General features: G+C 64.6%; 55 protein-coding genes and 3 tRNA genes (1 of these 58 running past the window's edge). 16 read left to right on the top strand and 42 right to left on the bottom strand.

Annotated elements, in window-relative coordinates:
* The 5 genes from fumC to IQ24_RS18110 form a co-directional block, all read right to left on the bottom strand.
* On the bottom strand, window positions 1-940 hold the 5' portion of the coding sequence (fumC, locus tag IQ24_RS18130) for a class II fumarate hydratase (protein ID WP_145399695.1). The gene continues 458 nt to the left of window position 1, outside the view; 940 of the gene's 1,398 nt are visible here — the first part of the coding sequence; the start codon lies at window positions 938-940; its stop codon lies beyond the left edge, outside the window.
* A gap of 87 nt (window positions 941-1,027) precedes the next feature.
* A complete protein-coding gene (locus tag IQ24_RS18125) occupies window positions 1,028-1,501 on the bottom strand; it encodes an SspB family protein (protein WP_145399694.1) in 474 nt (157 codons plus the stop codon).
* A gap of 109 nt (window positions 1,502-1,610) precedes the next feature.
* Complete coding sequence (locus tag IQ24_RS18120; RefSeq protein WP_145399693.1) at window positions 1,611-2,132, bottom strand: hypothetical protein; 522 nt, start codon at window positions 2,130-2,132, stop codon at window positions 1,611-1,613.
* Window positions 2,133-2,193: 61 nt separating this feature from the next.
* On the bottom strand, window positions 2,194-2,379 hold the full coding sequence (locus IQ24_RS18115) for a hypothetical protein (RefSeq protein WP_145399692.1): 186 nt from the start codon (window positions 2,377-2,379) through the stop codon (window positions 2,194-2,196).
* A gap of 533 nt (window positions 2,380-2,912) precedes the next feature.
* A complete protein-coding gene (locus IQ24_RS18110; RefSeq protein WP_145399691.1) occupies window positions 2,913-3,095 on the bottom strand; it encodes a hypothetical protein in 183 nt (60 codons plus the stop codon).
* Between the two features lie 212 nt (window positions 3,096-3,307).
* Here IQ24_RS18110 and IQ24_RS18105 point away from each other — a divergent pair, with 212 nt between their 5' ends.
* From IQ24_RS18105 to IQ24_RS18095, 3 genes are read left to right on the top strand one after another with little or no spacing between them, the layout of a single operon-like run.
* A complete protein-coding gene (locus IQ24_RS18105; RefSeq protein WP_158637566.1) occupies window positions 3,308-3,850 on the top strand; it encodes a ParB/RepB/Spo0J family partition protein in 543 nt (180 codons plus the stop codon).
* A gap of 1 nt (window position 3,851) precedes the next feature.
* The gene (locus IQ24_RS18100; RefSeq protein ID WP_145399689.1) at window positions 3,852-4,700 is read left to right on the top strand and encodes a hypothetical protein; all 849 of its coding nucleotides are present in this window, start codon (window positions 3,852-3,854) and stop codon (window positions 4,698-4,700) included.
* Window positions 4,649-4,918 (top strand): hypothetical protein, encoded by a 270-nt coding sequence (locus IQ24_RS18095; protein ID WP_145399688.1) that lies wholly within the window; start codon window positions 4,649-4,651, stop codon window positions 4,916-4,918. The genes IQ24_RS18100 and IQ24_RS18095 overlap by 52 nt, the downstream gene beginning before the upstream one ends.
* 55 nt (window positions 4,919-4,973) lie before the next feature.
* On the opposite strand, the gene IQ24_RS18090 is transcribed toward IQ24_RS18095, so the two are convergent.
* The 6 genes from IQ24_RS18090 to IQ24_RS18065 form a co-directional block, all read right to left on the bottom strand.
* Window positions 4,974-5,516, bottom strand: coding sequence for an AAA family ATPase (locus IQ24_RS18090; RefSeq protein ID WP_145399687.1), 543 nt, complete (start codon window positions 5,514-5,516; stop codon window positions 4,974-4,976).
* A gap of 252 nt (window positions 5,517-5,768) precedes the next feature.
* Window positions 5,769-6,653, bottom strand: a complete 885-nt coding sequence (locus IQ24_RS18085; RefSeq protein WP_145399686.1) for a hypothetical protein — start codon at window positions 6,651-6,653, stop codon at window positions 5,769-5,771.
* A gap of 160 nt (window positions 6,654-6,813) precedes the next feature.
* Window positions 6,814-6,890, bottom strand: a tRNA-Asp gene (locus IQ24_RS18080).
* 28 nt (window positions 6,891-6,918) lie between these two features.
* Window positions 6,919-6,995 (bottom strand) — tRNA-Asp (locus IQ24_RS18075).
* 143 nt (window positions 6,996-7,138) lie between these two features.
* Entirely contained in the window at window positions 7,139-8,029 is an 891-nt protein-coding gene (locus IQ24_RS18070; RefSeq protein ID WP_145399685.1) for a PRC-barrel domain-containing protein, read from the bottom strand.
* Between the two features lie 107 nt (window positions 8,030-8,136).
* On the bottom strand, window positions 8,137-9,252 hold the full coding sequence (locus IQ24_RS18065; RefSeq protein ID WP_145399684.1) for an anhydro-N-acetylmuramic acid kinase: 1,116 nt from the start codon (window positions 9,250-9,252) through the stop codon (window positions 8,137-8,139).
* A gap of 56 nt (window positions 9,253-9,308) precedes the next feature.
* On the opposite strand from IQ24_RS18065, the gene tyrS reads away from it, so the two are divergent.
* The gene (tyrS, locus tag IQ24_RS18060) at window positions 9,309-10,553 is read left to right on the top strand and encodes a tyrosine--tRNA ligase (RefSeq protein WP_145399683.1); all 1,245 of its coding nucleotides are present in this window, start codon (window positions 9,309-9,311) and stop codon (window positions 10,551-10,553) included.
* Window positions 10,554-10,607: 54 nt separating this feature from the next.
* Here the strand turns inward: tyrS and IQ24_RS18055 are convergent, their stop codons facing one another.
* The 3 genes from IQ24_RS18055 to IQ24_RS18045 all read right to left on the bottom strand — a co-directional run bounded on the left by IQ24_RS18055 (window position 10,608) and on the right by IQ24_RS18045 (window position 12,371).
* The gene (locus IQ24_RS18055; protein WP_145399682.1) at window positions 10,608-11,183 is read right to left on the bottom strand and encodes a DUF2585 domain-containing protein; all 576 of its coding nucleotides are present in this window, start codon (window positions 11,181-11,183) and stop codon (window positions 10,608-10,610) included.
* Between the two features lie 92 nt (window positions 11,184-11,275).
* Window positions 11,276-11,872, bottom strand: coding sequence for a peptidylprolyl isomerase (locus IQ24_RS18050; RefSeq protein ID WP_145399681.1), 597 nt, complete (start codon window positions 11,870-11,872; stop codon window positions 11,276-11,278).
* Complete coding sequence (locus IQ24_RS18045) at window positions 11,862-12,371, bottom strand: peptidylprolyl isomerase (protein ID WP_145399680.1); 510 nt, start codon at window positions 12,369-12,371, stop codon at window positions 11,862-11,864. Before IQ24_RS18045 ends, IQ24_RS18050 begins: the two co-directional genes overlap by 11 nt.
* A gap of 165 nt (window positions 12,372-12,536) precedes the next feature.
* Between IQ24_RS18045 and IQ24_RS18040 the strand changes: the two genes are divergently transcribed.
* Window positions 12,537-13,733, top strand: a complete 1,197-nt coding sequence (locus IQ24_RS18040; RefSeq protein ID WP_145399679.1) for a phosphoglycerate kinase — start codon at window positions 12,537-12,539, stop codon at window positions 13,731-13,733.
* Between the two features lie 63 nt (window positions 13,734-13,796).
* Here IQ24_RS18040 and IQ24_RS18035 read toward each other — a convergent pair whose 3' ends face one another.
* Window positions 13,797-14,060: a hypothetical protein gene (locus IQ24_RS18035; RefSeq protein WP_145399678.1), complete on the bottom strand. Its 264-nt coding sequence runs from the start codon at window positions 14,058-14,060 to the stop codon at window positions 13,797-13,799.
* A 123-nt stretch (window positions 14,061-14,183) separates the two neighbouring features.
* On the opposite strand from IQ24_RS18035, the gene IQ24_RS18030 reads away from it, so the two are divergent.
* Together IQ24_RS18030 and ftsY are read left to right on the top strand one after the other, a co-directional pair.
* Window positions 14,184-15,113, top strand: coding sequence for a class I fructose-bisphosphate aldolase (locus IQ24_RS18030; RefSeq protein ID WP_145399677.1), 930 nt, complete (start codon window positions 14,184-14,186; stop codon window positions 15,111-15,113).
* A 134-nt stretch (window positions 15,114-15,247) separates the two neighbouring features.
* The gene (gene ftsY, locus IQ24_RS18025; RefSeq protein ID WP_145399676.1) at window positions 15,248-16,300 is read left to right on the top strand and encodes a signal recognition particle-docking protein FtsY; all 1,053 of its coding nucleotides are present in this window, start codon (window positions 15,248-15,250) and stop codon (window positions 16,298-16,300) included.
* Between the two features lie 69 nt (window positions 16,301-16,369).
* Here the strand turns inward: ftsY and IQ24_RS18020 are convergent, their stop codons facing one another.
* From IQ24_RS18020 to hisS, 4 genes are read right to left on the bottom strand one after another with little or no spacing between them, the layout of a single operon-like run.
* The gene (locus tag IQ24_RS18020) at window positions 16,370-16,738 is read right to left on the bottom strand and encodes a hypothetical protein (RefSeq protein ID WP_145399675.1); all 369 of its coding nucleotides are present in this window, start codon (window positions 16,736-16,738) and stop codon (window positions 16,370-16,372) included.
* A 47-nt stretch (window positions 16,739-16,785) separates the two neighbouring features.
* On the bottom strand, window positions 16,786-17,469 hold the full coding sequence (gene hisG / locus IQ24_RS18015; protein ID WP_145399674.1) for an ATP phosphoribosyltransferase: 684 nt from the start codon (window positions 17,467-17,469) through the stop codon (window positions 16,786-16,788).
* Window positions 17,466-18,536: an ATP phosphoribosyltransferase regulatory subunit gene (locus IQ24_RS18010; RefSeq protein ID WP_145399673.1), complete on the bottom strand. Its 1,071-nt coding sequence runs from the start codon at window positions 18,534-18,536 to the stop codon at window positions 17,466-17,468. Before IQ24_RS18010 ends, hisG begins: the two co-directional genes overlap by 4 nt.
* On the bottom strand, window positions 18,533-20,017 hold the full coding sequence (gene hisS, locus IQ24_RS18005) for a histidine--tRNA ligase (protein WP_145399672.1): 1,485 nt from the start codon (window positions 20,015-20,017) through the stop codon (window positions 18,533-18,535). Before hisS ends, IQ24_RS18010 begins: the two co-directional genes overlap by 4 nt.
* A gap of 49 nt (window positions 20,018-20,066) precedes the next feature.
* On the opposite strand from hisS, the gene IQ24_RS18000 reads away from it, so the two are divergent.
* The gene (locus tag IQ24_RS18000; RefSeq protein ID WP_145399671.1) at window positions 20,067-20,279 is read left to right on the top strand and encodes a SlyX family protein; all 213 of its coding nucleotides are present in this window, start codon (window positions 20,067-20,069) and stop codon (window positions 20,277-20,279) included.
* A gap of 88 nt (window positions 20,280-20,367) precedes the next feature.
* Here IQ24_RS18000 and IQ24_RS17995 read toward each other — a convergent pair whose 3' ends face one another.
* The 5 genes from IQ24_RS17995 to IQ24_RS17975 all read right to left on the bottom strand — a co-directional run bounded on the left by IQ24_RS17995 (window position 20,368) and on the right by IQ24_RS17975 (window position 28,325).
* A complete protein-coding gene (locus tag IQ24_RS17995) occupies window positions 20,368-20,865 on the bottom strand; it encodes a DUF4177 domain-containing protein (protein WP_145399670.1) in 498 nt (165 codons plus the stop codon).
* Window positions 20,866-20,937: 72 nt separating this feature from the next.
* Window positions 20,938-21,372: a hypothetical protein gene (locus IQ24_RS17990; RefSeq protein WP_145399669.1), complete on the bottom strand. Its 435-nt coding sequence runs from the start codon at window positions 21,370-21,372 to the stop codon at window positions 20,938-20,940.
* Between the two features lie 25 nt (window positions 21,373-21,397).
* Window positions 21,398-22,912, bottom strand: a complete 1,515-nt coding sequence (gene gatB, locus IQ24_RS17985) for an Asp-tRNA(Asn)/Glu-tRNA(Gln) amidotransferase subunit GatB (RefSeq protein WP_145399668.1) — start codon at window positions 22,910-22,912, stop codon at window positions 21,398-21,400.
* An 89-nt stretch (window positions 22,913-23,001) separates the two neighbouring features.
* Window positions 23,002-24,951: a cation:proton antiporter domain-containing protein gene (locus tag IQ24_RS17980; RefSeq protein WP_145399667.1), complete on the bottom strand. Its 1,950-nt coding sequence runs from the start codon at window positions 24,949-24,951 to the stop codon at window positions 23,002-23,004.
* A complete protein-coding gene (locus IQ24_RS17975; protein WP_145399666.1) occupies window positions 24,951-28,325 on the bottom strand; it encodes a hypothetical protein in 3,375 nt (1,124 codons plus the stop codon). Before IQ24_RS17975 ends, IQ24_RS17980 begins: the two co-directional genes overlap by 1 nt.
* 189 nt (window positions 28,326-28,514) lie before the next feature.
* Here IQ24_RS17975 and IQ24_RS17970 point away from each other — a divergent pair, with 189 nt between their 5' ends.
* Window positions 28,515-29,348, top strand: coding sequence for an SIMPL domain-containing protein (locus IQ24_RS17970; RefSeq protein WP_145399665.1), 834 nt, complete (start codon window positions 28,515-28,517; stop codon window positions 29,346-29,348).
* Between the two features lie 57 nt (window positions 29,349-29,405).
* Here the strand turns inward: IQ24_RS17970 and IQ24_RS17965 are convergent, their stop codons facing one another.
* Entirely contained in the window at window positions 29,406-30,692 is a 1,287-nt protein-coding gene (locus IQ24_RS17965; protein ID WP_145399664.1) for an O-acetylhomoserine aminocarboxypropyltransferase/cysteine synthase family protein, read from the bottom strand.
* A 54-nt stretch (window positions 30,693-30,746) separates the two neighbouring features.
* Here IQ24_RS17965 and IQ24_RS17960 point away from each other — a divergent pair, with 54 nt between their 5' ends.
* Window positions 30,747-31,832 carry an alkane 1-monooxygenase gene (locus IQ24_RS17960; RefSeq protein WP_199756637.1) on the top strand — a complete coding sequence of 362 codons (1,086 nt, stop codon included), beginning with the start codon at window positions 30,747-30,749 and terminating at the stop codon, window positions 31,830-31,832.
* A gap of 46 nt (window positions 31,833-31,878) precedes the next feature.
* Here the strand turns inward: IQ24_RS17960 and pgi are convergent, their stop codons facing one another.
* The 5 genes from pgi to IQ24_RS17935 all read right to left on the bottom strand — a co-directional run bounded on the left by pgi (window position 31,879) and on the right by IQ24_RS17935 (window position 37,446).
* The gene (pgi, locus tag IQ24_RS17955) at window positions 31,879-33,483 is read right to left on the bottom strand and encodes a glucose-6-phosphate isomerase (protein WP_145399738.1); all 1,605 of its coding nucleotides are present in this window, start codon (window positions 33,481-33,483) and stop codon (window positions 31,879-31,881) included.
* Between the two features lie 19 nt (window positions 33,484-33,502).
* Window positions 33,503-34,177 carry a 6-phosphogluconolactonase gene (pgl, locus tag IQ24_RS17950; protein ID WP_145399663.1) on the bottom strand — a complete coding sequence of 225 codons (675 nt, stop codon included), beginning with the start codon at window positions 34,175-34,177 and terminating at the stop codon, window positions 33,503-33,505.
* Window positions 34,174-35,628, bottom strand: a complete 1,455-nt coding sequence (zwf, locus tag IQ24_RS17945) for a glucose-6-phosphate dehydrogenase (RefSeq protein ID WP_145399662.1) — start codon at window positions 35,626-35,628, stop codon at window positions 34,174-34,176. Before zwf ends, pgl begins: the two co-directional genes overlap by 4 nt.
* Before the next feature lie 73 nt (window positions 35,629-35,701).
* Entirely contained in the window at window positions 35,702-36,253 is a 552-nt protein-coding gene (locus tag IQ24_RS17940; protein ID WP_145399661.1) for an RSP_2648 family PIN domain-containing protein, read from the bottom strand.
* On the bottom strand, window positions 36,250-37,446 hold the full coding sequence (locus IQ24_RS17935) for an RSP_2647 family RNA methyltransferase (RefSeq protein ID WP_145399660.1): 1,197 nt from the start codon (window positions 37,444-37,446) through the stop codon (window positions 36,250-36,252). Before IQ24_RS17935 ends, IQ24_RS17940 begins: the two co-directional genes overlap by 4 nt.
* A 113-nt stretch (window positions 37,447-37,559) precedes the next feature.
* On the opposite strand from IQ24_RS17935, the gene edd reads away from it, so the two are divergent.
* Window positions 37,560-39,362, top strand: a complete 1,803-nt coding sequence (edd, locus tag IQ24_RS17930) for a phosphogluconate dehydratase (RefSeq protein ID WP_145399659.1) — start codon at window positions 37,560-37,562, stop codon at window positions 39,360-39,362.
* Window positions 39,363-39,432: 70 nt separating this feature from the next.
* On the opposite strand, the gene IQ24_RS17925 is transcribed toward edd, so the two are convergent.
* From IQ24_RS17925 to IQ24_RS17890, 8 genes are all read right to left on the bottom strand, one after another.
* Complete coding sequence (locus IQ24_RS17925) at window positions 39,433-41,544, bottom strand: methyl-accepting chemotaxis protein (RefSeq protein WP_145399658.1); 2,112 nt, start codon at window positions 41,542-41,544, stop codon at window positions 39,433-39,435.
* Between the two features lie 97 nt (window positions 41,545-41,641).
* Complete coding sequence (locus IQ24_RS17920) at window positions 41,642-42,103, bottom strand: arsenate-mycothiol transferase ArsC (protein WP_145399657.1); 462 nt, start codon at window positions 42,101-42,103, stop codon at window positions 41,642-41,644.
* 3 nt (window positions 42,104-42,106) lie between these two features.
* Window positions 42,107-42,601 carry a UPF0262 family protein gene (locus IQ24_RS17915; protein ID WP_145399656.1) on the bottom strand — a complete coding sequence of 165 codons (495 nt, stop codon included), beginning with the start codon at window positions 42,599-42,601 and terminating at the stop codon, window positions 42,107-42,109.
* A complete protein-coding gene (gene hisD, locus IQ24_RS17910) occupies window positions 42,598-43,908 on the bottom strand; it encodes a histidinol dehydrogenase (RefSeq protein WP_145399655.1) in 1,311 nt (436 codons plus the stop codon). Before hisD ends, IQ24_RS17915 begins: the two co-directional genes overlap by 4 nt.
* Before the next feature lie 79 nt (window positions 43,909-43,987).
* Window positions 43,988-44,455: a GNAT family N-acetyltransferase gene (locus IQ24_RS17905; protein WP_158637565.1), complete on the bottom strand. Its 468-nt coding sequence runs from the start codon at window positions 44,453-44,455 to the stop codon at window positions 43,988-43,990.
* Entirely contained in the window at window positions 44,452-44,928 is a 477-nt protein-coding gene (locus tag IQ24_RS17900; RefSeq protein WP_145399653.1) for a DUF2948 family protein, read from the bottom strand. Before IQ24_RS17900 ends, IQ24_RS17905 begins: the two co-directional genes overlap by 4 nt.
* Entirely contained in the window at window positions 44,921-46,204 is a 1,284-nt protein-coding gene (gene murA / locus IQ24_RS17895; protein WP_145399652.1) for a UDP-N-acetylglucosamine 1-carboxyvinyltransferase, read from the bottom strand. Before murA ends, IQ24_RS17900 begins: the two co-directional genes overlap by 8 nt.
* Window positions 46,205-46,393, bottom strand: coding sequence for a hypothetical protein (locus tag IQ24_RS17890; RefSeq protein WP_145399651.1), 189 nt, complete (start codon window positions 46,391-46,393; stop codon window positions 46,205-46,207).
* 128 nt (window positions 46,394-46,521) lie between these two features.
* Here IQ24_RS17890 and IQ24_RS17885 point away from each other — a divergent pair.
* Window positions 46,522-46,596 (top strand) — tRNA-Thr (locus IQ24_RS17885).
* Between the two features lie 50 nt (window positions 46,597-46,646).
* Here the strand turns inward: IQ24_RS17885 and IQ24_RS17880 are convergent.
* On the bottom strand, window positions 46,647-47,393 hold the full coding sequence (locus IQ24_RS17880; RefSeq protein WP_145399650.1) for a sulfite exporter TauE/SafE family protein: 747 nt from the start codon (window positions 47,391-47,393) through the stop codon (window positions 46,647-46,649).
* Between the two features lie 81 nt (window positions 47,394-47,474).
* On the opposite strand from IQ24_RS17880, the gene IQ24_RS17875 reads away from it, so the two are divergent.
* A complete protein-coding gene (locus IQ24_RS17875; RefSeq protein ID WP_145399649.1) occupies window positions 47,475-48,371 on the top strand; it encodes a LysR family transcriptional regulator in 897 nt (298 codons plus the stop codon).
* A gap of 1,101 nt (window positions 48,372-49,472) precedes the next feature.
* Here IQ24_RS17875 and IQ24_RS20155 read toward each other — a convergent pair.
* Window positions 49,473-49,613 carry a hypothetical protein gene (locus tag IQ24_RS20155; protein ID WP_158637564.1) on the bottom strand — a complete coding sequence of 47 codons (141 nt, stop codon included), beginning with the start codon at window positions 49,611-49,613 and terminating at the stop codon, window positions 49,473-49,475.
* Between the two features lie 37 nt (window positions 49,614-49,650).
* Here IQ24_RS20155 and IQ24_RS17870 point away from each other — a divergent pair, with 37 nt between their 5' ends.
* Window positions 49,651-50,367 carry a class I SAM-dependent methyltransferase gene (locus IQ24_RS17870; RefSeq protein WP_158637563.1) on the top strand — a complete coding sequence of 239 codons (717 nt, stop codon included), beginning with the start codon at window positions 49,651-49,653 and terminating at the stop codon, window positions 50,365-50,367.
* A gap of 6 nt (window positions 50,368-50,373) precedes the next feature.
* Here IQ24_RS17870 and IQ24_RS17865 read toward each other — a convergent pair whose 3' ends face one another.
* Together IQ24_RS17865 and IQ24_RS17860 are read right to left on the bottom strand one after the other, a co-directional pair.
* Window positions 50,374-52,002 (bottom strand): hypothetical protein, encoded by a 1,629-nt coding sequence (locus tag IQ24_RS17865; protein ID WP_145399647.1) that lies wholly within the window; start codon window positions 52,000-52,002, stop codon window positions 50,374-50,376.
* Between the two features lie 184 nt (window positions 52,003-52,186).
* Window positions 52,187-52,423, bottom strand: coding sequence for a hypothetical protein (locus IQ24_RS17860; protein ID WP_145399646.1), 237 nt, complete (start codon window positions 52,421-52,423; stop codon window positions 52,187-52,189).
* Window positions 52,424-52,913: 490 nt separating this feature from the next.
* Between IQ24_RS17860 and IQ24_RS17850 the strand changes: the two genes are divergently transcribed.
* Together IQ24_RS17850 and IQ24_RS17845 are read left to right on the top strand one after the other, a co-directional pair.
* Window positions 52,914-53,807, top strand: a complete 894-nt coding sequence (locus tag IQ24_RS17850) for a hypothetical protein (RefSeq protein WP_145399645.1) — start codon at window positions 52,914-52,916, stop codon at window positions 53,805-53,807.
* A 133-nt stretch (window positions 53,808-53,940) separates the two neighbouring features.
* Complete coding sequence (locus IQ24_RS17845) at window positions 53,941-54,492, top strand: hypothetical protein (RefSeq protein ID WP_145396112.1); 552 nt, start codon at window positions 53,941-53,943, stop codon at window positions 54,490-54,492.
* Window positions 54,493-54,494 lie beyond the last annotated feature (2 nt).

The following is a 54,494-nucleotide window of genomic DNA, read 5'->3' as shown; positions in this document are numbered from 1 at the left end:
CCGGCAGGATCAGCTCGCCCAGACCCGAGCGCGGGCCCGAGCCCAGCAGACGCATGTCATTGGCGATCTTGAACAGCGACCCGGCCACGGTTTTCAGCGCACCCGAGAAGAAGACCATCGCATCATGCGCGGCCAGCGCTTCGAATTTGTTCGGCGCGGTCACGAAGGGCAGATCGGTGATCTTGGCGATCTCGGCCGCGATGGCGGTGTCCCAGCCCTTCTTGGTGTTCAGGCCGGTGCCGACGGCGGTGCCGCCCTGCGCCAGCTCATAGATGTCACCCAGCGCCAGCTTAACGCGCTCGATCCCCTTGGCGACCTGATGCGCATAGCCGCCGAATTCCTGACCCAGGGTCAGGGGCGTCGCGTCCTGGGTATGGGTGCGGCCGATCTTGATGATATCTTTGAACTCTTCCGACTTCGCGACCAGCGCCTTGTGCAGCTTTTCAAGGCCCGGGATCAGCACGTCACGCGCCTGCATGGCGATGGCCACGTGCATGGCGGTCGGGAAGGTGTCGTTCGAGGATTGGCCCATGTTCACATGGTCATTCGGGTGCACCGGCTTTTTCGAGCCCAGCTCACCGCCCAGAATCTCGATGGCGCGGTTCGAGATGACCTCGTTGGCGTTCATGTTCGACTGCGTGCCCGAGCCGGTCTGCCAGACCACCAGCGGGAAGTTGTCGTCAAACTTGCCCGCAACCACCTCTTTCGCGGCTTCGACCATGGCCTTGCCCAGCTTGGCGTCAAGATTGCCGGTCGCCATGTTCACCTCGGCGGCGGCCTGCTTGATCACGCCCAGCGCGCGGATGATCGGAACCGGCTGCTTTTCCCAGCCGATGGGGAAGTTCTGGATCGAGCGCTGCGTCTGCGCGCCCCAATACTTCTCGCCGGGGACTTCCAGCGGGCCGAAGCTGTCGGTTTCGGTACGTGTGGTTTTGGTCATGACAGTTTCCCTCACGGTTTCGCGTGGGGTTCTAAGCCGCCCACCGGGGATTCGCAATCTGTATGCAAAGGTATGCAGACGTCGGGGCTATTTGCGCCACTTGTCGAGGCTGACGACCTCGGCCCCGCCCTTCGGCGCGTCGCCCTGCGGAGGATCGGGGGTATCGTCGTCCTCGTCCTCCTCGGTCTCGTCCTCGTCGTCATCCTCGTTCTGGGTCTCGAAGCGCAGGCCGAATTCGACCGAGGGATCAACGAAGGTGCGCAGGGCGTCGAAGGGGATGTACAGCGGCTCGGGCGAGTTGCCGAAGTTCAGGGTGATGTTGAACCCTTCGGGCGAGATCTCGAGGTTATCGAACCAGTGCTGGATGACGATGGTCATCTCTTCGGGATAGCGCTCGCGCAGCCAGTCGGCCATTTCCACGTCGGGATCGCGGGTATCGAAGGTGATGAAGAAGTGGTGCTCTCCGGGCAGGCCTTCCGAGGCCACTGCCCTCAGGACGTCGGCGATCAGCCCCTGCATGGCCCGGTGCATCATTCCACCGTAATCGATTCCGCGTGCCATGGCCTTCCTCTCTGTCATTTGAGGGTCAGCATAGGCAATTGGGTCCCGATGAAAAGCCCCGCCGCGCATGTCCCGGGACAAAGCGCCAGGGCCACTGGCGGTGGGCCGCTCAATTCTGGGTTGCCACCGGTTCGATCACTGTGGTCAGGCTGACGCGCGGCTGCCAGTTCGCGGTCACGCGCAGCAGCGACTGGCCGTCGGGCCCCAGCGCGAGGAAGCTGACAACCTGCTGATTTCCCTGCCTCACGCTTTCCGGAGGCTGGAAACTCGCCCCCGCCTTGCGCAGCATCGTATCGACCAGAGGCGATTTCAGCTCGGTCACCGCATCCAGCCGCGGCTGGTGCAATGTGCCGATCAACAGCGCCAGCCCGCGCGCGTCATCGCCTTCGCTGGCGCAGCCGTCCAGCACCTGAAGCGCCGCATCGGGCTGTGAGGCCACGACCCATTTCCCCGAGATCCGCGCCACGACCTTGGCCGCATCCGCGCCCTTGATCCGCTGATCCAGCGCGTCGAACAACTCGCATGCGTTGAGCCCCGGAAACGCGATCGGCGACACCTGCAACGACCCAGAGGGGATGCCGGTCACCTCTTGAATGCTGGCCTTGTCACCGCTGGTCAGCTCTGCCGCCATTGCCATTCCTGCCATCCCCAAGCCTACCCCGATCACGCGCAACAACATCTTTCGGCGCACCTCAGTGATTGTCCAGATTGTTCGGGTCATCATCCGAGGTCTTCTCCGGCGCCGATGCCTCGCCATCGTTGTCGAAATTACTCATGTCGCTGACGCTGTCGACGGTCGCATCATCGGGATCCATCCCCATCAGCCCCGCCATAAACTCCAGGATCTTCTTCTGGTCGTCGCTGCCGTCGTCGCGCATGGCTTCGCCGATATTGCCATAGCTGCCCGAGGTGCTCTCGGTCAGGTAATAGGCGCGGTCATAGGCTTCGCGGGCCGAAGGCGGTGTAGGGGGGTACTAACTTTGCGACAAAGCCCCTGCCCTGCCGGAAACCTCTAAGGGCGTTGAGATTGCAAAGGAAATCGGCCTTCCACCCAGATCAGGCGTGCCGCCAGAAATGCGGAGGAAGGCGCGAAAACGCGGTGAAACTGTTCGGAAACCCCGCATGAAGCCGTCAAATTGACCGCACACGCCGATCATTTGGCAGCATCTTGATAACATTTGATAAAATAACAGATGAAGGGGCTGATGCGGGGCGCACTGCGTGCTGCAACCGTCCAAGATAGTGCAGACAACGCCCCTATGTTTCCGAAATCGGCTTCGGAAACTGATGTGCCAGTTCGGAAACCTCAAAACCCCAGCAAACTTCCACATTCCAAGCTGCCAGCAGCATCCGATGGATGATGAGGTTTCCGAACTGAGCCTCTGTCAGTTTTCGTTATCGCGCTGCGATCCTAACAGGCAGGCAGCGGCCAGTTGGAAATCAGAAGCTCAGCACGATCACCAGATGACCGGTGGCGCTGAGTGCTGATGGTGTAGGTCGTGCGCACATGATCCATCTCAAAAGATGCGAAGGTCTCCCGCACTTCCGGCAGGTCATTCAGGGAAAGGATAAACCTGCCCTTGATGCTGGTCATCAGCTGCGCCAACCATGATGGCCGCTGCGCGCGACTGGTGGATGAGAAACAGGGAGTTCGTGAAGGATGGTGTCGGGACCCTGTTGTTCATGGGGGCGCTGATCTTCGCAGTCTTGCTTCTGAATGGCCTAGCCGTCCCGACCCAGCACTAATCAACGAGCATCGCGCGCCGAATGCGCGGGCCGCCTACTGAATTACAGGCATCTTCTCACATGAATATTCTTGAGCTTCCGCTCACCTCGATCGAGGTGGGCAACGACCGCGCACGCGATCTCGACCCCGCATGGGTCGATGGTCTGGTGGGATCCATCCAGCTGCAAGGGCTGATGCAACCCATCGTCGTCCGCCCCCATGGCGACGGCTACCGCCTTGTCGCGGGTCTTCACCGCCTCCATGCGTTTCAATCGCTGGGCCGCGACACCATCCCCGCCACCCTGGCAGAGGCGGACACCGATGACGGTGCCAAGCTGGCTGAGGTCAGCCCCTTGGCCCTGAGCGAGGCGTTGCTGGCTCGGCTGACCGCACTGGAACAGGCCAATGGCGGGCTGTCCGAATCGCTGGGCGGGCTGACGCAAAGCCTCGCCTCGGCCGCAGCGGCCATTGGCGCGCAAGCGGAGGCTATCATCGCCCTGACCGCGCGCGTGGATCAGCTCGAGGCCAACATGCCGCAGGTGCAGGCCTTCGACACCACGGCCGAGGCCACCGCCTTCAGCAATGCCCGCCCCGGCAACATCGGCTTCAGCCGCGAGGTGTGACATGGCCGTCGTCAATCTCAAACTCACCCGCCGCGCCCTGCTTGCCGGGGCCGCCTATACGACCCTGTTCCTGGGCGGCGCGGCCGAGGCGCTTGGACCCGGGGCAACGCCGCCCGGTGCCATCACCGTCAGCTCCCGCATTCTCAACACCGGCCACTCGCTGGTCGACGCGATCTTCTCGGGCGCGGATGACCGCCGCCAGACGCTGACCAGCTATCACCCCGACGGGGCGCGGAACTGGCGCAAATGGACGATCCCCGGCTCCTCGCTGGGGCAAAGGTGGCTGGCCCGGTTCGGGGCCAATAATGAACAGTACCCCGATCCGATGCCCGCGCCGTTCGACCCGCTCGACGAATACAGCCCGGTTCTGCCCGGCCGCGACATGGACGCCTTCGACGCGCTTCTGATCACCGAGGGCGGGCCATATTCGGTCCCGCTCAATGCCGATGGCTTCAACCATGGCTGGAACACCAGCAACGCAAACTTTGCGCTCTGGCGCGAGCTGGCGGGCGACAAGCCGATCTACTTCTGGACGATCTGGCCCTCGACCATGGTCGAGACGCAGCCCGCCGACGATCCGACCTGGCGGCTGGACGCAACCGACAGGACCGATATCCCGCCCTTCCTGGCCTTCCTCGATCGCTATGAGAAAACGGCCGAACAATGGTGCAGCCACAACGGCCAGCAGGTCGCCAAGATCATCCCCGGCCACCGGCTCTACTGGGAGCTTTACTGCCGGTTCAACGATTATGACGGGCGGCCGCAGTTGCCGGGCGATTGGGCGGTGTCGGCAACCCCATGTGGGTCGAGGGATACATCGGCCCGAGGGGCACTCGGACCCGGTTCCTGAACCTTGATGACCCCTACCCTTGGCTGCAGGGCTTCCAGCCGAAGGGCGAGAGGGCGCTTCCGACCACCCGGCTGGGGGTCAACGTGTGGTGGAATGACAACGCGCTCGAGGTCACCGCAGGCAACTTCACCATCCACGGCGGGCTGGCCTATCTGTCAGTGCCCGATGACCTGACCCGCATGCGCCTGATGAAGCATCTTCTGGGGGTGGTGCCGTGACCGGCGGCAGCCTATTGACAGTAAGCGTGGGTGTCCGCTTTGCGGGACGAAGCGGTCACTCTGTGTTCAGATGATCCAATACGAAAGCAACGCGTTCTTCGACTGACACTCTGGGAAGCTCAACAAGCTGGTAACCGAAACGGACGTAAGTATCAGACATGACTTGGCCGGTTGCTTCGGCTTCCTCTTGGTCCTGCTTGCGTTCGGCGTCCTGCTCGAAAATGGCTTCCCAATATGGCGCGATGAAAACCTTCCTGTTGTAGCGATAGGCCTCCGCAGCAGCCGCCACATAGGTGGGAACCGGAAGGCCACATAGCGTCAGATAGCCGACGACATCGGGAACTCCCCTGTCCATAAAAACCGGCCTTTCCAACGCCGAAGCTTCATGCCACGACCGCAACTCCCATCCGAGCATGAGTTCGGCAAACATGGTTCTGTCTGCCCAAGGCAAGGCGGTTCCGCCAATCTGGACTTGATCGCGAATGATCGCTCGCCCGGCCTCGGGCATAGACGCAAATCCCCTGCCGTGCAGGGCGTCGATCAGTGTGCTCTTGCCGGAACCGGGTCCACCGGTCACGACAAACATATGGTCACGCACGTGCCATCCTCGTTTTTAGAATAAGGGAGAGAACGCGCATACATTCGACCATGCAGGTCCTTCTTGATGCGCGCTGCTATAGCGCTAGCATCATCTGAGAACGTCAGCAATGGGCTCTTCGCGTCTCAAGTCGACCTAGCCAAGGAGCCGATGAAGCCATCCGTCAGCACGTTAGGAAATCCGAGAGGCGCCCCAATCCTGACAGGGACGAAAAAATTTCCGTCGCAAAGCTAGTGCACTTTTGTCGCAAAGCTAGCGACCCGCAACAGGCGGCTCCCCGTTCTCAGCCTTATATCCCACATACCACGCACGGTATTCGTCCATGAAATAGCTGTAGGACTGTTCGTTACCGCCCGGCGTGATCGTGTGGTTGATCTCATGGGCCAGCGTATTGGCCACGACATGCACCGCATCCTGATCACCTGCATCAATCTTGCCCGGCCCTGCTGGCACCAGATCGCTGTTGAGGTTGATGTATTTTTCCTTCCACCACCACATCCCGCTTTCGCCGGCCTCGCCATAGGTAGTTCCGGTTTCTGACTCGATGCCCCTCCAGTCAATCTTGACGTCATCGCTGCCCAGAACGCGGTCCATGGTGTTTTCACGCACCTTGTTCGCATTCGGCGTCGTGTCACTGAGGTTGAAGGCGACCATCTTGGCCGAGCGCTGCTGATCCTCGGCAGACTGCTGTGCGAACCAGGCGCGGTCACCCAGGCGGCCGAAACCCTCGATCACCTTGGTTTCGGGATAATTCTTGATCTGCTCAAGCATCGCAATCCGCTCGGTCTTCCCGGGCGGGTAGGCGAAGGTGGAGGTGGTCAACAGCTCCTCATAGGCTTCAAGCTCATCGGGTTTGTCCTTCAGCGTCGCTCGAACCTCTTCGTCGAGCTTCTGCTCCTCAGGCGAACTCATCGCCGGATCGGGAGGCACCGGAGCCGGCCCGGGCGACGGGCTGGGGGGTGCCGTTGGTGCATTCGTCGGCGGGGGTGCAGGCGTGGCACCGGTCGTCGGCGCCGAGGTTGGTCCGGGCGTGCTCTCGTCCGGGGCGGGGGCCGCTTTTTGCGGTACCACGACCTTCGGCACATCCGCAGAAACACTGTAGTCACGACGATAGGGGGTAACTGCGTTGACACTCATGACGGGAACCCGCGCTTCGAAACAAGGAAAGCTGGGCAATAGTGCCCGCCCGAACCTTTGATCGTAAACGGTTTTGCAGATCGCTCGGCAAGGACCCGCGCAGTTTCAACCGCAAGCGCAGCGGCTTGCCTGCAGGTATCGCAATGAGAGGGGAAGGAAATGGCGCGGTTGACGGGGCTCGAACCCGCGACCCCCGGCGTGACAGGCCGGTACTCTAACCAACTGAGCTACAACCGCGCATCATTCCGTGGCGACTAGGTGGTGGTGGCGCGGTTGACGGGGCTCGAACCCGCGACCCCCGGCGTGACAGGCCGGTACTCTAACCAACTGAGCTACAACCGCGCAGACCACCTCTGGATCGCCTCCAGAGTGCGGCGGGTTTACGCATAGCAATGGGACCCGTCAAGGCCGTTCCGGAAGAAAAGTGAAGGGGCGCACATCGGCGCCCCCTTTTCGTCATGTTTCCTGCATGAAAGCGGGAATTTCTACTTGCGGACCGTGGCTTCGTTGAAATCGGGAAGGGCCTGCAGCTCTTCCTTGGTGAAGTTGGTCGCATAGAAGGAATCATTGCCGATGGTGACCAGATGGATCGCGTCCCGGCCCAGCAGCACCTTTTTCGCGCCAATCCCCAGGAACCCGCCGATATCGGCGATATAGCCCACGGTGTTTTCCGAATCATCCAGCACGATATCGCTGATCCGGGCGATGTCCTGCCATTCGGCGGGACGCTCGGTCAGCTGCGGATCGGTCCATTCGGTGGTCGAGGGCTGGTTCGTGGTCCAGACATGACGGCTGGTGATCCATGAGCTGAGAACGCCCGGCTCCTCCGCCGAGATCGCCGGAGCCTTCACGTCTGGCGGGGCCACCTTCTCGACAGCCTTCTCGGCGGCGGCGAGGGATTCGGCGGCCGCCTTCTCGGCGTCATCTGCGGCCTGCGAGGCAGCGGCAGTGGCACTGTCAGCCGCGTCGCTCGCGGCCTCTGCCGCAGCATCGGCGGCATTGCCCGCTTCGGTGGCGGCATCGGTCGCAACCTCATCCGCCGTCTTGGCTGCCTCGGTTGCGGCCTTGTCGGCAGCCTTCGCGGCATCGCTGGCCGCAGCCTCGGCTGCGGTCGCCGCGTCGCTGGCGGCATCCCCTGCCGCCTTGGTCGCGTCCGTCACGGCTTCATCAGCGGCTTTCACAGCCTCACCAACCGCCTTTTCGGCCTCTTTTGCGGCCTCTTTCGCCGCATCAACGGCGTTGTCGGCAGCAGTCTCGGCGGCGCTGGCAGCCGGATCCGGCGTGACCGCAGGCGTCGTCGTCGTCGCGTCGCTTTGGGCAAAACCGGCACCCGTCAGGGCAAGCGACGCCACGGTCGCCAGCAGAATGGATTTCATGAACACGATCCTCCAGATCTCGTTAAACGCAAATGGCCTTGAGCCATGTCTGAATGCCAAACGCGGCCCTTACCCAGGCGTTCCAAATAAATGTCACAATTCGGACATCACGAATGCGTAGGCCTGCTGATCCGCCCCCCACAGACCGGACCCGGGGCCCCCGTCGTCCCCGGCCCCGAGGTCGGCAGCCCCTTCAGAACACGCACCGCAAGCCAGCCAAATGCTTGAGCTTCCAGCATATCTCCGTCAAGCCCGATCTCTTCGACGGGCAGGACATCAAGCCCGGTGCGTTGCCGAAGGGCCTGCATCAGCACGGGGTTCAGCCGCCCGCCGCCGCAGACCAGCAGGCGCTGCGGCGGGGCGGGCAGATGCGGCAGGCCCGCCGCCACGGCCGCCGCCGCCGCATGCGTCAGGGTGGCCGCCGCATCGGCATCGGCCAGTTCCCGCACCTCGGCCAGAAGATCGGGAAAGGCGTCGCGGTCCAGCGATTTCGGAACCGGGCGGGCAAAATGCGGATGGGTCAGGAAACGGGCAATGACCGCCTCATCGACGACGCCTTGCGCGGCCACCGCCCCGTCCCGGTCCTGCGCCTGCCCCCGGCGCTGGCGCATCAGGTCATTCAGCGGCGCGTTCGCGGGGCCGGTGTCGAAGGCAAGGCAGGCCCCCTGCGCCTCGGGCGCGCTCGCCGAAGGGTCGACCCAGGTGACATTGCCCACCCCGCCCAGATTGAGAAACGCGACCGGGGCGGGCGCCAAATGGCCCTGCCCCACCGCCCATTCGGCGCAGGCCCAGTGGAAGAAAGGCGCAAGCGGCGCGCCCTCGCCGCCCTGACGCACGTCTTCGGAGCGGAAATCCCAAACCACTGGACGATCAGTCTGGCGGGCCAGCGCAGCCCCGTCGCCCGCCTGATGCGTGCCCCGCCCGCGCGGATCATGGGCCAGCGTCTGGCCGTGATAGCCGATCACCTCGGCCTCGGGAAAACCGGCGGCCAGATCGGCATGGGCGGCAACGGACAGCCCCGCCGCCTCGGCCACATCCGGTCCGCCCGGCCATTGGCCCAGTGCCGCATGCAGCAATCCGCTTTCATTGCCGGAATAGGCGCGATAGGCGCTGCGCCCGAAGGCGCCGATGCGCTGGCCGTCAGTCGTCAGCATGGCCGCGTCCACCCCGTCCAGCGAGGTGCCCGACATCATCCCCAATGCCCGGACGAATCCATCTGCCATGGCTTTTCCTTCTGTCTGGCACCCGATATATCCGCACCATTCGAAAGGAAAAGATCATGACATACCATGCCAAATCCGAATTCCTTCGCGTGATGATCGAGCGCGGCTATCTGGCCGATTGCACCGACATGCAGGCGCTGGACGATGCTCTGATTCAGGGGCCGGTGACGGCGTATATCGGCTATGACGCGACGGCGGCCAGCCTGCACGTCGGCCACCTTTTGAACATCATGATGCTGCGCTGGTTCCAGAAAACCGGGAACCGCCCGATCACGCTGATGGGCGGGGGCACGACCAAGGTGGGCGACCCCAGCTTCCGCAGCGATGAGCGTCCGCTTCTGGACGATGCCGCGATCCAGTCGAACATCGACGGGATGCAGAAGGTCTTTGCCCGCTACCTCGATTACAGCGACGGCAAGGCGATGATGCTCAACAACGCCGAATGGCTGGACGGGCTGAACTATCTGGAATTCCTGCGCGACATCGGCCGCCACTTCAGCGTGAACCGCATGCTGTCGTTTGAATCAGTGAAGTCGCGTCTGGACCGGGAACAGTCGCTGAGCTTCCTTGAATTCAACTACATGATCCTGCAAGCCTATGACTTCCTTGAGCTTTACCGCCGCTACGACGTGCGGCTGCAGATGGGCGGCTCGGACCAGTGGGGCAATATCATCAACGGGATCGACCTGACCCGGCGCGTGCTGGACAAGGAAATCTGGGGCCTGACCTCGCCGCTGCTGACGACCTCGGACGGGCGCAAGATGGGCAAATCGGCCGGTGGCGCGACCTGGCTCAACGGCGAGATGCTGTCGCCCTATGAGTTCTGGCAGTTCTGGCGCAACTCGACCGATGCCGATGTGGGCCGCTTCCTGAAGCTTTATACCGAGCTTCCGGTTGAGGAATGCGACCGTCTGGGCGCGCTGCAGGGATCCGAGATCAACGAGGCCAAGGTGATCCTTGCCAATGCCGTGACCACGCTGCTGCACGGGGCCGAGGCCGCCGCCAGCGCCGAGGCGACAGCGCGCAAGGTCTTCGAGGAAGGCGGCGCGGGCGGCGATCTTGAGACCGTGGTCATCCCGGCCGCGACGCTGGCCGAGGGGCTTTCGGTGGTGCAGCTGCTGGTTCAGACCGGCATCGCGCCCTCGGGGAAAGAGGCCAAGCGCCTGATCGCCGAAGGCGGCCTGCGCCTGAACAACGAAGCCGTCAGCGACCCGCAGGTCACCGTCGATGCGGCGATGATCGGGGACGGGCTGAAGGTCTCGGTGGGCAAGAAAAAGCACCGCATGGTGCAGGTCGGCTGAACGCCGCTGACCTGAAAGCATCAGGGCGTCGGAGAAATCCGGCGCCCTTTTTCGTCACATCGCGGCCTGCCACTCGCGCACGGCATCCAGAGGCCAGGCCAGCATCAGCACGTTCAGCGCCAGCCCGTCGCGGATCAGCCAGATCGTCATCGCCTCAAAGCCCACGGCCAGCGCCACGGTCAGCCAGACCGGCAGCCGCGCGGCCAGCCAGAAGCCCAGCACCATCGCCAGAATATCTGCGACCGAGTTCAGGACGCTGTCGCCGTAATAATCCAGCGAGATGGTGACGGCGCGGTAGCGCTCGATGATGGCGTCGGAATTCTCGACGATTTCCCACAGGGCCTCGACCAGCGTGGCGATCGACAGCCGCCAGCCGAAGCTCAGCCGGGGCGTCAGATAGCGCAGGGCAAGATAGAACAGGAAGCCGTGGATCACATGCGAGAAGCTGTACCAGTCGCTGATATGCTGCGAGTTTTCCGAGCTGTTCGTCTGCCCGTGCCACAGCTTCACATAGCCGCAGGTGCAGATCGGCTCGCGCCCGATCCACAGCAGATAGGCCGCAGCAAGCGCGATGATCGCGCCGGTCAGAAGATAGGCGGCGCGAGGGCCTGCGGTTGGGCGGGGCTGCATGCGTTCCCTTGGGTTTGCGGGCAAAAGCCGGGTGATCTTTAAGAAAGGCCCCGCGCAACGCACGCGGGGCCTTGATGATCAAAGCGTCAGGATCATTCCTGAACGGTGACTTTCGCCATGTAATCGGGGCCGACAACCGCGCCATTGGCGGCGGCATCACCCTTTTTGATGGCGTTCAGCACGTCCCAGCCATCGACCAGCTGGCCGACGACCGTGTACTGGCCGTCAAGGAAATCGGCCGGGGCCAGATCGATGAAGAACTGGCTGTTGGCGCTGTTGGGGTTCTGCGAGCGCGCCATGCCGACGGTGCCCGCCTGGAACGAGACATCGTTGAACTCGGCCTTGAGGTCGGGCAGATCCGACCCGCCCATACCGGCGCGCGCGGTGTCACCACCCTGCTTGCCGAACTGGACGTCGCCCGTCTGCGCCATGAAGCCGTCGATCACGCGGTGAAAGACCACCCCGTCATACGAGCCCGCCTTGGCCAGCGACACCAGCCGCTCGACATGCTTGGGCGCCTTGTCGGCGTAAAGGTCCAGCACGATGGTGCCCTTGGCGGTGCCATCGGCACCGGCGACCTCGATCACCAGGTTCGGGCCGGGGCCGTCGGTCACGCCGGGCAGACCCGCAGCCGAGGCGGCAGTCGCGCTGAGGACCAGCGCGGCAGGGATCAGCAGCTTATTCCGCATCGGCCGCCACCTTCACCGAGATCATGCGGTCGGGCTTTGCCGGCGGCTCGCCACGGGCGATCTTGTCGACATGCTCCATACCCTCGATGACGCGGCCATAGACGGTATACTGGCCGTTCAGGAAATGGTTGTCCTTGAAATTGATGAAGAACTGGCTGTTGGCCGAATTCGGGTTCTGCGAGCGCGCAGCACCCAGCGTGCCACGGTCATGCGGCAGGCGCGAGAATTCCGCCGGAAGGTCGGGAAGGTCCGAACCGCCCGTGCCTGCGCGGCCGGGGTTATAATCCTTTTCCATGTTCGCATGCTCGACATCGCCGGTCTGCGCCATGAAACCATCGATGACGCGATGGAAAGCCACGTTGTCATAGGCACCCGCGCGGGCCAGTTCCTTCATGCGTTCGGCATGTTTGGGGGCGACATCGGGCAGCAACTCGATGACGACCGGGCCGTCCTTCAACGTGATGATGACGGTATTTTCGGGATCCTTGATATCGGCCATGGACGTCTCCTTCATGTGGCTTGTTGCGACAGATACGCAATCTGATGCCAATCGACAACGCCGCGTTCGGGTTGAGGTTCATTGGCACGGCAGGTTGACGAAAAATTCATCATGGGTGAAAACCCCTGTCAAATGCGCAAGACCGCGATTGACGAAGGATAAGAGATGGCCGACTTCAATACGATCGACGACCTGGATCTGGATGGCAAGGTGGTGCTGGTGCGCGTGGACGTGAACGTCCCCGTAGAAGCCGGTCAGGTGACGGACACCACGCGGATCGACAAGATCGTTCCGACCATCAAGGACATTCAGGCCAAGGGCGGCATCCCGGTCCTTCTGGCCCATTTCGACCGCCCCAAAGGGCAGCGCGTCGACAGCATGAGCCTGCGGGTCGTCCTGCCCGCACTTGAGGCCGCCCTCGGGCAGCCGGTCAAATTCTCGGATGAGGCCATCGGCGGCCCGGCCAAGCGCGCTGTCGCGGATCTCGCGCCGGGCGATGTCCTGCTGCTGGAAAACACCCGCTTCTATCCGGGCGAGGAAACGAACGACCCGACCTTTGCCGCCTCGCTGGCGGCCCTGGGTCAGGCCTATGTAAACGACGCTTTCTCGGCGGCGCATCGCGCCCATGCCTCGACCGATGGCATCGCGAAGCTTCTGCCCTCGGCCGCCGGTCGGCTGATGGAGGCGGAACTCAAGGCGCTCGACGCCGCGCTTGGCACGCCCGAGCGTCCGGTCGTCGCCGTGGTGGGCGGGGCCAAGGTCTCGACCAAGCTCGAGCTGCTGGGCAACCTGATCCAGAAGGTCGACCATCTGGTGATCGGCGGCGGCATGGCCAATACCTTCATGGTGGCGCGCGGCATCGAGGTCGGCAAATCGCTGGCCGAACGCGACATGACCGAGACCGCGAACGAGATCATGGAGAAGGCCGAAAGCGCGGGCTGCACCATCCATCTGCCGCTCGACATCGTCGTCGCGCGGGAATTCCGGGCCAATGCGCCCTCGGAAACTCTGCCCGCCGACGCCTGCCCCGCCGATGCGATGATCCTGGATGCGGGCCCCGAGACCGTCGCGGCGATCCGCGGCGTCTTCGAGACCTGCCGCACCCTGATCTGGAACGGCCCGCTGGGTGCCTTCGAGATCGCACCTTTCGACGCCGCAACCAATGCCGCTGCACAAGAGGCCGCGCGCCTGACGCGTGAAGGCAAGCTGGTGTCGGTCGCCGGTGGCGGCGATACCGTCGCCGCGCTGAACAAGGCGGGCGTGGCGCAGGATTTCACCTTCATCTCGACTGCAGGTGGCGCGTTCCTTGAATGGATGGAAGGCAAGACCCTGCCGGGCGTTGCTGTTCTGGCCAAGCGCTGAGCATCCTCAGACCTGATTGAAAGGGCGCCGAAGGGCGCCCTTTTCATTTGCCCGCCCTGCCCCTCAGTTCGAAGCCGGGGGCGTCGCAGGCGCGGCCGCGTCCGGTTCCGCCGCCGGAGCTTCGGGCACGGCAGGGCTCTCGGTCGAGGCTGCCGGCGCTTCCGCCGCAGGCGGCGCATTGCGCTCGATATCGACGCTTTCGGTGTCGCGGGACAGAACGAAAAGGAACGTGCCTATTGCCACGACGATCGCGAATGCGAATACGGCAAAGAACGGTCGGTTCTGGCGGACCTGTTCGGGAATTCCATCGGGGTCTTCATTTGCCATGACCAGTCTCCTGTTGTCACGCAGGATCAACGCTTTCGCGATCACGGGGTTCCGTTAGCGCAATCCCGATTGCTCTTGTCCGCCGGTTTGATAAGCAACCCGCAAGTTTGATGGAGGTTTCCGATGAAGATGACAGATACCGTTCGCAAGATCCTGGCCAATTACGAAGGCGAAACCCCCGGCGTGAAGGCGCAGCTTGCGCGCATGCTGATGACCGGCAAGCTGGCCGGCACCGGCAAGATGATCATCCTGCCGGTCGATCAGGGCTTCGAGCACGGCCCGGCGCGCAGCTTTGCGCCCAACCCCGGCGGCTATGACCCCCATTACCACTATCAGCTGGCAATCGACGCGGGCCTGAACGCCTATGCCGCGCCCCTTGGCATGATCGAGGCCGGTGCCGATACTTTCGCCGGTCAGATCCCGACGATCCTCAAGGTGAACTCGGCCAACTCGCTGATGTCGAACACCGCTGGCAAGAATCAGGCGATCACCGCTTCGGTCGATGACGCGCTGCGTCTGGGCTGCTCGGCCATCGGTTTCACCATCTATCCGGGCTCGGACATGGCGCTCGACATGATCGAAGAGATCGTCGAGATGCGCAAAGAGGCCGCCGCGAAAGGCGTGGCCTCGGTCGTTTGGTCCTATCCGCGCGGTGAGGCGATCACCAAAGATGGCGAGACTGCCATCGACGTCGCGGCCTACGCGGCCCAGATCGCCGCGCTGATCGGTGCCCATATCATCAAGATCAAGCTCTCGACCGACCATCTGATGCTGGCGGAAGCCAAGAAGGTCTATGAGGACAAGAAGATCGACATCGCGACCCAGGCAAAGCGCGTCGAGCATTGCATGCAGGCCTCGTTCAACGGCCGCCGCATCGTCGTCTTCTCGGGCGGTGCAGCGAAAGGTGCCGATGCGGTCTATGATGATGCCCGCGCGATCCGCGATGGCGGCGGCAATGGCTCGATCATCGGTCGCAACAGCTTCCAGCGCTCGCGCGAGGATGCGCTGGCGATGCTGCAGAAGCTTGTCGACATCTATCTGGGCAAGGCCTGAGCGGGCGAAGTGGGGGCGCTGCCCCCACACCCCCGGGATATTTCCACATGAAAGAAGAAGGGTGCGCCTGTCGCGCCCTTTTCCTTTTCGGCTTTAGCTCCTAGGTTGCCTGTTGCTGACAAGAGGATGGTTGCATGTCGTTTTTCTCAAAACTGCGGGACAGGCTGACGCGTTCCTCGTCAAAGATCGGCGCGGGGCTGGACGATATCGTGGCCGAGGGTGGCGGCGAGACGCAGGTTGAGGCGCCGATTGCGGCGAGCCCGGCTGTCGCGCCAGAGCCGTCGAAGCCTGTGGCTACGCCAGCGCCCGGCATTGTCGGTCGCCTTTTCGGTCGAAGTGCCTCGGACGAGCCCCGGCGCGAACTCGATGACGAGATGCTGGAAGAGCTAGAGGAAATGCTGATCCAGGCTGACATGGGCGTCGAGACAGCGTTGCGGGTCACCGCAAACATTGCCGAGGGGCGGATGGGGCGGCGCGTCTCATCAACCGAACTCAAAGAGCTTTTGGCAGATGAGATCGCGCGGATCATGGCCCCGGTCGCCAGGCCTCTGCCGATCTTCCCGAAGCGCCCTCAGGTCGTGCTGGTCGTCGGCGTGAACGGCTCGGGCAAGACCACGACCATCGGCAAGCTGGCCAGCCAGTTCAGGGCGGCAGGCAAGAACGTCGTGATCGCCGCCGGCGACACATTCCGCGCTGCTGCGGTCGAGCAGTTGCAAGTCTGGGGTCAGCGCGCAGGCGTTCCCGTCATGACCGCGCCGGAAGGCTCGGATCCCGCGAGTCTCGCCTTCGACGCCATGGTCAAGGCCGAAACCGATGGCGCCGAACTTCTGATGATCGATACCGCAGGCCGCCTGCAGAACCGTCAGGACCTGATGGAGGAGCTTGCCAAGATCGTCCGCGTGATCCGCAAGAAGGATCCCTCTGCGCCGCATAATACGCTTCTGGTGCTGGATGCGACCACCGGTCAGAACGCGCTCTCGCAGGTTGAGACCTTCCAGAAGCTTGCCGACGTCTCGGGCCTCGTGATGACCAAGCTGGACGGCACGGCGCGCGGCGGCGTTCTGGTCGCGCTGGCAGATCGCTTCGGCCTGCCCATCCACGCCATCGGCGTGGGCGAGCAGATCGACGACCTCGACGCCTTCGACCCCCGCGACTTCGCCAAAGCACTTGTCGGCCTCGACGCCTGAAGGACCCCGGCCCGCTTCTTCGTTGCCTAAATACCCAAACGCGACCGCGCCAACCGGCGCAATCCTCGCCTATTTCTCGATCAGATGGGCATCCGTCTTGCTCGTCGTCTCATTGACGACATTGCCATCCTCATCCGTCATCGTTTCCGAGACTTCAGCGGGCGGCGTAAAAGCCGCGCTCAGCTCGGCGTTGTGGCTTTCCTTGTCGAAGACACAAACATAGCGGTCGACGCTTTCGTCGGGCGTCACCGTGATCAGCAGCGCGACGCCGTAGCTTTCCGAGCCGAAGGGATTGACCTCGATCGCGGTTTCGCCCTCATCGGGGGCCAGCGCGGCACAGGCGGTCTCGACCTCCTTGCGGAACTCCTGCCAAGCCTCGTCGGACGAGGCGAGAGCCGGAGTTGCGGCCAGCAGGGCCAGAAGAATGGGCAGGCGCATGGGGATCTCCTCAGGGGAATGATCAGACCGAACGCGCCGGACCGCCGTCAGGTTTCCAGACCCAACTGCGCGACGAGCGCTGCCACCTCGGCCTCATCCCCCGCCGCGATCGACCGAAAAAGCGTCGCCTGAGAGCCGAGGATCGGCGCCCCCTCGATCACCTTCAGGTGGTTCGCCCGCAGGGTCTCGCCCGAGCTGGTGATATCAGCAATCGCCTCGGCGGTCAGGTTCGCGACCGTGCCTTCCGTCGCGCCCTGACTGTCGACCAGCTGATAATCGGCAACCTCCTGATCGGAAAGCCAGGCCCGCACCAGCCGGTGGTACTTGGTCGCGATGCGCAGACGGAAACCATGGGTCGCTCGGAAATCCCGCGTGATCGTGGCGAAATCGTCAAGGCTTTCGCAATCGGTCCAGCAGGCCGGGACCGCGAGGATCAGGTCGGCATGGCCGAAGCCCATCGGGGCCAGTTCCTCGACATGGCCGCGCCAGCCTGCCAGCTTTTCGCGCACCAGATCGGTGCCGGTGACGCCCAGATGGATGCGCCCGGCTTGGAGCTCGCGCGGGATTTCGCCCGCCGAGAGAAGCACCAGCGCCACACCCTCGGCCCCGTCGACCCGCCCGGCATATTCCCGGTCCGAGCCACTGCGCGACAGCCTGACGCCGCGTTCGGCGAACCAGTCGAAGGTCTGCTCCATCAGCCGCCCTTTGGACGGGATGCCCAGCCGGATCATGCCGCGCCCTCCAGTTCCGCCACAAGGCCCGGGCGGATGATGCCGCCGACGGCCGGGATCGCCCTGCCCTGTGCCTGTCCCAGCACGGCGACCAAAGCGTCATAGCGCCCGCCAGAGGCCACGGGCGGCCAGTCGGGATGGCCCTCGGCCTCGAAGGCGAAGGTCATGCCGTCGTAATATTCCATCGTGTGTCGCCCGAGGCTTGCGTCAAAGCGGATCGTCGCGGGGTCGATCCCTCGCCCTGCCAGCGCCGCGAGCCGTGCGTCCAGCCGGTCGACCGCGTCGCGGATATCGGGGATCTCGCGCGAGAGCTGGCGCAGCGCCAGAAGCGCGTCAGGTGCGGGGCCGGTGATGGCGAAAAGCCGCTCCAGCCGGTCGGCCCAGATCGGGGCCAGCGGCTCTTCTGCGGCGTCCGAGACCAGCCGGTCGATGCGCGCAAGCATCTCTTCGCGCGAGCGCAAGCCGCTCCAGGCGGCCTGGCTAGTGGGGAAGCTCCGCGCCTCGGGGGGGGCCGAGAAGCGTGCGAGCAGCGCCGAAAAGCGGCGCGGACGCCAGATATGATGCAGAAGTGCGGCCCGGCGTGCGCCCGACAGGGGCAGTGCCCGCACCGCGTCCAGCAGCAGATCCATGTCGCCCATGGTTGCGCGCAGGTTCAATCCTGCGAGGGTCTGGTGGAACAGCGCGAAGACCTCGGCATCGGCGTCGGTGTCACGGGCGAAAAGCTCGAACCCCGCCTGCAGATATTCATTGTCGCGGGCGTGTTCAGGCGGGAATTCACCGTGGTCCTGCTTGCGGAAGACCTCACCCAGATAGCAATAGCGCGCGGGCTCGGCCCCCGTTGCCATATGCATCTGGACGACGGGCACGGTGAAATCGGGCCGCATCATCACCTCGCCCCGGATCGGGTCCTGGGTGATATAGGCGCGGGCGCGGATATCCTCGCCGTAAAGGTCCAGCAGCGTCTCGGCCGGCAGCAGGATGTCGGGCGCGACCTCGACCGCGCCTGCGTCACGGAAGGCCGCGAGGATGCGCTGCCCGACCGCCTGCTTGATGCGCTTGTCGGTCATCCGAGGATACGCCGCACTTCCGCGACCAGATCCTGACGCGCGACCTCGGTCTGGGCGGGCTGGGCCTTCCATTCGTCATGGCTGGCTTCGGCCGCGATCCGCGCACCGAGGATCAAGTCCTTGACCTGAACGACGCCGCGCTGCGCCTCATCCTCGCCCTGGATGATGGCGACGGGGGAATAGCGCTTGTCGGCGTATTTCAACTGGTTGCCGAAGTTCTTGGGGTTGCCCAGATAGACCTCGGCGCGGATGCCTGCGGCGCGCAGCTCGGCCGCCATGGCCTGATAGTCGGCCATGCGGTCGCGGTCCATCACGGTCACGACGACCGGGCCCGCTTCCTGCGTGCCCGCGAGCCCCTTGGCGCGCAGCGCGGCCAGCAGGCGGTCGACGCCGATCGAGACGCCGGTCGCCGGGACCTTCTGGCCGGTGAAGCGTTCGACCAGACCGTCATAGCGCCCGCCACCCGCGACCGAGCCGAACTGGCGCTTGCGGCCTTTTTCGTCAAGGATCTCGAAGGTGAGTTCCGCCTCGAACACCGGGCCGGTGTAATAGCCAAGGCCGCGCACGATGGACGGGTCGATGATCGCGCGATCCTCGCCGACGCCCATGGCGGCCAGCATGTCCGAGATCTGCTGAAGTTCATCGACACCTTCGGCGCCGGTAGCGGAGGTGCCGACGGCAGCGCGCAGGTTGGCCAGCGTTGCTGCGTTATCCGCGCCTTTCGAGGTCAGGAAGGCCAGCACAGGGGCCGCCTGTTCGGGCGTCAGGCCCACGCCGTCGATGAAGGCGCCGGACTCGTCCTTGCGCCCGGAGGTCAGAAGCTGGCGGACGCCCTCTTCCCCGACCTTGTCGAATTTGTCGATGGTGCGCAGAACATCATCGGCAGGCGCCCCCTGCTCGACGCCTGTCGCCTCGAGGATGCCGTTCAGCACCTTGCGGTTGTTGATGCGCACCAGATAGTCGCCGCGGGTGATCCCCGCATGCTCAAGCGCATTGGCCAGCATGGCGCAGATTTCGGCATCCGCCGCGACCGAGGCCGAGCCGACCGTATCGGCATCGCATTGGTAGAACTGGCGGAAGCGGCCCGGGCCCGGCTTTTCGTTGCGCCAGACCGGTCCCATCGCATAGCGGCGATAGGGGCTGGGCAGGTCGTTGCGGAACTGCGCGGCCACACGCGCCAGCGGCGCGGTCAGGTCATAGCGCAGCGCCAGCCAGTCGCCTGCACCGCCACCCGGCACTTCAGCCTCTTGCCAGGCGAAGACGCCTGCGTTCGGGCGGTCGACGTCGGGCAGGAACTTGCCAAGCGCCTCGACGGTTTCGACGGCGCTGGTTTCAAGCGGCTCGAACCCGTGGCGATGATAGATCTCGGCGATGCGGTCCAGCATCTGCTTGCGTTCGGTCACGTCGGCGCCGAAATAGTCTTTGAAGCCCTTGGGCGGCTCGGCCTTGGGGCGGGGTTGTTTTTTCTGATCTTTCGCCATGGTCTGCCTCTGGCTGGTCCATGGTGGCGGTCTAACGGAAGGAGAATGCATGGACAAGCAGGCGGAGCACACCCTACGCCTTGAGGAGGCCATTGCGCATCTGACGCGGGTCACCGAGGACATGTCGGCGATTGTCGCGCGCCATGAAACCGAGATCGAGCGGCTGGGTCGCCGCGTCGGCATGCTGATGCAGCGCGAGGCCGAGCGGGAAGCGGATGCAAGAGAGATCCCGCTGGAAGACCAGCGCCCGCCTCATTACTGACGCGGGCGGCTTTTGGGGGTTGCCGAGGGGCGCTGCCCCTCGCCCCTGGCGGGGCTCACCCCGGGGTACTTTGGGGCAACGAAGAAGATCAGCGGTTGGCGGGGCCGAGGCGCGGGCCTGCCGGGGCCGGTTGCGCGGTCAGGCGGGGTTCCGCCGGACGGGGACGGCTTGTTTCCACCGGGGCCGCGAGGGGTTTGGAGCGCATCGGTTCGCTGAAGGGGCGGGTCGGCGCGTCGGCGGGCAGGTCTTCATGATCCTCGGCCAGTGGCTGCGGCTCGGGCTGGGCGGGGGCTGGCTGCGGGATCGGCTCGACACGGGCGGTGTAGGTGGGCTGTGCGGGGAGTTCCTCGGCGCTGAGGCTGCGGCGGAAGACCAGCACATTGTGATAGACCGTCGCGCGACCGGTCAGGCCGGCGCGCTCTTCGCTGGGCAGGGTTTCTGCGCGGACATATTCCCAGCCATCGGCCGCCATGTCGTTCAGCGTGGCGGTCAGCGCAAGGGCAAAGCGATCCGCGCCGGTCTTTGCGCCACGGGCCTTTTCGCCACGGTTGGGGGCCGGAATGACGGAATATTCATAGGCGGGCATGGGTCTGGTCCTCGAAGCTTTGAGAAATCATTAACGGAGATCCGGCGTCAGGGGAAGATGAGCGCCCGTTCACTATTCCGCTTCCTCGGCGGGCAGGAGCCGGTTCGCGACGAAAAGCCCGGCGAAGACCGAAAGGAAGCAGAGGAACGCCGAGACCAGCAGCGGGACCAGAAGAACGGGATCATCCGCGGCCATGCCCGGCATTTCGATGACGTATTGCCGCAGCGCGTCCCAATAGGGCTGCTCACCATAGGAGGCGATGACCACCGCGATCAGGAGGGTCAGACCTGTGCCGACAATCACGCAGAGGCTGAGCGTCATCAGGAGGGCCAGCCGGATGCCCTCATCAAGGGGAAGCCGGGGGCTTTTTCGGCGCAGGATCAGGGCGGCGAAGAATGCCCCCAGTCCGGGGGCGATGAAGGCGCCTAGCCCCTTGATGACCGGCGCCAGCAGCAAAGTGAAAGCGGCGGTGAACAGCAGGAAAAGCAGGACAATCAGTAGCCTCAATTGCCCCGCCCGTCCTGCCATCTGCTTACTGGCCCAGCTTTTTCGCGACCAGATCGTTGACGGCGGCGGGGTTCGCCTTGCCGCCTGTGGCCTTCAACACCTGCCCCACGAACCAACCCGCGAGTTTCGGGTTCTGCTTGGCCTTTTCGACCTGCCCCGGGTTGGCGGCGATGATCTCATCCACGGCCTTTTCGATGGCGCCGAGGTCGGTGACCTGCTTCATGCCGCGCGATTCCACGATCTGCGCGGGATCGCCGCCTTCGGTCCAGACAATCTCGAATAGGTCCTTGGCGATCTTGCCCGAGATGTCGCCCTTGGCGATCAGGTCGATGATGCCGCCCAGTTGCTGGGCCGAAACCGGCGAGGTCTCGACCGTCAGGCCTTCCTTGTTCAGGCGGCCGAAGAGCTCGTTGATGACCCAGTTGGCCGAGATCTTGCCATCGCGACCCGCCGAGACGGCCTCGAAGTAATCGGCATTCTCGACCTCGGCGGTCAGGACGCCCGCGTCATATTCCGAAAGGCCGAGATCGCCCACGAAACGGGCCTTCTTGGCGTCCGGAAGTTCCGGCATGGACGAGGCGATATCGTCGACCCAGGCCTGCTCGATCTCCAGCGGCAGCAGATCGGGATCGGGGAAATAGCGGTAGTCATGCGCCTCTTCCTTCGAGCGCATGGAGCGGGTCTCGCCCTTGTCCGGATCGTAGAGGCGGGTTTCCTGCACGACCTTGCCGCCATCCTCGACGATGGCGATCTGGCGGCGCGCCTCATATTCGATGGCGGCCTGGATGAAGCGCAGCGAGTTCATGTTCTTGATCTCGCAGCGGGTGCCGAGATAGCTGAAATCCTGCGTTTCCTGATATTTCTCATAGGCGCCCGGCGCGCAGATCGAGACGTTGACGTCCGCGCGCAGGTTGCCATTCTGCATATTGCCGTCGCAGGTCCCGAGATAGCGCATGATCTGGCGCAGCTTCGAGACATAGGCGGCTGCTTCTTCCGGGCCGCGGATGTCGGGGCGGCTGACGATCTCCATCAGCGCAACGCCGGTGCGGTTCAGGTCGACGAAGGACATGTTCGGGTCCATGTCGTGGATCGACTTGCCCGCGTCCTGTTCCAGGTGGATACGCTCGATGCGGACACGGCGGGCGACGCCCGGCCCCATGTCGACGATCACCTCGCCCTCGCCCACAATGGGGTGGTAGAGCTGCGAAATCTGATAGCCCTGCGGCAGGTCGGGATAGAAATAGTTCTTGCGGTCGAAGGCCGAGCGCAGGTTGATCGCCGCCTTGATGCCAAGCCCGGTGCGCACGGCCTGCGCCACGCAAAACTCGTTGATGACCGGCAGCATGCCCGGCATGGCGGCATCGACGAAGGCCACATGGCTGTTCGGCTCGGCCCCGAAGCCGGTCGAGGCGCCCGAGAAAAGCTTCGCGTTGGAGGCGACCTGCGCGTGCACCTCAAGCCCGATGACCAGTTCCCAATCCTGTTTGGCCCCCTGAATGATTTTGGGTTCCGGCGCGGTGAAGGTCAGATGGTCAAGCATGGCGTCTTCCTTGGCATGATTGCCTTGCCTTCTAGGCCCTTGGGGCGAACCGGGCAAGGGCCGGGACGCCTGCCCCGGCGTGCGGTGCATCAGGCGGCATCGCCCGCGTCTTCGCTGCGGCGGGCAAGGCGCTTGCGTTTGGGGGCCTCCAGCCCGTGTTCGGGTGCCTCATCCGCATCCTCGTCATCGACGCTGTGAGGGGCGGTCGGCCCGCGAGAAAACCGCTCGATCAGGGCGGTTTCCAGCTGGCGGTTCAGGTCGCGGGTCAGGGCGATATATTCGGCGTTATCCTCCAGCGGGACGCCCGGCTTCCAGACCTCGGCCAGTTCGCGCAGGTTGGCGCGGTCCATGCGGAAGAAGATGCGCTCAAGCTCGCCCGCCTCGAAGGGGCTGAGGCCGACGTTCTGCAGCACATAGCGCCCGGCGCGCAGCGAGCTGTCGAAGGTTTCGCGCACGATCTCATCAGCGCCGGCAGCATAAAGCTGATAGACGTTCACCCGGTCGCGCGCCCGCGCGACAATGACCAGATCGGGGCGCTGTTCACGGGCATAATGGACCAGCCGCAGGTTCGCCTCGGGGTCGTCGAGTGCCGCGACCAGCACCTTGGCCCGGCCAAGCCCCGCCGCCGACAGGATCTCGGGCCGGGTCGGATCGCCGAAATAGCCCTTGAAGCCGAAGCGGCGCATCAGCTGGATCGTCTCCAGGTCGTGGTCCAGCACCGTCGTCTGAAAGCCCGACATGGTGACAAGCCGGTTCAGCACCTGCCCGAAGCGCCCGACACCCGCGACGATGATGGGCTGCTGCTCGGGCGGCTCATCGGGGATGTCTGTCGCGCGTTCTTCGGCCAGACGGCGCACGATGATGTCATTGAGGATGAACAGAAGCGGCGTCGCCAGCATGGTCAGCGCGATCACCATCAGGAAGACCTGCGCCAGTTCACGCCCAAGGATCGCCAGCGACACCGCGTAGGAGATCAGCACGAAGCCGAACTCGCCCCCCTGCGCCAGCGCCAGGGTAAACAGCGTGCGGTCGCGGCCCTTCAGCCCGGTGGCGCGTGCCACGCAATTCAGCACCAGCGCCTTGGCCGCGATCACCGCGAAGGTGACGCCCACGATGACGACGGGATATTGCAGCAGCAACTGGAACTTCATCCCCGCGCCCACAGTGATGAAGAACAGGCCCAGCAGCAGGCCCTTGAAGGGCGCAATCTGGCCCTCAAGGTCGTGGCGGAACTCGGACCCGGCCAGCATGACGCCCGCAAGGAAGGTGCCAAGCGCGGGCGAAAGGCCGACGAATTGCATCAGTGTCGCGATGCCCACGACGATCAGCAGCGCGAGCGCGGTATCAAGCTCGCTCAGCCTCGCGGCATAGACATATCGGAACATCGGCCGGACGAGGTATTGCCCGATCAGCACGACCGCACCGACCGCAGCGAAGGTGACCAGCGCCGCGCCCCAGCCCGGCAGGCTGGCCATGAAGGCCGCGCCCTGATGCGCCTCGCCCTCCGCTTGCGTCCCTCCGCCCTGCGCCAGCAGCGGCATCAGCGCGATCATCGCGATCACCGCAATGTCCTGCGTCAGCAGCACCGCGAATGAGCTGCGCCCGCCCGCCGTCTGCATCAGCGATTTCTCGGTCAGGGTCTGCAGCACGATGGCGGTCGAGCTGAGGGACAGGATCATCGACAGCGTCAAGGACACCTGCCACGTCTGGCCCAGAGCGATCAGGACGGCCATCAGCACCGCGACCGTGCCAAGGATCTGCATCCCCGCCAGCCCGATCAGCTTCCTGCGCATCTGCCACAGCGCCTGCGGCTCCAGCTCAAGCCCGATCAGGAACAGCATCATGACGACGCCGAATTCGGCGAAATGCTGCAGATCGGCCATCTCGCCATCGGTGCCCGCAAGGCCCAGCACCGGGCCGATCAGGATGCCCGCGATCAGATAGCCCAGAACCGAGCCCAACCCCAGCCGCGCCGACAACGGCACGGCAATCACCATCGTCAGCAGATAGATCGCAGCGATGGGGAGGATTGTTTCCATCAGCGCCCGTCCAGCATCCTCAGCTCGTGCTGCCGACCCGCCTTCACATAGGTCAGCTTGCCGTCGCCGATCGAGTTGATCGTGCCGCCGTCAATCCGGTCACCCAGACGAACGGTGACGATCTTGCCATTACGCAGCCGGATCAGGGCGCGGCTCGCGTTGCCCGCGCCGATGATGCCGATGATCGTGGTGCGCCCCAGATCAATCCCGCGCGCCTGCGTCGCCGAACGCGCGACCGAGGCCGAGGTCTGCCCTCGCGGCAGTGCCGCCATCACCTCGGGTTCATCATCGATTTCCGGCGGCTTGTAGGTCTGGCGGCGCGCGGTCGCGGCACGCTCTTCGGCCTGCGCCTGAGCGCGCGCCCGGGCCTCGGCCTGCGCGCGAGCCTGCGCCTCGGCGGCGGCATCGGCCTGCGCGCGGGCGCGGATGCGGGCCTCGGCCTGCGCCTGCAACTGCTCGTCCAGCCGCCGACGCTCGGCCAGTTCAGCATCGCTCGGCCCCTGGTTCGAGGCGACGACCTGCTCGGCCGGAGGCGCAGCAGCCGCTGCGGCCTCGGGGGCGGAGGGCGTGGCAGCTGCAGCGGCCGCTGCCCCGGCCGAGCGGCGCGGAGGATGGGCCGAACCGCTCAACGCGGAAAGCTGCACGCCACCCGGCGTTGCAGCGGGAGTATTGACCGCCGCAGCCACGGCGCTTTCGACCGCAGACCCGGCAACCGCCGTGCCCGATCCGACCGAGGATGGCCGCGCACGGGGACGGCTTCCACCACGCAAAAGCCCGCCCGAATCGCGGGCGGGCGCGGCAGCCGATGCGCTGGCGGTTGGCCTGTCGGGTGGAGAGTCTGATGCCTGCTGCAAGGCCGCATCCACGGCCGAGGGGCGGACGGCATCGCTGGCCGTTGCCGCGCTGGCTGGCCGTCGCGTCGGACGCGCCTGCGCCAGACGGACCGGCTGATACGCAGTTGCCGCCTCGGCCCGTGTGCCCATGACGGCGCGCAGGTCGCGCATCTGCTGTTCCAGATGCGACTGATCTTGCGGGGTCAGCGGGGCATCCGCGTCAAAATCGGGCAGCGAGCCTTCCGGGCGTGACGGCGGGCGCGACGAGCCGCGCAGGCTCGCCCCCTGCGAGGGAGCGGCAGGCGTGGCGACCGGGGCCGCAGGCGCTGCGGCGGGCGTCGCTGCCGGGGCGCGGCGCTGGACGGCACGCGCGGGCGGGCGAGAACTGCTTTTCGGCTGTACGCTGCGCTGCGCCGCTTCATAGGGCAGCGGGTTCGCGGGAACCGCCGGGGCGGAATCCGCGCGCGGGGTCGAGGTGACGGGCGTCGTCCGGCGCGGCGACAGCATCGGACGGGCCGAGCTGGTCAGCCGGGCCGAAGGTGCGGGGGTCGCCGGGGCCGACGCTGCAGGTGCCGGAGTGGCACGCGCCGGGGTATTGGGGCGCGGCGCGGCGGGACGGGTCGCCGCCACCGCAGGCTGCTGGGGCGCGGCGCGGGTGGGCGCGGCAGGCGCGGTTGCGACCGGTGCCGGAGTGCTGGGCGTGGGCGCGGTGGCCGAAGCGGCAGGCGTCGTCGCTGCCGGGATCTGCGCCGGAGGCACCACAGCCGCAGCCACCGCAGCCGCAGCCACGACAGCCCGGCGCTGCTCGATCGGCGTCAGGGCCGAAACGCGCGGCGCGTCGGGCTGCGCCGCAGGTTGAGCGGGCACTGGCGACGGGGTCGCCGCTGCTGATTGCGTCTCACCAGCGGGCGGCGTGACCTGAGCCCCATCAACGGGTGCCGGTGCAGGCTCGACGGCTTCCGGCTCGGCAGGCACTGTGGCTTCGAGCGCGCTGGTTGCGGGCTCGGTCGGCTCGGGCGTGGCGACCGGATCAGCGGGCGTTTCCGCAGTCGGCGTGCCCTCTGGCGCAGAGGTCTCTTGCGGGGTCTCGGTCGTGGTGCTGCCGGGGACGAGGAACGCCCAGGCGAAGAACAGGCCGACGACCAGAACGGCCAGCATCAGCAACAGACTGCCAAGGCCATTGCTGTCGCGCGGGCGCTTGGGGCGCGCATCGACGGCGGGCGCGGCAGCGCCCTGTCGCGCCTCGGCGGCGCGTTTGTGGAAGGCCTGAGCGCGGGGGGTCAGCTTGCCCTCGGGTCCGACCGGAGCGGCCAGCGGCTTGGCCCCCTGCCGCGAGGGGGCGTGACGCACGACAGAGGGCGCGGCAGTCTCGGCGCTGTCTTCGACTTCGGTTTCAGTCGTAGCGGTAGGCTCGGCGACCTCGGCCTCTGCAACGGGTTCAGCTACGGCTTCGGCCTCATCGTTGACGGGTTCGGCGGCCTTCTCGGCCTCCTCATCGCCCTGAGGCGTGGCTTCTTCCTTGGCGTCGGCTTCTGCTGCAACCTCGGGTTCGGGATCAAATTTGAAAGCCGGGGCGTCTTCACTGGCGGTCGGCTCGTCCGCAGCCTCGGGCTTGTCCTCGACCACAGCCTCCGTCGCAGGTTCGCCTTCTGAATCAACGGCTTCAGCGACAATCTTCGCGTTGTCTGTCAACTCTTCAGCAGCAATCTCATCGCTCTCGGCGGCGGGATCTTCGACGTCCGACTGCTCGGCAACCGTGGGCTCGACCGGCGCGGCATCCTCCTCCGGATCAGCAACCTCCCCCTCGGTTTCGGCAGAGGTCTCAGCCGTAACAGCCTCTTTTTCCTCAGCCTTCGGCGCGGAAGCCACAACCGCGTCGGGCTCCAGGTCCAGATCCAGCATGGGCGCGACCGTTTCGGCCTCTTGCGAAGCCTCGGCCACGGGCTCGACCTTGGCTTCCGCCTCATCGGCCTCAAGCTGAAGGCCTGCGGAGGTAACTCCGGCCTGCGACAGATCGATGCCGGGACGGCCGGGCTTTTGCTTGACCTCCAGCGTGAAGACCGGCTCATCGGGGAAATTCCCCGGGCGCGGATCGGCGCGGTAGCTGTGGCCGTCAAAGCCATAGCGCGCAGCAAAGCCCTGCGCCTCGCTGAGCGTCTGCCGGGCCACGGCCGCGACACGCACACTGTCGCCATCGCCGTTCCAGTCGAAAGCCAGATCCTCGACCGCGTAAGGGGTCAGCCCGTCCAGCGCCTTGCCGACCGCCCGTTCCCGATCCGCGCCGGGCGCGACGGTCAGGGTGGTGTAAAGGATCTGGTCATCCGGGATCAGCAGCGTGACCGGCAGCGACAGGTCGTCCTGCTCGCCGGTGGCCATGGCGCGCAGGCCCGCAAGCTCGGTCCGGAACTCGGGCGAGGAGAACTCGACCGAGCCGATATGGCGCCACCCGACCCGGTGTCCGGGCACCTTTTCGCGGTGCAGAAGATGGACCGCATCTTCGCTGAACGAGAGGGCGTATTCGGTGACGGAATCAAGCGACATCAGCAGGATTGGCCTTGGCGTTCCGGGCGCAGAAGCGCGGTTGAAAGGGTTCTTCCGAACTACCCCAGATCACGACAAGAAGAAAGCTGCACACCGCATTGTGACGAGCCATTTTTACCATTCGTGCGTTAGGTGGGTGCAATCATAACGAGCAGCCCGGTCTCCGGGCCCGCCCAAACGAGAGTAGACATGAAGCTGATCAAACCCGTGCTGACCGCGACCGCCCTGATGACGCTGGCGGCGACCCCGCTTTTGGCGCAGGCCCCCGGCCAGCCCCCGGCCCCTCCCGCGCCGCATATGGAACGCATGATGAAACACCACGGCCCCGTCGCGAAACTGACTGTCACCGGCGAGGGGCGCGCCACGGCCGAGCCCGACATGGCGATGATCAACGTGGGCGTCAGCACCCGCGGCAAGACCGCTGGCGAAGCCATGGCCGAGAATGCCACGCGGCAGAAAGCCGTGATCGATGCCCTGAAGGCGCAGGGCGTCGAGGACCGCGATATCCAGACCTCGGGGCTGAACCTCTCGCCCGAGATGAGCTATTCACAGGACGGCAAACCGCCGGTCCTGACCGGCTATGCCGCGCAGAACATGGTGACCATCCGCGTCCGCAAGCTTGACGGGCTGGGGGCCACGCTCGACGCGCTGGTCGAGACCGGGGCGAATGAGATCAACTCGATCTCGTTCACCCGCGAAGACATGAGCGAGGGCGAGGATGAGGCGCGCGCCGATGCGATTGCCTCGGCGCGTCACCGGGCCGAGGTGATGGCGAAGGCTGCGGGCATGCGCCTTGGTCCGCTGATGGCACTGTCGGATTCGGCGGTCTCGAACGGGCCGGTGCCGATGATGGCGATGGCGAGCCGCGCGGGCGATGCGACGCCGATCGCGGCGGGTGAGCTGACGCTGAGCGCCACGGTCAACGCCACTTATGCGCTGCTGCCGGAAGGTGAAGATGCCCCCGAAGGCGAGGCACCCGAGGCCGAGGCCCCTGCTGCCCCCGACGCTCCGGCGGGCAACTGAGCGCCAGCCGGGAAGGATCGAAGGGCGGGGTTTGACCCCGCCCTTTTCATTTTCAGATCAGTTGCTTGCCGCTGCCAGTGCCTGATCCAGATCGGCGATCAGGTCCTGCGCATCCTCAATGCCGATCGACAGGCGAACGACATCCGGCCCAGCGCCTGCGGCCTTTTGCTGCTCAGGCGTGAGCTGGCTGTGGGTCGTCGAGGCCGAGTGGATCACCAGCGAGCGCGCGTCGCCCAGATTCGCCACATGGCTGAACAGCTTCAGATTATCGACCAGCTTGACGCAGGCGTCATAGCCGCCCTTGACCGCGAAGGTGAACAGCGCGCCCGCCCCTTTGGGATAGACCCGCTCGGCCGTCTTGTGCCAAGGGGAGGACGCCAGCCCCGCATAGGTGACCGAGGTCACGCGCGGGTCTTTCTCCAGCCATTCGGCGATTTTCTGGGAATTTTCCACATGGCGCGGCATGCGCAGGCCCAGGGTCTCGATCCCCATCAGCGTGTAATGCGCGGCCTGCGGGTTCATCGTCATGCCAAGATCGCGCAGCCCGATGGCGATGCCGTGGAAGGTAAAGGCCAGATTGCCGAAGGTTTCGTGGAATTTCAGCCCGTGATAGGCCGGTTCCGGGGCCGAGAGGCTGGGGAATTTGTCGCTGGCCGACCAGTCGAACTTGCCGGAATCGACCACGACACCGCCCGTCACCGTGCCGTTGCCGGTCATGTATTTCGTCAGGCTGTGGACGACCAGCGTCGCGCCCATCTCGATGGGTTTGCACAGATAGGGCGTGGCCAGCGTGTTGTCGACGATGAGCGGCACCCTGGCCTGATCCGCGACCCGCGCAACCGCCGGAATGTCGGTCACATAGCCGCCCGGGTTCGAGATGGATTCGCAGAAAATCGCGCGGGTGTTGTCGTCGATGGCCGCGGCCACCGCGTCCAGATCGTCCAGATCGACGAATTTGCACGACCAGCCAAAGCGCCGGATCGTCTGGCTGAACTGCGTGACCGTGCCGCCATAAAGCCGGGTCGAGGCGACGATATTGCAGCCGGGCTGCATCAGCGGGAAGAGTGCCATGATCTGCGCCGCATGGCCGGACGAACAGCAGACCGCGCCCGCGCCGCCCTCCATCGCCGCGATCCGCGACTGCAGCGCGCCCACGGTCGGGTTGGTCAGGCGCGAATAGATATATCCGACCTCTTGCAGGCCAAAGAGGCGCGCCGCATGGGCCGCGTCTTTGAACACATAGGCCGTCGTCTGATAGATCGGCACCTGCCGGGCTCCGGTCGCGGGATCCGGCGCGGCCCCGGCGTGAATGGCGGTCGTATCGAAACCCCAGTTGTCGGACATGGAACTCTCCCTGATATGTCGCGGCGAGACTAGGCGCAGGGACTGAACGTGGCAATGGGGCGGGACGCGGGCTATAGCTTGGGAAAACCGGGGATTGCCGTGCCGCGACATTTCGACCGCCCTGCCTCATTGCCGCTGTTCGCGTTGTTCGCGCTGCTGCCGGGCGTGCTGCTGCTGGCGGCCTGCCTGCTGGGGGGCCCTTGGATCTGGGCCGCGCTGATCTGGATGGGTGGGGCCAGTCAGGCGGTCGACACGGTTGTCGCGCGCGGCTTTGCCGATCCGCAGGGGGCGGAGGGTCCGAAAGGCAGCGACGGGCTGTCGGTGATCCTTGCCGGGCTGCATTTCGTGTTGCTGGTGCTGGGGATCGCCGCACTGGTGGCGCCCGGGCTGGGGGTGGTCGCCAAACTTGCGCTATTTCTCGGGCTGGGGATGTTCTTCGGCCAGGTGTCCAATTCGAATGCGCATGAGCTGATCCATCGCGGATCGCGCGCGCTGTTCCGGCTGGGCGCGGCGGTATATCTGAGCCTGCTGTTCGGCCATCACGTCTCGGCCCATCGGCTTGTTCATCACCGCCATGTCGCGACGGCGCAGGACCCGAATTCGGCGCGTCAGGGGGAAAGCTTCTGGCATTTCTTCCCGCGTGCCTGGATCGGGTCGTTTGTTGCAGGTCTGCGGGCCGAGCGCGGGCGGCAGGGGCGCAGGGTGTCGCCCTATCTCGTCTGGGTCGTGGGCGGGGTAGTGCTGTGCGTCATTGTCTTTTGGCTGGCGGGGCCCGGTGGTCTTGGCTGGTATCTGGCGCTGTGTCTTTACGCGCAGATGCAGCTACTTTTGTCGGATTACGTCCAGCATTACGGGCTGGCGCGCGGGCTTTTGCCCGATGGCCGTCCCGAGCCGGTCGGACCCGCGCACAGTTGGGACGCGCCACATTTCCTGTCATCGCTGATGATGGTGAACGCGCCCCGCCATTCGGATCATCACGCCCATCCGGGTCGCGCCTATCCGGCGCTGCGGCTGGGGCGGGAGTTGCATTCCCGACCGATGCTGCCCTATTCGCTGCCGGTCATGGCGGTTATCGCCCTGTTCCCCCGACTATGGCGGCGGGTGATGGACCGCAGGGTTCTGCGGATGCGGCAGCTCTGAGCCGGGGCGCTGCCCCGGACCCCGGGGTATTTCGGCAACAGAGAAATCAGTCACGCATGTCGAGGATGACATCGACCAGGTGGCGGGTCGAGGGGTCATGGCAGGGGACGTCCTGGCCTTCGAGCATCGGGGCGAGCCGGAGGGCGAGTTCCTTGCCAAGCTCGACTCCCCATTGGTCGAAGCTGTTGAGACCGAGGATCACGCCCTCGGCAAAGACGCGATGCTCGTAGAGCGCGAGGATCTGGCCCAGCACGAAGGGCGTCAGTTGCTCGACGACCAAGGTCGTCGACGGGCGGTTGCCGGGGAAGACGCGGTGGCGGGCCTGGCGTTCGAGTTCGCTGCCGGAAAGGCCTTTTTCCGCCATCAGGGCGCGGGCCTCTTCGAAGCTGCGGCCGTGCATCAAGGCTTCGGATTGCGCGAGGCAGTTCGCGATGAGGAGGAGGTGGTGGTGGGCAAGTTCGGGCTCATGCCCCTTGGCGGCGACGATGAATTCGCAGGGAACGATGGCCGTGCCCTGATGGATGAGCTGATAGAAGGCGTGCTGGCCGTTTGTTCCGGGCTCTCCCCAGACCACGGGGCCTGAAGGCAGGATCAGGTCGGAGCCATCCATGGCCACGCGCTTGCCGTTCGATTCCATCTCGAGTTGCTGGAGATAGGCGGGAAGCCGGCCCAGACGATTGTCATAGGGTAGCACTGCGCGCGTGCCGTAGCCGCAGATCTGATGGTGCCAGATCCCGACAAGCGCCAGCATCAGCGGAAGGTTCTGCGTCGCGGGCGCGGTCTGGAAATGGGCGTCCATGGCCGCCGCGCCGGCCAGAAACTCGTCGAAGCGGCGCGGGCCGATGGCGATCATCAGCGAGAGGCCGATGGGCCCCCAGACCGAGTAGCGCCCGCCCACCCAATCCTCGAACCCGAAGACGCGGTCGGCGTCGATGCCCCATTGCGCCGTCCGCCCCTCGGCCGAGGAAAGCGCCACGAATTGCGACGCGGGCACCCTGACCTTGTCCGCCATCCAGTCGCGGGCGGTGGTGGCATTGGTCATGGTCTCGATCGTGGTGAAGGTCTTGGAGGCGACGATGACCAGCGTCGTTTCCGGGTCGAGATGGCGCAAAGTATCAGCGATATCGGCGCCATCGACGTTCGAGACAAAATGGATGCGCGGCCCGTCGTGATAGGGCCTGAGCGCGCGCGTGGCCATTGCCGGGCCCAGATCCGAGCCGCCGATGCCGATGTTCACCACATCGGTGATCGTCCCGCCCTGCCCCGCGAAACTGCCGTCGCGGACGCGGGTCGCGAAATCGCGCATGTGGTCATGCACCTCGCGGACATGGGGCATCACGTCGCGGCCATCGACCATGATCGCGCCCGAAAGATTGCGCAGCGCCGTGTGCAGGACCGCGCGATCTTCGGTCTCATTGATCCTTTCGCCCGCGAACATCGCCTTGCGCGCAGCCGGAACCGGGTCTGCGAGTTCCAGCAGCAGGGCAAGCGCGGTCTGGTCGATCATGGTTTTCGACCAGTCGAAGACCAGACCATCAGCCGTGGTCGTGCAGGCCTCGGCGCGGGTGGGGTCGGCCTCGAAAAGCGAGGTGATCCGCGTTTCGGCCTGAGCATGCCGATGGTCGCGCAGTTTCGTCCAGACCGGGTTCATATCGTCCACTCGCACTCGTTCATTCGGCCCAATGGACGGTAATGTCGCCCAGGAAGGCCCGGATCGGCGCCTCGGTCGGATCCAGCTTTTGCGCACGTTCCAGCGCCTCGCGCTTTTCAGGGCCGGTGATCAGCAGGTGCTTGTTCAGCGCCCTGTTGAGCGGAGGGGCGGTCAGGGTGATGCGCGATTCACCGGGAAGGCTGGTGATCGGCATCAAGAGCGGCGCATCGGGAGCCAGCGCCAGCAGGCTTTCGGAACTGTCGGGGAAGATGCTGGCCGTATGCATGTCGACACCCATCCCCAGCACCAGAACCGAGATCGGCAGATGCGGCGTCAGACGCTCGGTCAATGCGGGGACGGCTTCGGCGGGCTCGGCGCTGCCGGTGTAAAGGTCGATGTAATTCGCCGCTGCCGCCTTGCCGATCAGCAGATGGCTACGCAGGACGCGGCTGTTCGAGCGCTCGCTGTCGCCATTGACCCAGCGCTCATCGTTCAGAAACACCGTGACCCGCGACCATTCCAGCTCGGCCCCCGAAAGCGAGGAAAACACCTGCAAGGGCGTCGTCCCGCCAGGCAGGCAGAGGCTCGCGCCCTCATTCGTCCGCAGATGCTGCGACAGCTGGCCCGAGATCTTGCTCGCCAGCGACAGATACAGCATCTCGCGGTCTGGATATTCAATGAAATCAAGGCTCATGGTCTGATCTCCCTCCAGCGTCGATCGTCGCGATGCAAAAGGCGCAGGGCCTCTTCAGGGCCGCTGGAGCCAGCGTCATAGGGCTCAGGCGACCGCGTCGACTGCTCCCACCCCGAGATGATCGGGTCGGTCCAGGCCCAGGCGGCCTCGACCTCATCCCCGCGCATGAACAGCGTCTGGTTGCCCCGGATGACGTCCATGATCAGCCGCTCATAGGCGTCGGGCATATCGGTGCCGTTCGCGCCCAGCGCGTCGGCAAAGCTCATGTCCAGCGGCACCTGCACAAGGCGCATGCCGCCCGGGCCCGGTTCCTTGATCATCATGGTCAGGTGCATACCCTCATTCGGTTGCAGCTTGATGACCAGCTGGTTCGCGGGCGAAACCCCGTCATCGTCAAAGATCGAATGCGGCGGATCCTTGAAGGTGATGACAATCTCGCTGGTGCGCGCGCGCAGCCGCTTGCCGGTGCGCAGATAGAAGGGCGTGCCCTGCCAGCGCCAGTTCGAGATCCGAACCTTCAGCGCCACAAAGCTTTCCGTGCGCGAGTCGGGATGCTCGACATCCTCGACATAGCCGGGGCCGTCGGGACCGGCCAGATACTGCCCGCGCACGATGTCATCGGGCTCCAGCGGTTCCAGCGCGCGGATGACCTTCAGCTTTTCATCGCGCACAGCATTCGGGTCGAAGTGATAGGGCGGCTCCATCGCGGTCAGGCACAGAAGCTGCATCATGTGGTTCTGCACCATGTCGCGGATGGCGCCGGACTGGTCGTAATATTCGCCGCGCCCGGCGACGCCGACCGTCTCGGCCACGGTGATCTGGACGTGGTCGACGTATTGGGCGTTCCACAGCGGCTCGAACAGGATATTGGCGAAACGGACCGCCATCAGGTTCTGGACCGTCTCTTTCCCCAGATAATGGTCGATCCGATAAATCTGGTCTTCGCGGAAATGCCGCGCCAGCGTGGCGTTCAGCTCTCGGGCCGAGACGAGATCGCGGCCGAAGGGCTTTTCCACCACGATCCGGCTGTCGTCATCGGCCATCCCGTATTGCGAGAGCCGCTGGGCGATATCGCCGAACAAGGCGGGCGCGACCGAGAAATAGAAGGCATGGACGACACCTTCGCGCATATGCTCATGCAATTCCTCCCAGCCGGTCGTTCCCCGCGCATCGACCGAGACATAGGTCAGGCGCTGCAAAAACTCCTCAACCTTGGCCGCGTCCTTGCCGGGATTGCCCGCGAATTCGACGATAGCCTTGCGCATCTCATCGCGGAAGGCTGCAGTGTCCTGCTGCGTGCGCGCCGCGCCGATGATCTGCGCACCCTGCGGGAACTGGCCCGCGATGAAGCGGCGATAGAGCCCCGGAAAGATCTTGCGACGGGCAAGATCGCCGGTGGAACCGAAGATCACCAGATCGAAATCCTCGACAGGGATGACGCGTGAGACCATGGTCCCCTCCTCGTTCGCAATCTGTGCCTTAGCGCCCGTTAGCGTTAACATCATTCATGCCCTGAAACCAACGTCAATCCGTGGCCTGATACTGCATCGCCCGCGCAAGCCGAGGCAACCTTGCTCGTCGCATCAGGTCCTTTCGGCTGATGTCCCCGCCCGCCGCCACCGCGCGGGCGTGGGTCGCCTCAACCGCTGCGGTGATCGCCGCCGGATGCGCCAGATAAAGATCGCGCAGGAATTCGTCGGGGTGGATGGCCTGAATGTTTAAACTGGCCAGTTGCCTGCGGGGAAAATCGCGCAGGTTCGCGGTGACGATCGCCGGCGCATCGGCCGCGACCGCCGCCTCGATCACATGGCGGTCGGCGGGGTCGGGTAGGTCCAGATCAATCGCGGCATCCTGCGCCGGGGTGACCTGCGCATCAGGCAGGCGCGCCTGCAACAGCGCGATTTCCGCCCCGGCAACGGCATCGGCATCAGGCCCGATCCGGCCTGCGGCACCGCGCCATTCCGCCAAAATCCGCTCGGACCAGAAAGGAGTGTAGAGGCCCGCCGCCGCGCTCTCCAGCAGGATTTCCCGAAGCACGGTCGGGAACAGCACGCAGGCGTCCAGAACCGCCCTCACCCGTCCAACCGGAAGAACAGGGCCTTGAGATAGCCGCTTTCCGCCAGTTGCGGCAGCGTCGGATGGTCGGGCCCGGCCTGACCGCTGTGCAGAAGCTGCATCCGCCGCCCGCCACGACCGATGCCGCGCGCGCTGGCGTTGCGAAAGGAGGCCAGATCCGCCGCATGGCTGCAGGAGCAAAGGCCCAGATAGCCGCCTGGCGCGACCAGCGGCGCGGCCAGCCGCGCAATGCGTTCATAGGCGCGCAACCCGGCCTCAAGCGCCGGTTTCGAGGGCGCGAAGGCGGGCGGGTCACAGATGACCAGATCGAACTCGGCCCCCTCGGCCGCCAGTTTCTCAAGCTGGTCGAAGGCGTCGCCCTGACGCACCTCCAGACGGTCATCGGCGCCCATGGCCTTTGCACCGCCCGTGGCCAGCGCCAGCGCGGCCGCCGAGCCATCGATGCAGGTCGCCCGACGCGCGCCTGCTGCCAGCGCGGCAAGGCCGAAGCCGCCCACATGCGAGAACACATCCAGCACCCGCGCGCCCTTTGCCAGGCGCTGCGCGAAGGCGTGGTTCGGGCGCTGGTCATAGAACAGGCCGGTTTTCTGGCCATGCGCCAGATCGGCCAGATAGATCGCGCCGTTCATCGGCACCTCGATCGGGCCGTCGATTGCGCCCGACATGATCTCGGTCCGCTCATCCAGCCCCTCAAGCCCGCGCGCCCGGCTCTGCCCGTTCAGGACGATGGTCGAAACGCCCGTGACCGCGCGCAGGGCATCGGCGAGTTCCGCGATCATCCGGTCGGCCCAGGCCGCGTTCGGCTGGATCACCGCCGCATCGCCGAACCGGTCGATGATGGTGCCGGGAAGCCCGTCGGCCTCGGCATGGATCAGGCGATAGAAGGGCGCGTCGTAAAGACGCTCGCGCATGGTCAGCGCCCGGCGCAGCCGCACCCGCAGCCATTCGCCGTCGATCTGCGCCTCGGGGTCGGGATCCATCATCCGCGCGATGATGCGAGAGTTCGGGTTCACGGTGACAAGGCCCAGCGCGCGCCGCTCGGCATCCTCCAGAATGGCGAAAGCGCCCGGCGCAATGGCGCGGGTCCGGCGGTCCGTCACAACCTCATCGGCATAGACCCAGGGAAATCCGTGACGGATCGCCTGAGGCTTGGATTTGGGACGCAGGCGGATGATGGGCAGATCGGCGGTCATGCTGGCCTCTTGTTGACGCCGAAGGATTGCCATGGCAGCCCGCTGCGGGCAAGAGCGGGCCAGTTGCATCGTTACCGCTAACACACTAAATGATGCAGAAGGAGGACCCCGCCATGTCGCTTCACGCCACCATTGATCGGGTCACGGACCGCATCCGCGAACGCTCTGCCTCGACCCGCGCGGCCTATCTTGCGAAAATCGCCCGCGCGGCCGAGGACGGGCCACGCCGCGCCCATCTTTCCTGCGGCAATCAGGCGCATGCCTATGCCGCCATGCCCGACAAGGCTGATCTGGCCGGGACGCGCAAACCCAATATCGGCATCGTCACCGCCTATAATGACATGCTGTCGGCCCATCAGCCCTATGAGCATTACCCCGATCTGATCCGCCGCGCCGCGCATGCCGCCGGGGCAACCGCGCAGGTGGCGGGCGGAGTGCCCGCCATGTGCGACGGCGTGACCCAGGGCCGCGCCGGGATGGAACTGTCGCTTTTCTCGCGCGACGTCATCGCGCTGGCGACCGGGGTGGCGATGTCGCATGACACGTTCGACGCCGCAGTCTACCTTGGCATTTGCGACAAGATCGTGCCCGGGCTGATCATCGGCGCCGCGACCTTCGGCCATGTTCCGGCGGTCTTCGTGCCATCCGGCCCTATGCCCTCAGGCCTGCCCAATGACGAGAAGGCGAAGGTCCGCCAGCAATTCGCCGCCGGAGAGATTGGCCGCGACAAGCTGATGGCCGCCGAGATGGCCAGCTATCACGCGCCCGGCACCTGCACCTTCTATGGCACGGCGAACACCAACCAGATGCTGATGGAGTTCATGGGCTTGCACCTGCCCGGCGCCAGCTTCGTCAATCCCGGCACGCCCCTGCGCGAGGCCCTGACCTTTGAGGCCGTCCGCCGCGCAGCCGCAATCACCGCTCTTGGCAACTCCTATCTGCCTGCGGGCGAGATTCTGGATGAGCGCGCCTTCGTGAACGGCATCGTCGGGCTGATGGCGACCGGAGGCTCGACCAATCTGGTGATCCACCTGCCCGCGATGGCCCGGGCGGCGGGTGTTCTGCTGGATCTGCAGGACTTCCACGATCTGTCCGAAACCGTGCCGCTGATGGCGCGCGTCTATCCGAATGGCCTTGCGGATGTAAACCATTTCCATGCCGCAGGTGGTCTTGGCTTCATGATCCGAGAGCTTCTGGCCGCAGGCCTTCTGCACGAGGACGTCCGCACCATCACCGGCGGGGATCTGAACGACTACGCGCGTGAGCCGCGCCTGCGCGATGGCCGCATCGACTGGGTCGATGGCGCGACGACCACACTGAACGACAAGGTCCTGCGTCCGGCCACCACGCCCTTCGCGGCGACCGGAGGTCTTGCGCAGCTGGACGGAAATCTTGGTGTGTCGGTCATCAAGATCTCGGCCGTTGCACCCGAGCGTCATGTCATCGAGGCCCCTGCCCGCGTCTTCTCGGATCAGGAGGCGGTGAAGACCGCGTTCCGGAACGGCGAACTTAACGGGGATGTCGTGGTCGTGGTCCGTTTTCAGGGCCCTCGCGCGAACGGCATGCCCGAGCTTCATTCGCTGACCCCCATCCTCTCGGTCCTGCAAGACCGGGGCCAGAAGGTGGCGCTGGTCACCGATGGCCGGATGTCGGGGGCTTCGGGCAAGGTTCCGGCCGCGATCCATGTCACCCCCGAGGCCGCCAGCGGCGGCCCCATCGCCCGCCTGCAGGATGGCGACATCCTTCGGCTGGATGTCCCAAGCGGACGGCTGGAATGCCTCACGGAAGGGTTCGAGACGCGCCCGGCCGCGCATTTCGACAGCAGCGCTTCGTCCGAAGGCATGGGGCGAGAGCTGTTCCGGGCGTTCCGCGAGAATGTCACTCCGGCCTCCGAAGGCGCCTCGGTCGTCGTCTGATCACCACGCTGCTTCCTTTCGATGATGCGCAGGGCCGCTGGCCCCGCGCTTCGCTTTCAGCTTCCGCAGGTCATCCGGCGATGCGCTGATGTCCATATGGATCCGTCGGGGCTTTCTTCGGCTGATGCACCAAGGCGGCCCCAGCATCCGAGCCGGTCTCAAAGCGCTCCATCAGGCCGTTCAACTCCTCGACCTGGGTCAGCAGTGCTGCGGCGGCGGTCGCATATTGCTCGGACATCGAAAGATTGGCCTGATTGACGTTGTCGAGCTGGGACAGCGCTTCCGAGACCTCGCGAACGCCGGTCGACTGTTCGGTTGTCGCATGGGCGATCTCGGCGATGTTTTCGACCATGCCGCTGACAGCCTTGCGGATCTGATCCAGCGAGCTGCCCGCGTCGCGAACCAGACGCACGCCCGACTTCACCTCGGTTTCGCTTTTTCCGATCAAATCGGCGATGTTTTGCGACGCCTTGGCGGATTGCTGCGCCAGATTTCGGACCTCATTCGCCACGACAGCGAAGCCGCGACCCACCTCGCCCGCGCGGGCAGCCTCGACGGCGGCATTGATCGACAAGAGGTTGGTCTGGAAGGCGAACCCTTCGATCACGCGGGTAAACTCACCCATCTTCTTGGTGTGTTCGTCGATGCGCTCGATGGCGGCGATCGCCTGAGCCACGACCTGCGCACCGTTTTCGACGATTTCCTGGGCATCGCGGGCCGAGCTGTCAGCGTCGCGCGCCGACTGGCTGGTCATCGCAATATTTCCCGAGATCTGCTCGACTGCCGCAGCCGTCTGCTCAAGCGAAGCGGCCTGACTTTCGCCGCGCCGCGCCAGATCGCCCGCCCCTTGCGCGATCTCGCCGGCTTCCGAGTTCATCTCTTCGAAATTGGCGCGGATCTCATCCACCATGCGGGCGAAGGATTCCAGCGTCGTGTTGAATCCGTCGCGCATCTGCGCGAACTCGCCCGAGACATTCTCGGAGATCCGGGGGGTCAGGTTGCCTTTCGCCAGCGCCTCCAGCCCCTCGACGATCTCGCTCATGGCGATTTTCTTGGCGGTCACGTCGGTGGCATATTTGATAACGCCCGTCACATTGCCGTCGTCGTCCAGAATGGGGTTGTAGCTGGCCACCAGCCAGATCGGCTTTCCGTTCTTGCAGATCCGCATGAATTCGCCGGTCTGATAGCTGCCACCGGACAGATCCTGCCAGAACTGCCGATATTCGTTCGACTGGCTGTAGGCCTGTTCGCAGAACATGCGGTGATGGCGTCCGACGATCTCGGGCAGAGTATAGCCGACCGCGCGAAGGAAGTTGTCGTTTGCCGTGATGATTTCACCGGTGGACTTGAACTCGATCACCGCCTGCGAGCGAGAGACCGCCGCCTGACGCGCGCCCGCCTTTTCCTGCGCCATCACCTTGCGCGCGGTGATGTCGGTCGCGATTTTCACGATCCGGGTGACTTGCCCGCTCCCGTCGAGGATGGGGTTGTAGCTGGCCATGATCCAGACATCCCGGCCACCCTTGGCGAAGCGATGGAACTCGCCCGACTGGAAATAGCCCAGACCCAAATCGTTCCAGAATTTCTTGTAGGCGGGGGACGACACAAAATCGGGATCGCAAAGCATGCTGTGATGCTGGCCCACCACCTCGGGCAGCGTATAACCAAAGGCCTTGAGGAAGTTATCATTTGCGTGCAGCACTTCGCCGCTGGGCGCGAATTCGATGACGACCTGCGACCGCGACAGCGCCGTCTGCGTGGACTCGGCCCGGTTCAGCCGCTCATGCTCCGCCGTGACGTCGATAGCGAAGATCACCGTCAGCAGCGTTTTTCCGTCGCTGTCATAGGCCGGGCAGAATGAGCAGTTGGCCCAGAAGGGCTGACCGTCCACGCGACGCTGTTCCAGCGTGCGGCGCTGATCGCGCACGCGGCGGCGGTGGTCGCTGCGGGTCAGCGCCTCCTTCAACTCCTCATAGGGTTTGGCCGCCGCCAGCTCGGGCGCCAGCAGAAGCGAGAACGGCCGACCGATCAGATCTTCCCGCCGGTAGCCGCTCATATCCAGATAACGCTGATTGACCGCGATGATTTCGCCGTCCACATCCAGCGCCAGAACGGCCTGCTGCGTTTCCAGCGCGCGCATGGCCTGTTCAAGGTCTGGATGAATGAAATTTTGATCCGACATCGGGAACTCCTGAAAGAGATTTCCCAAGCGCTAAAGGACAGAGCCTAAGATTCGGTTAGCGGCCACCCAAGGCCCCCACACCGTGATGCCTAAAATTTTAGATGTTCTCGGTCGGAGGGCCGAAGCGTTCGATCATCCGGTCGCGGATCTGATCGCGGGTCGAGCGGTACATGGCCAGTTTCGCCTCGCGTCCTTCGGCCAGACCGGTCGGGTCCATGATCGGCCAATATTCGATATCCAGGTGAAATACCCGCGTTAATTCAAGTGCTTGACGCTGACTGGCCGGGGACAGCGCCACCACCAGATCGAAGCCGCCAAGGTCATCGCCCCAGGCCTGCATCTCTTCGAACGAGCGCGAGCGGTGGCGGGACAGTTCCACCCCGATCTCATCGCTGACGGCGATGGCGAAGCCGTCGATTTCCATGTCATTCTTGACCCCCGCCGATTGAACATAGGCAGCGCGGCCATAGAATTTCTTCATCATCCCTTCCGCCATGGGCGAGCGGATCGCGTTATGATCGCAGCAAAACAGTACCGAATGTGGGATCGGTCCGGCCACGAATCACTCCGTCACTAGGGCGCAGATCAGGGTGAAAAGCCGCCGCGCCGTGTCGATATCGATGGCAGCCTTGCCGTCCAGACGGTCCTGCAGCGTCCGCGCACCTTCATTGTGGATGCCGCGGCGGGCCATGTCGATCGCCTCGATCTGGGCCGGAGGCAGCCGCTTCACCGCATCGAAATAGCTGGTGCAGATCTGGAAATAATCCTTCACCGTCTGCCGGAACGGACCCAGCGACAGGTGAAATTCAGCCACCTTATCGCCCGGATCGGTGGTGATATCAAAGACCAGACGCCGCTCTCGCACGGCCAGAAGCAGGGCATAGGGGCCCTCGGGCACGGGCTGGTCGTCGCGGCCCGGCAGCTGGAAGCTGTTGTCCTCAAGCAGATCGAAGACCGCGACGCGGCGCTCCTGCTCCATTTCTGGGGTGGCGGGCGGCAGCGCGCTGTCGTCGATTTCGATGCGGCAAAGCCGCGCAAGACTGACATTCGTGGTCATGACGGATCACCGTTCAGGGCGTCAATACGGGCGGAAACGGAAAGGCCGTGCGCCGACAGCCCCTCCGAGGCGGCAAGGCGCACCGCCGCAGGGCCGATATCGCGCAAGGCTGCGGGTGTCAGGCGCGCGAGCGTGGTACGCTTGAGAAAATCGAGCGCGGAAAGTCCCGAGGAAAACCGGGCCGAGCGCGCCGTCGGCAGCACATGGTTCGGGCCGCTGACATAGTCGCCCACGGCCTCCGGCGTCCATGCGCCCAGGAAAATCGCCCCGGCATGGTGGGTCTTGGCGGCCAGCGCCTCCGGGTCGTCGACGCAAAGCTCAAGATGTTCGGGCGCGATCCGGTCCGACAGCGCCGCCGCCTCATCAAGATCGCGGGTCACGATGATCGTGCCGTAATCGCGCCAGCTGGCGCCCGCCACTTCGGCGCGCGGAAGGATAGGCAGAAGCCGCTCGACCTCGGCCTCGACCGCGCGCGCGAGCGCCGCATCGGGGGTGATGAGGATCGACTGGGCATCCGCGTCATGTTCGGCCTGAGCCAGCAGGTCCAGCGCCAGCCATTCGGGGTTTTGCGCGCCATCGGCGATGACCAGCACCTCTGAAGGGCCCGCGATCATGTCGATGCCGACGCGGCCGAAGACATGGCGCTTCGCCGCCGCGACATAGGCATTGCCCGGGCCGGTGATCTTGTCGACCGGCCGGATCGTCGCGGTGCCATAGGCCATGGCGGCAATCGCCTGCGCACCGCCGATGCGGTAAACCTCATCGACGCCCGCCAGCTCGGCGGCCAGCAGCACCAGCGGGTTCACCACACCGCCGGGCGTCGGCACGCAGATGATCAGACGCTCGACCCCGGCCACGCGGGCGGGAATGGCATTCATCAGGACCGAGGACGGATAGCTCGCCTGCCCGCCCGGCACATACAGTCCCGCCGCCGACACCGGGGTCCAGCGCCAGCCCAGCGTCGCGCCCTCGGGGTCGGTCCAGCTGACATCCTCGGGCATCTGGCGGACGTGATAGGCGCGGATGCGGTTCGCGGCCATGGTCAGGGCGGCGCGATCCTCGGGCGAGACACGGGCGATCTCGGCCGCCATCTCCTCTTTCGAGAAAGCGAGGCGGTCGGCGGTCAGCTCCATCCGATCAAAGCGCGCCGTCAGTTCGATCAGCGCCTCGTCGCCCTGCGCGCGCACCTGCGAAATGATCGCGGCCACCGCGTCATTCACGTCAGAGGCGTCCTCACGCTTCATCGACAGCATTTCTGTGAAACGCGCGTCAAAATCGGGTTGGCTGGTCGAAAGATGAATGGGCATCGGGTCCGCTCGCAACAATATGTCGTTGTTAGCCGTTGCCTTCGCCCTGCTCAAGCGGCGATGGCAATCTGGACGGAAGCTATGCCTGAAGCGGCTTTTCCATCGCAATCAGCCCGGGGTCACCATCCGCCTGCGCTGGCACGACGGAATAGCCTGCGCGTTCGTAAAAACGCCACGCTTCCAGATTGTCGTTGAAAACCCGAAGGATGCAGCGCGCCATGCCGTGATCGCGGGCGTCCTCCTCGACCTTTTGCATCGCGGCTGCGGCAAAGCCCTGCCCCCGCCCCTCGGGGCGGCAGAAGACGGCGCTGATCCACGCGGATTTGTCCTGATCTTCGTGCCAGCCTGCTGTCGCGACAGGCTCTCCGACCACGCGACCGGCGGCGAACACCCGGACATCGGCGAGTCGCGCGGCGAAATCGGCCAGCGGGCGATCCTGCCATTCATGCAGTTTCGTGGCGAAGGCCTCGGGGGCCAGAGCCAGCATCTCCAGCCGGATCTGCCGGCATTCCTCGGCCCGCTGCGGGTCGAGCCGCCAGACCTTCATTCGGGATGCTGCGGCATCTTCCCGGATGGCGCGACATAGGGGCGCGTCACGTCGCGCAGGTCGACGTTCAGGCATTCGACCTCCAGCGCCAGCGTGCCGTCTCCGGCAAACTCCAGCATCAGGCGGCCTGCGCCATCCTCGGCCGGTTGCCAGGAGAGCGCCAGAAGCTCCAGCACCAGATCCTTGTCGTCGCGCTGGATGCCGTCGCTTTGCACGCGCAGCACGTCCGAGATCAGCAACACCGAGCGCACACGCTCATAGGGGCGCGCATCGCGCCGGGCCTGATCCGCGTCTTCCCAGCGGAAGCGGTTCAACAGCAGCGCGAAACGGCGCGCCCGCGCCTCATAGGTGATGTCGGTGATTGCCAGCACGCTGTCCTGCAGCAGCGCCGAGATCACCGTCAGATCCTGCGCATCCTCGGCCCGCAGAACCAGCGGCGAGGGATCGGCATCGGCAAAGCGTGCATCACTCATGGGCGGTGGGCTCCTTGATCCGTTCGATGTTCGCGCCAACGCCGCGAAGCTTGCGCACGACCTTCTCATAGCCGCGGTCGAGGTGGTAGACTCGGCTGACGATGGTTTCGCCCTCGGCCGCCAGACCGGCCAGAATCAGGCTGACCGAGGCGCGCAGGTCGGTCGCCATCACCGGCGCCCCGCGCAGCTTTTCGACGCCGTGAACGGTGGCATGGCCGCCCTGAACCTCGATCCGCGCGCCCATGCGCGCCAGTTCCGGCGCATGCATGAAGCGGTTTTCGAAGATCCGCTCTTCCAGTACGCTGGTGCCTTCGGCCGTGCAAAGAAGCGCCATCATCTGCGCCTGCAGATCGGTCGGGAAGCCCGGGAAAGGCTCGGTCACGACGTCGACCGCCTTCACCCGACCGTTCTTGCGCGAGACTTTCAACCCGCGCTCGGTCTCGGTCACCGAGACACCCGCCTCATCCAGCTTTTCGCAAAAGGCCGCGAGCAGGTCGATGCGACCGCCCAGACATTCCACCTCGCCGCCGCAGATCACCGGGGCCAGCATATAGGTGCCCAGCTCGATCCGGTCGGTCACCACGGGATGGGTCGCGCCATGCAGCGCATCGACACCCTGAATGGTGATGGTCGAGGTGCCCTCGCCTTCGATCTGCGCGCCCATGCGGCGCAGGCAGACCGCCAGATCCACAATCTCGGGTTCACGTGCGGCATTTTTCAGAACCGTGGTCCCGCGCGCCAGCGTCGCCGCCAGCAGGGCGTTTTCCGTAGCCCCGACCGAGACAATCGGGAATTCGAACACCGCCCCTTTCAGCCGCCCCGAGGGCGCCTTGGCATGCACATAGCCGTCGCGCAGATCCAGCTCGGCCCCCATCGCCTCCAGCGCCTTCAGGTGCAGGTCGACCGGGCGCGCGCCAATGGCGCAGCCCCCCGGCAGCGAGACGACGGCATGACCATCGCGTGCCAGCATCGGGCCCAGCACCAGAATCGAGGCGCGCATCTTGCGCACGATATCATAGTCAGCGGTATGGCTGCTGAGCGCGTGGCTGGACATCGCCAGCACCTGACCCTCTTGCAGGCTGGCCACCTCGGCCCCCAGCGACTGCAAGAGCGCCGTCATGGTGCGGATGTCCGACAGCCGCGGCGCGTTCGTCAGCGTCAGCGGCTGATCCGTCAGCAGGGTCGCGGGCATCAAGGTAAGGCAGGCGTTCTTGGCGCCGGTAATGGGAATTTCCCCCTTGAGAGGGCCGTTTCCCTTGACGATGATCTGATCCATCTATTCCTCGTTCCCGGGCCCGGTATCCGAGGGCGCACCCTCACCGTCCTGCCCTGTCCTGTCCTGCTCCTCATCCGCCCGAGCGCGCCCTTGCGCCTTGCGGCGCGACAGATTGGCCCGCAACGCGGCCTTCAGCCGTTCTTCGCGACCGTCAGACTTGCCGTTGCCCGGGGGTGATTTCCTGTTCATCCCCTCTGTTAGCGTTCTTGCGTTTCTGCGTCCAGCAGCGCCGCAGCGACCCAGGCACCGGTGGACAGGATTTTTCCAATCATCCCCCTTGCGCATGCGGCGCACACGGTCTAAACGCCCGTCACGGCGCTGTGGTAGCTCAGTGGTAGAGCACTCCCTTGGTAAGGGAGAGGTCGAGAGTTCAATCCTCTCTCACAGCACCAGATATCATTTCCCTGCGATAACTGGATGCCTGGCGCGCGCCGAGGCGTGGTCACGCCACGCCCTGCCAGATCCCCTGCACGCCAAGCACGGCCAGAAACAGGAACAGCAGCTTGCGGAAGCTCGCAGGGCTGATGCGCTGGCGAAGAGCGCCGCCCAGACGGACCCCCAGCGCGGCAGGAATGATCGCGATCAGCGACTGCAGACCGGATTGCAGCGGGAAGGCACCATAGGCCCAAAGCCCCAGCCCAAGCGCCAGTGTCGAGACGGCGAAGGTCAGTCCCATCGCTTGAACCAGCCGGTCACGCTCCAGCCCCAGGCCGGTCAGATAGGGTACGGCAGGCAGCACGAAGACCCCCGTCGCGCCGGTGACGACGCCTGTCAGTAGGCCGGTCACAATGCCCGCGAAAGGCTCACTCCGGGGTGAAACGCGCAGTTCAAACCCCATGATTCCCGTCACCGCATAAGCCAGAAGCGCTGTGCCCAGCCACAGGCCCGAATTTCTGGGCTCGGCAAAGACCAGAATCGCGCTGCAAGCCACGGTCGAGATCGAGCAGGCCAGCAGCATCGGCCCCAGCCTGCGAAGCAGCTGCCGCAAACCGGGGCCCTCGACCGCCTGCACGACATTCGTCAGAAGCGAAGGCAGAAACAGCAGCCCCGCGGCCTGCGCAGGCATCATGAAAAGGCCCAGAAGCCCCATGGAGACCGTCGGCAGGCCAAGGCCCAATGCGCCTTTCACAAGGCCAGCGGCCAAAAAAACGGCGAGGATTTCGAAAAGATGTTCAGGTAAGATGCTCATGCCGCGATCATGCGCCATCCGCGCCTGACCGCAATTCGGCACTGATGACGCAAGGATTCGCTAAATACGAAGGCACAGCAGATGGATTTCGATTTGACCGACCTGCGCCTTTTTGATGCCGTCCTGCGCGCGGGCAGCATCACCGCAGGGGCGCAGGCCGCGAATCTCTCGCTCGCGGCGGCCAGCACGCGGCTAAGGGATCTGGAGCTGCGCCATGGTGTCCAGCTGCTGGAACGCCACCGGCGCGGCGTCAGGCCTACCCCGGCGGGGGTCGCGCTGCAGGATCACGCCAGGCGCATGCTGGCCGAGGCGCGGCATTTGCAAAGCGCGCTTCAGCAGTACAGCCGCAAGATGGCGGGCGAGTTGCGGCTGGCCGTGAACACCGCCGCGCTTTTTCACGACCTGCCAGAGATTCTGGCCGGCTTCCTGCGCGAACAGCCGAATTTCAGCGTCACGCTGACCGAATTGCTCAGCCGCAAGACCGCCGAGGCGCTGGCGCGGGGCGAACAGGACATCGCGATCATGTCGGATCAGGCCGACCTCTCGGGCCTCAGGACGCGGCCCTGGCGCGAGGACAGGCTGGTCGCTGCCCTGCCCGCCAATCACCCGCTGGCCGATCGGGCAAGCGTTGATCTGGCCGCGATTGCGGATGAGGATTTCGTCGGCCTCGCCCCCGAAAGCGCCCTTCAGCAGCATGTTGAAGAGCGTGCGGCCACCGGCGCACGACGCCTGCGCGTCAGGGCGCGGATGAGCAATGCGCAACTGTTGCTGCGGATGGTCGCCGCCGGTGCGGGCATCGCCATCGTCCCGCAGGTTCTGATGAAAGACCCAGCAGCGGGTCTGACCTGCGTTCCGCTGACCGACCCATGGTCCCGGCGCACCCTGCATCTGGCCTGGAGTGCCGAGGCCGCGCTGCCGAAGGCCGCCGAGCAGCTGATCGAGCATCTGATGCAGGCCGCTGACGCGCCGCAGAACTGACCGCGAAAACGAATCACCCTTCCGCATTCGGGCCTCCGTGATGGCCGGTTGGGCCCCTGCACCTCAGTCCGATCCGATGAAATCGAAGCGCTTCGGCGAGAATTTGCCGGCGCTCATGAATAATTTTGCCGACCACCGGCTAATGTACAATTTGTCGGGAACCATTTTGAAGGTCACGTCAAAGACCCGGAGGTCAAATTCACAGGTTAATTTTCTCTCAGCCTTGGACATATTGGACCTATTTGGTTTCCGTTCAAGTCTGGGCAGGCCGCCCGCTTCCAAATGCCAAGCCTATGCGGAACGGGCTTCATTATCCTGTAAATCACCTGAAAACGGTTTGCGCCTGCCGCCTGACAGTCAGGTCTATCGCGATGAGGCTCCCGCACCCGGTTTGCGGGATCCTTGACCCGAATCCGCGACCCCTACCGCGATCGAAAGCGCCGAAATCAGCGCCCCGCCAGAAAATTTCCCCCGCGATTTCGAATGTTTATGCTAGATTGAAGTAGTCGACTCGACTAGGGCCTAAGGCCCGGGGCGGCCCCCACTCTTCAACACCTCGAATGGGGGCCGCTGCTGGTCCGACGCCCGCCGACCTGACAAAGTACAGGTCAACGCGGAACCATCTGCCCGCCCTGCTGGTTTGTCCTCGGTAGCAAGTGGAGGATTAACGAGTTCCCGAGGCCTCGGTCACCGCTCCCCACCCAAACGATCAAATGCTCCAAGACCGATCATGCGAAATCAGCACGACAGGTTGTTTGGCGCACCATTTGATATTCAGAACATATTGCCACCCGCTCCATTCGAATAATAGGCGGTATTTGTTTTGCGCAAATCCGATGAGCTAACTTTAGATCTGGAAGGCCATCAATATCGCCTAATAGACAACTGTTATTCTTTTCCCACGCAGCTATCGTTGTTGTCCAAGCCGACCGGCCCAAGGCCAACCGCCCAGATCACGATAGGATTCCCCGCAACTTTCTGGCATGACCGACTGTCTTCAGGGCGCTCCACGCGCGCCTCAGGAAATCTGCCAAGTATAATCAGTTAGTTAGTCACAATGTCCAAGGCCGAAAACCCAGCGAAGACGCGGGAAGCAGAACTCTACCAGCTGGGCGTCCTTGCCTGCCCGGATTGCGGGACGGCGATCACCTCTGCCCATTGCCCCTCCTGCGATAGAACGGTCGTTGAGGCCGGAAACGCACCCTCGCTGTTCGCGACCAGATCGCGTTCGATTTCGTTCAATCTGCATCCGGACCAGCTGAACCCCGAAAAAATTCCGATGCAGGATTTTTTTCATTTCCCGCCCCGGCACGGCCTGCCCGGCAGCGGCGTCTATCATCTGGATCGCGCGCATGTCGATGTCATCCAGTCGCTTCCCAAGGGCCAAACCTTCATCGAGATCGGTTGCGGCGGCGGTCAGATGCGCGATTGGGTCAAGGCCGAGGGCCACACCTATCTGGGCACCGATATCTCGACCGAGCGCGTGCATGACTGGCTGCAGGAATCGGGCGGCGCGGACATCCTTTGCGATGCCCATGCCCTGCCCTTTCGGGACGATTCGGCCGCTGTGATCTATTCGGCCGCCGTGTGGGAGCATCTGGCCTTCCCCCATCTTGCAGCGCAGGAGGCCGCGCGCGTCCTCAAGACCGGCGGCATGCATCTGGGATCGATGTCATTTCTCGAGCCATGGCATGACGCGAGCTATTTCCACATGACCCCGCTCGGCGTCTACCAGACCCTGACGCTGGCCGGTCTACGGCCGCTCTTCATCTGGCCCGAGCGTGAATGGCACGCCTTCCGGGCGATTCTAGAGATGGGCAACAAGGCCACCCGCGCGATGCGTTTCCTCGGGCGTTTTGCGAATGGCTTCTACCTCAGCCCCAAGGTCGCGCAGCATGTGCTGAAGCACCGCAAATGGCCGGCGCAGGATGATCTGATCCAGCCCCGCGCCATCACCGCTGGGGCGATCAAATGGATTGCGGTAAAGGACGGCTGAACGACCTCAGGGCACGATGCCGCCGCAGACATGCGCGATCAGCCGCAATCGCGTCAAATCATCAGGGATGGAGAGATAGGCCAGCCCCGCATGAATGGCGAAATTGCCTTCGGTCACCGCCATGACCTCGTCGTTCCAGCCGACATTCACGCCGATGCGGGTGGAGGGCAGGGATTTCTTGCCGCGCGCCGAGAACTCGCCCAGCCACTGGTCTTTCGTGTCCAGAAACTTCACCCGCGCGCCTTTCGGCCCGATGTAGCACTCGATCCAGCGCTTGGAATCGGGCCCGCCCATGACATCCAGCGGTGCCGCCATGATACCATCGCCGTCGCAGGCCGCGACCCGTCCGCCCTTGCCCCCTTCCGAGACATCGAGGATCAGCCCCTGCATCTTGCCGTCCCACCACGACCATTTCGGATTGTTGGCCGCAAAGACCGGGACCTGAGTGCCATGCGCACCCGTGTGACTGACCTGCAAAAGCAGGTACATGCTGTCGATATCCTCAGCGATTTCCCACCAGAGACCGCTCTCGCCCATCACCTCGCCGGGAGTATAGCTGCCGATCACATTGGCAGTGCCGGGGCCGCTGGCGTCCCAGAATGGGGTCGGCGGGACGAAACTGCCGGTCTGCAGGTCGACGCCCGGCCCCTGCACATAGTCAAGCGTGGCCTCGACCACCTCGAAGACATGCTCTTCCGTGATGCCATGATTGGTTTCAGCCTCGGCCAGCCGCTTGGCGACGATGGCGCGGTCGGGATATTCCCCGAACATCCAGCGGTAATACATGACCGAGATAAAGACCGACCCCAGATGGTTCGCGTGGATGGACTGCCCGTCATCGGCCCAGATATCGGCCCAAGCGCCGGGCAGTTGCGGCCGCCCCTCGTAATCGTTGAAGCGGCAGTAAAGCTCCCAATAAAGCCGATGACCGGGGATGATCGTCGCGATCTGCTGGCCGTTCTGGCTGCACCATTGCTCGGCGGTTTTTTCGTAGCGGTCGAGGAAGGCCAGAAAAGGCGGGATATCCCTGCGATCCGAGGGCGCCAGACGCCAGGTCAGGTCCGAGGCCGACTGGTCCTGCGCGGTGGTTGCAGGCCAGATCGTCCAGAAGAAGACGGGTTTTCCGGCCGCCAGTTCTCGCCACTTCTGAAAGGCCGCGTTCGAGGCGTTCCAGTTCTGATTGAAGCCGTCGACGTCCAATGGCACCGCAAACGGCCCGCCTTCGGTGATGAACAGCGCATCGAACTCGGCCATGTCGCGGCCGGGCAGGACGGGGCTATATTCATTCGCCTGACTATAGGCCCCGGGTGTGCGATCGGGTATGGCTCCGGCCTCAGCACCGAAGCGCCAGTCCCAGCGGATCGCCATCGAAGAGCCCGGAATGGACACCAACCGCCAGTTCCGAGCGCCCTGCGGATGATAGCTGGTCAGCGTCTGTCGCCGGTCGCCCGCACCTGCGAAAATCGCGTCGACCAGCGAATGCCCGCTGTTGAGGATCCGGGCGGTGACGGGCAGATATTTGCGCGCCGGAGCATCTGCCGCACGCGCGCTGATCCGGCTGCCCAGCAGCAATGCGCCCATGGCGGCACCGGCCAGAAGCGTGCGCCGGGTCATTGCATTTTTGACATCTGCCATGATTCTTCCCCGCCCTTTGCAACCGTGCCGAGAGCGTAGCCGAAGGCGGCAGATGCCGCTATCGCGTCAAGATCACGTTCGGTCGAGTCAGGAACGGGCGGCGGCAAGGCCCGTCGCTGCAAAGGGGAAGCGGGCCGCCGTGCATTCGCTGACAGTTCAGCGCAGCCGGCGGCCAAGCTTGGTATCAGGCGGCCTCGGGGCTGGACCCCATGGCGGCTTCTCTCAGGCTCGCCATCGCGGCCTCTTCCGTCCAGACCCGTCCGGAGAGCTCCGCACCCTCGGTCAGAGCCCAGGTCCAGGCGCCCTGCCCCGGTGCCTCGGGCGAATAGGAAATACGACCGACGGGGCGGTCACCAAAGCAAATGGTCCAGTCTCCGGAAATGGTATTGCCATCGACAATCGTAGGAACGCGAGTCCACATGCGACGTCCTTTCTTCAGTTTTAGTTGGTCATCCGCCAAGCCTGCCGAAGTCTGCGGCGCTGGCGACGGACGAAAATGAATGCCTGGCTCTTCGCCTCTGGGCATCACATGGTTACGGATGATCTCCGACAAACCTCACAGTTCTGTAACCGACCCGCGCCCCATGTGCAATCCGTCAGGCGCTGCGTCATCTTTTCGGGCAGAGGGTCGCGATTCGCACCTGCAGGCGCGGGGCCGATGCCGAGTGCGAAAGGCAGGACCGACATCAGAACAATGCTGAGAAAACTGTGGGCTAGAAAATGGTCGGGGCGAGAGGATTCGAACCTCCGGCCTACGGTACCCAAAACCGAGCCAAAGCCGCCACGCTAGGCCACGAATTTGTAAAATCGTCTGAAACCGCTTCTTTAAGTTTCAATGTGTTAGACAGCATTTGTAAAACAATTCAGAGCCCCGCCAAGAGCCTTTGTGTCGGCCGCGATGAGGTGACGGCATGACAATGCCGCAGCCCTCAGGACGTCAGCCGATTCTCCCGATCGAGAAGGCACTGGAGGAAATCAAACTGCGGACGCCGCATAATTTCGGCATCGGTCACGAAGGGAACTATCCCCATGCGGCTGTCGCAGCGCTAATGGCGGCTGTCACTGACAGGCTGTCTTGCGTCGATTCGGAATCAGCACAGGGCATGACCGACACCCCCACCGCCCACGCGGGCGCACGTCAAGATTCCACCCCAGAGCAGGCAGCGCCGGATGCCCTTATTGTCGGCATCGCGCAGATCATCGACTACCCCAGCGTTTACATGGGTGGGCCCTCGCGAAACTCCATGCGCATCGCCACCGAGATCGTGAAGCATCACCGCGCCGATCTCGCCGTCCCCTCTGCGCCTGACGAGGTCGAGGGGCTGCAAAGCATCATCGCCGCGAGTAACAATGTGATCGACGGGCTGTCCGCTGAGAATACCGCGCAGCAAGCCGAGATCGAGCGGCTGCGGGCCGAGCGGAAGCAAAACTGCATCGACTATTGCGCGCTCATGGAGCGGCACGACGATCAGGTAAACACCATCGCCCGCCTGACCGCCGAGCGTGACGAGGCACGGGCAGCGACAGCGGCGGCGTATGAGAGGGCGGCGCTTAGGTACGATGAGCTTTGGCGCGAAACCAATGCCTATAAGATAGATCAAGTCCGCGCCCTCGCCACCGAAGCCGAGACCACCGCCCTTGCCGAGATCGTCAAGAGGGCCGTGGTCGCAGAGACGCGGGCGTGTGCGGAGATTTGCGAGGAATACTCCAAAGACCACGGCAGCGGCATGTTTGACCGGCACTCCGCTGCCTGCGCCGCCGCCATCCTCGCCCGCCTCGACCAGCGCAAGGAGGCGGGCGCATGACGGAGTTCGCATATGGCTTTATTTTAGCCTCAACAATCTTCCTTCCGGTGCGCCTAACTTTAGGCGTATTCACGATCGCCTCATGGGACCGAAATGGTTTCAGGTGGGTGATGAAATGGAAAAGGTTTGACGAATGACCACCGCCTCAACCGCCACCCCCAAGCATGTAAGCGGCACGATCAGGACGCTGGAGTGGGTGCGCGCCGACTTGAGTTGCTGGGGCGAGAACGCTTCGGCTGGCCTGATAAAGTACAATCTCACATGGACCTACCGAGACGACCCGGAAGTGTGGTTCCGCGTGATCAGGTACCCGGACTGCAAGGTGATCTATGAAGGCGGCAACGAAGATGCGGCGTATGCAGCCGCTCAGGCCGATTACGAGGACCGCATCCTCGCCGCGATCCAGGCCGACCCCGAGCCGCAGCCGGTGGCGTGCAAAACGTGCAGCGACTTTGGCCTCCATGAGCACGCCCTCCAACCCTGCCGTGACTGCACCCAGTCCAGCGCGGGCACGGTGAGCGTCGAGGCGGCGGCGCGGGTCAAAATCGCGCTGAACGAAATCCGAGAATTGAACATGACGGCCACCGATGGGGACCGCCACCGATGGGCGAACTCCGATCTGATTGACCAGACTGTAACGGAGGGGCTTGTCGCCCTGCGCGCACTGGCGGGGGAGCGGGGATGAGC

The sequence above is a fragment of the Paracoccus sulfuroxidans genome (assembly GCF_007830335.1).
Lineage (GTDB): Bacteria > Pseudomonadota > Alphaproteobacteria > Rhodobacterales > Rhodobacteraceae > Paracoccus > Paracoccus sulfuroxidans.
The sequence above is the reverse complement of the archived record's forward strand: the minus strand, read 5'-3'. Positions and strand labels throughout refer to the sequence as shown.

What these genes read in the sequence shown, in the direction of transcription:
- IQ24_RS18095 (WP_145399688.1), top strand. Translation starts at nt 4,649, where the DNA reads ATGTGGGTCGAGGGATACATCGGCCCGAGGGGCACTCGGACCCGGTTC.
- tyrS (WP_145399683.1), top strand. Translation starts at nt 9,309, where the DNA reads ATGACATACCATGCCAAATCCGAATTCCTTCGCGTGATGATCGAGCGC.
- IQ24_RS17970 (WP_145399665.1), top strand. Translation starts at nt 28,515, where the DNA reads ATGAAGCTGATCAAACCCGTGCTGACCGCGACCGCCCTGATGACGCTG.
- murA (WP_145399652.1), bottom strand. Translation starts at nt 46,204, where the DNA reads ATGGATCAGATCATCGTCAAGGGAAACGGCCCTCTCAAGGGGGAAATT.
- IQ24_RS17875 (WP_145399649.1), top strand. Translation starts at nt 47,475, where the DNA reads ATGGATTTCGATTTGACCGACCTGCGCCTTTTTGATGCCGTCCTGCGC.
- IQ24_RS17880 (WP_145399650.1), bottom strand. Translation starts at nt 47,393, where the DNA reads ATGAGCATCTTACCTGAACATCTTTTCGAAATCCTCGCCGTTTTTTTG.
- IQ24_RS18105 (WP_158637566.1), top strand. Translation starts at nt 3,308, where the DNA reads ATGAATATTCTTGAGCTTCCGCTCACCTCGATCGAGGTGGGCAACGAC.
- IQ24_RS18100 (WP_145399689.1), top strand. Translation starts at nt 3,852, where the DNA reads ATGGCCGTCGTCAATCTCAAACTCACCCGCCGCGCCCTGCTTGCCGGG.
- hisD (WP_145399655.1), bottom strand. Translation starts at nt 43,908, where the DNA reads ATGCCCATTCATCTTTCGACCAGCCAACCCGATTTTGACGCGCGTTTC.
- IQ24_RS17995 (WP_145399670.1), bottom strand. Translation starts at nt 20,865, where the DNA reads ATGCCCGCCTATGAATATTCCGTCATTCCGGCCCCCAACCGTGGCGAA.
- IQ24_RS18115 (WP_145399692.1), bottom strand. Translation starts at nt 2,379, where the DNA reads ATGCGCGACGACGGCAGCGACGACCAGAAGAAGATCCTGGAGTTTATG.
- IQ24_RS17865 (WP_145399647.1), bottom strand. Translation starts at nt 52,002, where the DNA reads ATGGCAGATGTCAAAAATGCAATGACCCGGCGCACGCTTCTGGCCGGT.
- IQ24_RS18030 (WP_145399677.1), top strand. Translation starts at nt 14,184, where the DNA reads ATGAAGATGACAGATACCGTTCGCAAGATCCTGGCCAATTACGAAGGC.
- IQ24_RS18000 (WP_145399671.1), top strand. Translation starts at nt 20,067, where the DNA reads ATGGACAAGCAGGCGGAGCACACCCTACGCCTTGAGGAGGCCATTGCG.
- IQ24_RS18125 (WP_145399694.1), bottom strand. Translation starts at nt 1,501, where the DNA reads ATGGCACGCGGAATCGATTACGGTGGAATGATGCACCGGGCCATGCAG.
- ftsY (WP_145399676.1), top strand. Translation starts at nt 15,248, where the DNA reads ATGTCGTTTTTCTCAAAACTGCGGGACAGGCTGACGCGTTCCTCGTCA.
- IQ24_RS17890 (WP_145399651.1), bottom strand. Translation starts at nt 46,393, where the DNA reads ATGAACAGGAAATCACCCCCGGGCAACGGCAAGTCTGACGGTCGCGAA.
- IQ24_RS18010 (WP_145399673.1), bottom strand. Translation starts at nt 18,536, where the DNA reads ATGACCGACAAGCGCATCAAGCAGGCGGTCGGGCAGCGCATCCTCGCG.
- IQ24_RS17975 (WP_145399666.1), bottom strand. Translation starts at nt 28,325, where the DNA reads ATGTCGCTTGATTCCGTCACCGAATACGCCCTCTCGTTCAGCGAAGAT.
- gatB (WP_145399668.1), bottom strand. Translation starts at nt 22,912, where the DNA reads ATGCTTGACCATCTGACCTTCACCGCGCCGGAACCCAAAATCATTCAG.
- hisG (WP_145399674.1), bottom strand. Translation starts at nt 17,469, where the DNA reads ATGATCCGGCTGGGCATCCCGTCCAAAGGGCGGCTGATGGAGCAGACC.
- IQ24_RS17960 (WP_199756637.1), top strand. Translation starts at nt 30,747, where the DNA reads ATGGGGCGGGACGCGGGCTATAGCTTGGGAAAACCGGGGATTGCCGTG.
- IQ24_RS17915 (WP_145399656.1), bottom strand. Translation starts at nt 42,601, where the DNA reads ATGACCACGAATGTCAGTCTTGCGCGGCTTTGCCGCATCGAAATCGAC.
- IQ24_RS17935 (WP_145399660.1), bottom strand. Translation starts at nt 37,446, where the DNA reads ATGACCGCCGATCTGCCCATCATCCGCCTGCGTCCCAAATCCAAGCCT.
- IQ24_RS18070 (WP_145399685.1), bottom strand. Translation starts at nt 8,029, where the DNA reads ATGAAATCCATTCTGCTGGCGACCGTGGCGTCGCTTGCCCTGACGGGT.
- IQ24_RS17860 (WP_145399646.1), bottom strand. Translation starts at nt 52,423, where the DNA reads ATGTGGACTCGCGTTCCTACGATTGTCGATGGCAATACCATTTCCGGA.
- IQ24_RS17925 (WP_145399658.1), bottom strand. Translation starts at nt 41,544, where the DNA reads ATGTCGGATCAAAATTTCATTCATCCAGACCTTGAACAGGCCATGCGC.
- IQ24_RS17845 (WP_145396112.1), top strand. Translation starts at nt 53,941, where the DNA reads ATGACCACCGCCTCAACCGCCACCCCCAAGCATGTAAGCGGCACGATC.
- IQ24_RS18040 (WP_145399679.1), top strand. Translation starts at nt 12,537, where the DNA reads ATGGCCGACTTCAATACGATCGACGACCTGGATCTGGATGGCAAGGTG.
- IQ24_RS18055 (WP_145399682.1), bottom strand. Translation starts at nt 11,183, where the DNA reads ATGCAGCCCCGCCCAACCGCAGGCCCTCGCGCCGCCTATCTTCTGACC.
- IQ24_RS17870 (WP_158637563.1), top strand. Translation starts at nt 49,651, where the DNA reads ATGCAGGATTTTTTTCATTTCCCGCCCCGGCACGGCCTGCCCGGCAGC.
- IQ24_RS18020 (WP_145399675.1), bottom strand. Translation starts at nt 16,738, where the DNA reads ATGCGCCTGCCCATTCTTCTGGCCCTGCTGGCCGCAACTCCGGCTCTC.
- edd (WP_145399659.1), top strand. Translation starts at nt 37,560, where the DNA reads ATGTCGCTTCACGCCACCATTGATCGGGTCACGGACCGCATCCGCGAA.
- IQ24_RS18110 (WP_145399691.1), bottom strand. Translation starts at nt 3,095, where the DNA reads ATGACCAGCATCAAGGGCAGGTTTATCCTTTCCCTGAATGACCTGCCG.
- pgi (WP_145399738.1), bottom strand. Translation starts at nt 33,483, where the DNA reads ATGAACCCGGTCTGGACGAAACTGCGCGACCATCGGCATGCTCAGGCC.
- IQ24_RS18050 (WP_145399681.1), bottom strand. Translation starts at nt 11,872, where the DNA reads ATGCGGAATAAGCTGCTGATCCCTGCCGCGCTGGTCCTCAGCGCGACT.
- IQ24_RS18045 (WP_145399680.1), bottom strand. Translation starts at nt 12,371, where the DNA reads ATGGCCGATATCAAGGATCCCGAAAATACCGTCATCATCACGTTGAAG.
- IQ24_RS17905 (WP_158637565.1), bottom strand. Translation starts at nt 44,455, where the DNA reads ATGAAGGTCTGGCGGCTCGACCCGCAGCGGGCCGAGGAATGCCGGCAG.
- IQ24_RS18035 (WP_145399678.1), bottom strand. Translation starts at nt 14,060, where the DNA reads ATGGCAAATGAAGACCCCGATGGAATTCCCGAACAGGTCCGCCAGAAC.
- pgl (WP_145399663.1), bottom strand. Translation starts at nt 34,177, where the DNA reads ATGAGCCTTGATTTCATTGAATATCCAGACCGCGAGATGCTGTATCTG.
- zwf (WP_145399662.1), bottom strand. Translation starts at nt 35,628, where the DNA reads ATGGTCTCACGCGTCATCCCTGTCGAGGATTTCGATCTGGTGATCTTC.
- hisS (WP_145399672.1), bottom strand. Translation starts at nt 20,017, where the DNA reads ATGGCGAAAGATCAGAAAAAACAACCCCGCCCCAAGGCCGAGCCGCCC.
- IQ24_RS17980 (WP_145399667.1), bottom strand. Translation starts at nt 24,951, where the DNA reads ATGGAAACAATCCTCCCCATCGCTGCGATCTATCTGCTGACGATGGTG.
- IQ24_RS17965 (WP_145399664.1), bottom strand. Translation starts at nt 30,692, where the DNA reads ATGTCCGACAACTGGGGTTTCGATACGACCGCCATTCACGCCGGGGCC.
- IQ24_RS18120 (WP_145399693.1), bottom strand. Translation starts at nt 2,132, where the DNA reads ATGGCGGCAGAGCTGACCAGCGGTGACAAGGCCAGCATTCAAGAGGTG.
- IQ24_RS17850 (WP_145399645.1), top strand. Translation starts at nt 52,914, where the DNA reads ATGACAATGCCGCAGCCCTCAGGACGTCAGCCGATTCTCCCGATCGAG.
- IQ24_RS17900 (WP_145399653.1), bottom strand. Translation starts at nt 44,928, where the DNA reads ATGAGTGATGCACGCTTTGCCGATGCCGATCCCTCGCCGCTGGTTCTG.
- IQ24_RS18085 (WP_145399686.1), bottom strand. Translation starts at nt 6,653, where the DNA reads ATGAGTGTCAACGCAGTTACCCCCTATCGTCGTGACTACAGTGTTTCT.
- IQ24_RS18065 (WP_145399684.1), bottom strand. Translation starts at nt 9,252, where the DNA reads ATGGCAGATGGATTCGTCCGGGCATTGGGGATGATGTCGGGCACCTCG.